General features: G+C 66.7%; 49 protein-coding genes and 1 tRNA gene (2 of these 50 cut by a window edge). 36 read left to right on the top strand and 14 right to left on the bottom strand.

Features of this window, described 5'->3' with window-relative positions; translation table 11 throughout:
• From FAZ98_RS18495 to FAZ98_RS18485, 3 genes are all read left to right on the top strand, one after another.
• Positions 1-433: the end of an HlyD family secretion protein gene (locus FAZ98_RS18495; protein ID WP_158952745.1), read on the top strand. The gene continues 659 nt to the left of window position 1, outside the view; 433 of the gene's 1,092 nt are visible here — the last part of the coding sequence; the start codon falls outside the window, past its left edge; it ends in the stop codon at positions 431-433.
• A 122-nt stretch (positions 434-555) separates the two neighbouring features.
• On the top strand, positions 556-2,061 hold the full coding sequence (locus tag FAZ98_RS18490; protein ID WP_233272830.1) for a DHA2 family efflux MFS transporter permease subunit: 1,506 nt from the start codon (positions 556-558) through the stop codon (positions 2,059-2,061).
• A gap of 71 nt (positions 2,062-2,132) precedes the next feature.
• A complete protein-coding gene (locus tag FAZ98_RS18485) occupies positions 2,133-3,563 on the top strand; it encodes an efflux transporter outer membrane subunit (protein ID WP_158954033.1) in 1,431 nt (476 codons plus the stop codon).
• Positions 3,564-3,606: 43 nt separating this feature from the next.
• On the opposite strand, the gene FAZ98_RS18480 is transcribed toward FAZ98_RS18485, so the two are convergent.
• Positions 3,607-4,551 (bottom strand): AraC family transcriptional regulator, encoded by a 945-nt coding sequence (locus tag FAZ98_RS18480; RefSeq protein WP_158952743.1) that lies wholly within the window; start codon positions 4,549-4,551, stop codon positions 3,607-3,609.
• 132 nt (positions 4,552-4,683) lie between these two features.
• On the opposite strand from FAZ98_RS18480, the gene FAZ98_RS18475 reads away from it, so the two are divergent.
• The 6 genes from FAZ98_RS18475 to FAZ98_RS18450 all read left to right on the top strand — a co-directional run bounded on the left by FAZ98_RS18475 (position 4,684) and on the right by FAZ98_RS18450 (position 10,796).
• On the top strand, positions 4,684-5,220 hold the full coding sequence (locus FAZ98_RS18475; RefSeq protein ID WP_158952742.1) for a carboxymuconolactone decarboxylase family protein: 537 nt from the start codon (positions 4,684-4,686) through the stop codon (positions 5,218-5,220).
• 229 nt (positions 5,221-5,449) lie between these two features.
• Complete coding sequence (locus tag FAZ98_RS18470; RefSeq protein ID WP_158952741.1) at positions 5,450-5,881, top strand: MarR family winged helix-turn-helix transcriptional regulator; 432 nt, start codon at positions 5,450-5,452, stop codon at positions 5,879-5,881.
• A gap of 124 nt (positions 5,882-6,005) precedes the next feature.
• Positions 6,006-7,364: a TAXI family TRAP transporter solute-binding subunit gene (locus FAZ98_RS18465; protein WP_158952740.1), complete on the top strand. Its 1,359-nt coding sequence runs from the start codon at positions 6,006-6,008 to the stop codon at positions 7,362-7,364.
• Between the two features lie 257 nt (positions 7,365-7,621).
• Positions 7,622-9,040, top strand: a complete 1,419-nt coding sequence (locus tag FAZ98_RS18460) for a DUF3300 domain-containing protein (protein ID WP_158952739.1) — start codon at positions 7,622-7,624, stop codon at positions 9,038-9,040.
• Between the two features lie 19 nt (positions 9,041-9,059).
• Positions 9,060-10,013, top strand: coding sequence for a DUF2950 domain-containing protein (locus FAZ98_RS18455; protein ID WP_158952738.1), 954 nt, complete (start codon positions 9,060-9,062; stop codon positions 10,011-10,013).
• 195 nt (positions 10,014-10,208) lie between these two features.
• Positions 10,209-10,796 carry a BPSL1445 family SYLF domain-containing lipoprotein gene (locus FAZ98_RS18450; protein ID WP_158952737.1) on the top strand — a complete coding sequence of 196 codons (588 nt, stop codon included), beginning with the start codon at positions 10,209-10,211 and terminating at the stop codon, positions 10,794-10,796.
• A 159-nt stretch (positions 10,797-10,955) separates the two neighbouring features.
• Here the strand turns inward: FAZ98_RS18450 and FAZ98_RS18445 are convergent, their stop codons facing one another.
• Entirely contained in the window at positions 10,956-12,182 is a 1,227-nt protein-coding gene (locus FAZ98_RS18445; protein ID WP_158952736.1) for a YeeE/YedE family protein, read from the bottom strand.
• Between the two features lie 232 nt (positions 12,183-12,414).
• Between FAZ98_RS18445 and FAZ98_RS18440 the strand changes: the two genes are divergently transcribed.
• Positions 12,415-14,061 carry a methyl-accepting chemotaxis protein gene (locus FAZ98_RS18440; protein WP_158952735.1) on the top strand — a complete coding sequence of 549 codons (1,647 nt, stop codon included), beginning with the start codon at positions 12,415-12,417 and terminating at the stop codon, positions 14,059-14,061.
• Between the two features lie 234 nt (positions 14,062-14,295).
• Complete coding sequence (locus FAZ98_RS18435; RefSeq protein WP_158952734.1) at positions 14,296-15,603, top strand: D-amino acid dehydrogenase; 1,308 nt, start codon at positions 14,296-14,298, stop codon at positions 15,601-15,603.
• Between the two features lie 36 nt (positions 15,604-15,639).
• Here the strand turns inward: FAZ98_RS18435 and FAZ98_RS18430 are convergent, their stop codons facing one another.
• Together FAZ98_RS18430 and FAZ98_RS18425 are read right to left on the bottom strand one after the other, a co-directional pair.
• Complete coding sequence (locus FAZ98_RS18430) at positions 15,640-16,602, bottom strand: TauD/TfdA dioxygenase family protein (protein ID WP_158952733.1); 963 nt, start codon at positions 16,600-16,602, stop codon at positions 15,640-15,642.
• A 242-nt stretch (positions 16,603-16,844) separates the two neighbouring features.
• A tRNA-Val gene (locus FAZ98_RS18425) sits at positions 16,845-16,921 on the bottom strand.
• A gap of 334 nt (positions 16,922-17,255) precedes the next feature.
• Here FAZ98_RS18425 and FAZ98_RS18420 point away from each other — a divergent pair.
• A complete protein-coding gene (locus tag FAZ98_RS18420; protein WP_158952732.1) occupies positions 17,256-18,617 on the top strand; it encodes an MFS transporter in 1,362 nt (453 codons plus the stop codon).
• A 76-nt stretch (positions 18,618-18,693) separates the two neighbouring features.
• Here FAZ98_RS18420 and FAZ98_RS18415 read toward each other — a convergent pair whose 3' ends face one another.
• The 4 genes from FAZ98_RS18415 to FAZ98_RS18400 form a co-directional block, all read right to left on the bottom strand.
• A complete protein-coding gene (locus FAZ98_RS18415) occupies positions 18,694-19,596 on the bottom strand; it encodes an NAD(P)-dependent oxidoreductase (RefSeq protein ID WP_158952731.1) in 903 nt (300 codons plus the stop codon).
• A 52-nt stretch (positions 19,597-19,648) separates the two neighbouring features.
• Positions 19,649-20,971, bottom strand: a complete 1,323-nt coding sequence (locus tag FAZ98_RS18410) for a cation:dicarboxylate symporter family transporter (RefSeq protein ID WP_158952730.1) — start codon at positions 20,969-20,971, stop codon at positions 19,649-19,651.
• Between the two features lie 66 nt (positions 20,972-21,037).
• Positions 21,038-22,297 carry a LysR family transcriptional regulator gene (locus FAZ98_RS18405; RefSeq protein WP_199272345.1) on the bottom strand — a complete coding sequence of 420 codons (1,260 nt, stop codon included), beginning with the start codon at positions 22,295-22,297 and terminating at the stop codon, positions 21,038-21,040.
• 34 nt (positions 22,298-22,331) lie between these two features.
• Positions 22,332-23,732 carry a GntP family permease gene (locus FAZ98_RS18400; RefSeq protein ID WP_158952729.1) on the bottom strand — a complete coding sequence of 467 codons (1,401 nt, stop codon included), beginning with the start codon at positions 23,730-23,732 and terminating at the stop codon, positions 22,332-22,334.
• 243 nt (positions 23,733-23,975) lie between these two features.
• Here FAZ98_RS18400 and FAZ98_RS18395 point away from each other — a divergent pair, with 243 nt between their 5' ends.
• Entirely contained in the window at positions 23,976-24,614 is a 639-nt protein-coding gene (locus tag FAZ98_RS18395; RefSeq protein WP_325072410.1) for a BON domain-containing protein, read from the top strand.
• A gap of 135 nt (positions 24,615-24,749) precedes the next feature.
• Entirely contained in the window at positions 24,750-25,031 is a 282-nt protein-coding gene (locus FAZ98_RS18390; RefSeq protein ID WP_158952728.1) for a hypothetical protein, read from the top strand.
• A 51-nt stretch (positions 25,032-25,082) separates the two neighbouring features.
• Here FAZ98_RS18390 and FAZ98_RS18385 read toward each other — a convergent pair whose 3' ends face one another.
• Positions 25,083-26,228, bottom strand: a complete 1,146-nt coding sequence (locus tag FAZ98_RS18385) for a helix-turn-helix transcriptional regulator (RefSeq protein WP_158952727.1) — start codon at positions 26,226-26,228, stop codon at positions 25,083-25,085.
• Positions 26,229-26,722: 494 nt separating this feature from the next.
• On the opposite strand from FAZ98_RS18385, the gene FAZ98_RS18380 reads away from it, so the two are divergent.
• From FAZ98_RS18380 to FAZ98_RS18365, 4 genes are all read left to right on the top strand, one after another.
• On the top strand, positions 26,723-26,950 hold the full coding sequence (locus FAZ98_RS18380; protein WP_158952726.1) for a hypothetical protein: 228 nt from the start codon (positions 26,723-26,725) through the stop codon (positions 26,948-26,950).
• Positions 26,951-27,086: 136 nt separating this feature from the next.
• Positions 27,087-27,383 carry an H-NS histone family protein gene (locus tag FAZ98_RS18375; RefSeq protein WP_158952725.1) on the top strand — a complete coding sequence of 99 codons (297 nt, stop codon included), beginning with the start codon at positions 27,087-27,089 and terminating at the stop codon, positions 27,381-27,383.
• 566 nt (positions 27,384-27,949) lie between these two features.
• The gene (locus tag FAZ98_RS18370; RefSeq protein ID WP_158952724.1) at positions 27,950-29,551 is read left to right on the top strand and encodes a peptide chain release factor 3; all 1,602 of its coding nucleotides are present in this window, start codon (positions 27,950-27,952) and stop codon (positions 29,549-29,551) included.
• A gap of 208 nt (positions 29,552-29,759) precedes the next feature.
• The gene (locus FAZ98_RS18365) at positions 29,760-32,135 is read left to right on the top strand and encodes a bifunctional acetate--CoA ligase family protein/GNAT family N-acetyltransferase (protein ID WP_158952723.1); all 2,376 of its coding nucleotides are present in this window, start codon (positions 29,760-29,762) and stop codon (positions 32,133-32,135) included.
• 106 nt (positions 32,136-32,241) lie between these two features.
• Here the strand turns inward: FAZ98_RS18365 and FAZ98_RS18360 are convergent, their stop codons facing one another.
• Positions 32,242-32,787: a hypothetical protein gene (locus FAZ98_RS18360; protein WP_158952722.1), complete on the bottom strand. Its 546-nt coding sequence runs from the start codon at positions 32,785-32,787 to the stop codon at positions 32,242-32,244.
• Positions 32,788-32,994: 207 nt separating this feature from the next.
• Here FAZ98_RS18360 and FAZ98_RS18355 point away from each other — a divergent pair, with 207 nt between their 5' ends.
• Positions 32,995-35,034 carry an O-linked N-acetylglucosamine transferase, SPINDLY family protein gene (locus tag FAZ98_RS18355; RefSeq protein ID WP_158952721.1) on the top strand — a complete coding sequence of 680 codons (2,040 nt, stop codon included), beginning with the start codon at positions 32,995-32,997 and terminating at the stop codon, positions 35,032-35,034.
• Between the two features lie 40 nt (positions 35,035-35,074).
• On the opposite strand, the gene FAZ98_RS18350 is transcribed toward FAZ98_RS18355, so the two are convergent.
• Entirely contained in the window at positions 35,075-35,920 is an 846-nt protein-coding gene (locus FAZ98_RS18350) for an IclR family transcriptional regulator (protein ID WP_158952720.1), read from the bottom strand.
• A gap of 195 nt (positions 35,921-36,115) precedes the next feature.
• On the opposite strand from FAZ98_RS18350, the gene FAZ98_RS18345 reads away from it, so the two are divergent.
• The 9 genes from FAZ98_RS18345 to FAZ98_RS18305 all read left to right on the top strand — a co-directional run bounded on the left by FAZ98_RS18345 (position 36,116) and on the right by FAZ98_RS18305 (position 45,188).
• Positions 36,116-37,189 carry a sugar ABC transporter substrate-binding protein gene (locus tag FAZ98_RS18345; protein ID WP_233272733.1) on the top strand — a complete coding sequence of 358 codons (1,074 nt, stop codon included), beginning with the start codon at positions 36,116-36,118 and terminating at the stop codon, positions 37,187-37,189.
• A gap of 8 nt (positions 37,190-37,197) precedes the next feature.
• Positions 37,198-38,742, top strand: coding sequence for a sugar ABC transporter ATP-binding protein (locus FAZ98_RS18340; RefSeq protein ID WP_158952719.1), 1,545 nt, complete (start codon positions 37,198-37,200; stop codon positions 38,740-38,742).
• A complete protein-coding gene (locus FAZ98_RS18335; RefSeq protein ID WP_158952718.1) occupies positions 38,732-39,769 on the top strand; it encodes an ABC transporter permease in 1,038 nt (345 codons plus the stop codon). The genes FAZ98_RS18340 and FAZ98_RS18335 overlap by 11 nt, the downstream gene beginning before the upstream one ends.
• Before the next feature lie 21 nt (positions 39,770-39,790).
• On the top strand, positions 39,791-40,117 hold the full coding sequence (locus FAZ98_RS18330) for a UxaA family hydrolase (RefSeq protein WP_233272732.1): 327 nt from the start codon (positions 39,791-39,793) through the stop codon (positions 40,115-40,117).
• A 13-nt stretch (positions 40,118-40,130) separates the two neighbouring features.
• The gene (locus tag FAZ98_RS18325) at positions 40,131-41,444 is read left to right on the top strand and encodes a UxaA family hydrolase (RefSeq protein ID WP_158952716.1); all 1,314 of its coding nucleotides are present in this window, start codon (positions 40,131-40,133) and stop codon (positions 41,442-41,444) included.
• Between the two features lie 18 nt (positions 41,445-41,462).
• Positions 41,463-42,506, top strand: coding sequence for an aldo/keto reductase (locus FAZ98_RS18320; protein ID WP_158952715.1), 1,044 nt, complete (start codon positions 41,463-41,465; stop codon positions 42,504-42,506).
• A gap of 13 nt (positions 42,507-42,519) precedes the next feature.
• On the top strand, positions 42,520-43,365 hold the full coding sequence (locus FAZ98_RS18315; protein ID WP_158954025.1) for an amidohydrolase family protein: 846 nt from the start codon (positions 42,520-42,522) through the stop codon (positions 43,363-43,365).
• 176 nt (positions 43,366-43,541) lie between these two features.
• A complete protein-coding gene (locus FAZ98_RS18310; RefSeq protein WP_158952714.1) occupies positions 43,542-44,291 on the top strand; it encodes an SDR family oxidoreductase in 750 nt (249 codons plus the stop codon).
• A gap of 48 nt (positions 44,292-44,339) precedes the next feature.
• Entirely contained in the window at positions 44,340-45,188 is an 849-nt protein-coding gene (locus FAZ98_RS18305; protein WP_158952713.1) for an ureidoglycolate lyase, read from the top strand.
• A gap of 138 nt (positions 45,189-45,326) precedes the next feature.
• On the opposite strand, the gene FAZ98_RS18300 is transcribed toward FAZ98_RS18305, so the two are convergent.
• Positions 45,327-45,752: a PaaI family thioesterase gene (locus tag FAZ98_RS18300; protein WP_158952712.1), complete on the bottom strand. Its 426-nt coding sequence runs from the start codon at positions 45,750-45,752 to the stop codon at positions 45,327-45,329.
• Between the two features lie 296 nt (positions 45,753-46,048).
• Between FAZ98_RS18300 and FAZ98_RS18295 the strand changes: the two genes are divergently transcribed.
• Complete coding sequence (locus FAZ98_RS18295) at positions 46,049-47,611, top strand: methyl-accepting chemotaxis protein (protein ID WP_158952711.1); 1,563 nt, start codon at positions 46,049-46,051, stop codon at positions 47,609-47,611.
• Between the two features lie 78 nt (positions 47,612-47,689).
• Here FAZ98_RS18295 and FAZ98_RS18290 read toward each other — a convergent pair whose 3' ends face one another.
• Positions 47,690-48,793, bottom strand: coding sequence for an AGE family epimerase/isomerase (locus FAZ98_RS18290; protein ID WP_456093744.1), 1,104 nt, complete (start codon positions 48,791-48,793; stop codon positions 47,690-47,692).
• Positions 48,794-48,968: 175 nt separating this feature from the next.
• Between FAZ98_RS18290 and FAZ98_RS18285 the strand changes: the two genes are divergently transcribed.
• The 5 genes from FAZ98_RS18285 to FAZ98_RS18270 all read left to right on the top strand — a co-directional run bounded on the left by FAZ98_RS18285 (position 48,969) and on the right by FAZ98_RS18270 (position 52,443).
• The gene (locus tag FAZ98_RS18285) at positions 48,969-49,655 is read left to right on the top strand and encodes an MgtC/SapB family protein (RefSeq protein ID WP_158952710.1); all 687 of its coding nucleotides are present in this window, start codon (positions 48,969-48,971) and stop codon (positions 49,653-49,655) included.
• A gap of 214 nt (positions 49,656-49,869) precedes the next feature.
• Entirely contained in the window at positions 49,870-50,832 is a 963-nt protein-coding gene (locus FAZ98_RS18280) for a hypothetical protein (RefSeq protein WP_158952709.1), read from the top strand.
• Positions 50,833-51,020: 188 nt separating this feature from the next.
• The gene (locus tag FAZ98_RS35415; RefSeq protein ID WP_199272344.1) at positions 51,021-51,176 is read left to right on the top strand and encodes a hypothetical protein; all 156 of its coding nucleotides are present in this window, start codon (positions 51,021-51,023) and stop codon (positions 51,174-51,176) included.
• Between the two features lie 251 nt (positions 51,177-51,427).
• Positions 51,428-52,042 (top strand): flavin reductase family protein, encoded by a 615-nt coding sequence (locus FAZ98_RS18275; protein WP_158952708.1) that lies wholly within the window; start codon positions 51,428-51,430, stop codon positions 52,040-52,042.
• A 104-nt stretch (positions 52,043-52,146) separates the two neighbouring features.
• The gene (locus FAZ98_RS18270) at positions 52,147-52,443 is read left to right on the top strand and encodes a hypothetical protein (protein WP_158952707.1); all 297 of its coding nucleotides are present in this window, start codon (positions 52,147-52,149) and stop codon (positions 52,441-52,443) included.
• A gap of 104 nt (positions 52,444-52,547) precedes the next feature.
• Here FAZ98_RS18270 and FAZ98_RS18265 read toward each other — a convergent pair whose 3' ends face one another.
• Entirely contained in the window at positions 52,548-53,705 is a 1,158-nt protein-coding gene (locus FAZ98_RS18265; RefSeq protein ID WP_158952706.1) for a porin, read from the bottom strand.
• Between the two features lie 279 nt (positions 53,706-53,984).
• On the opposite strand from FAZ98_RS18265, the gene FAZ98_RS18260 reads away from it, so the two are divergent.
• Together FAZ98_RS18260 and FAZ98_RS18255 are read left to right on the top strand one after the other, a co-directional pair.
• The gene (locus tag FAZ98_RS18260; protein ID WP_158952705.1) at positions 53,985-56,531 is read left to right on the top strand and encodes a penicillin-binding protein 1A; all 2,547 of its coding nucleotides are present in this window, start codon (positions 53,985-53,987) and stop codon (positions 56,529-56,531) included.
• 312 nt (positions 56,532-56,843) lie between these two features.
• Positions 56,844-56,979, top strand: the 5' portion of a protein-coding gene (locus FAZ98_RS18255; RefSeq protein WP_158952704.1) for a peptidylprolyl isomerase. Its footprint extends 737 nt past the window's final position; only the first 136 of its 873 coding nucleotides appear in the window; its start codon is at positions 56,844-56,846; its stop codon lies off the right edge, out of view.

The raw sequence follows: 56,979 nt of genomic DNA, 5'->3' as shown, positions 1-56,979 counted from the left end.
ACTCAACGTGGAATACACCACGCTGACGGCGCCCGTCGACGGTTATATCGGCAATCGCACGGCGCGCGTGGGCATGCTCGCGAACGTGGGCGTGCCGCTGCTGACCGTGGTGCCGGACGCGGGCCTGTGGGTGGACGCGAACTTCAAGGAAGACCAGCTCAGGAAGATGCATGCGGGCGATCGCGCCGACGTGGAACTCGACGCGTCGAGCGGCACACTGCACGGCACGGTGGAAAGCCTCGCGCCGGCCACGGGCGCGACGTTCAGCGTGCTGCCGCCCGAGAACGCCACCGGCAACTTCACGAAGATCGTGCAGCGCGTGCCCGTGCGGATCCGCCTCGACGTGCCGCAGGGCAGCGAGCACGCGCTGCGTCCGGGTCTCTCCGCGTACGTGAAGGTGCATCTCGCGAGCGCGCAAGACGCCGCGCATTGAGGAGTACTGCGATGAACGCCACGACCCCTGCCGTCGCGCCGAAAGCGCCCCACGAGGCGCACGATCCCACGCTGGCGCCGCACGAGCAGCCGCTCGCGCAACGTGCCTTCGCATTCGCGCTGATGTGCATCGGCTTTTTCATGGCCACGCTCGATATCCAGATTGTCGCTTCTTCGTTGCGCGATATCGGCGGCGGCCTTTCCGCGAGCCAGGACGAACTCTCGTGGGTGCAGACCGCGTATCTGATCGCCGAAATCATGGTGATTCCGATGTCGGGCTGGCTCTCGAAAGTGTTCTCCACGCGCTGGCTGTTCGTGGCCTCGGCCGTGGGCTTCACGGCCACGAGCATGCTGTGCGGTCTCGCGTGGGACATCAACTCGATGATCGCGTTTCGCGCGCTGCAAGGCGCGTTGGGCGCGGCAATGATTCCCACGGTGTTTACGACCGCATTCGTGCTGTTTCCCGGCAAGCAACGCCTGATCGCCGCCACGACCATCGGCGCGCTCGCCTCGCTCGCGCCCACGCTCGGCCCCGTGATCGGCGGCTGGATCACGGACCAGTGGTCGTGGCACTGGCTGTTCTATCTGAACCTCGTGCCCGGTATTGCCGTGGCCGTGCTCGTGCCGAAGTACGTGCATATCGACAAGCCCGATCTCGCGCTGCTCAAACGCGGCGACTATCTCGGCATCGCGCTCATGTGCCTGTTTCTCGGCTGCCTCGAATACGTGCTGGAAGAAGGGCCGCGTAAAAACTGGTTCGGAGATTCCGTCATCATTGCGTGTACGTGGATCTCGGCGATCAGCGGCTTTCTTTTCATCGTGCACGCGCTCACGGCGAAAGAAGCCATCGTCGATTTGCGTGCGCTGAGCGTGCGTAACTTCGGCATCGGCAGTTTGCTGTCGTTCGTCACCGGCATCGGCATTTTCGTGGCCGTGTATCTCACGCCGCTGTTTCTCGCGGAAGTGCGCGGCTATAGCTCGCTGCAAATCGGTTTGTCGCTGCTTTCGGTGGGCGCGTTCCAGCTGATGTCGATTGGCGCTTACGCCTACTGCACGCGGCACTTCAGCATGCGGTCGCTGATGCTGTTCGGCCTCGTGCTGTTCGGGCTCGGCTGTTATCTGTACGTGCCGCTCACGCACGACTGGGGCTGGCAGCAGTTCCTCCTGCCGCAGGCGCTGCGCGGTATCGGCCAGCAGTTCGCCATTCCGCCGATCGTGACGATGTCGCTGGGTTCGCTGCCGCCCGCGCGGCTCAAGTCCGCGAGCGGCTTGTTCAATCTGATGCGGAACCTCGGCGGTGCGATCGGCATTGCCGTGAGCGCGACCATGCTCAACGACCGCCTCAACTTTCATTACCTGCGCCTGAACGAGCACATTTCCGCGGGCGTGCCGCAAGTGCAGGGCTTGCTCGCGGGCAGCACGGCGCACTGGAACGCGGTGGCCGGCGACGCGCTCGACACCACGCAGGCGGGACTCGCGCAACTGCACGCGCTGGTCCTGCGCGAGGCGCTCGTCATGACGTTCTCCGACACGTTCTTCATGCTCTCGCTGTGTTTCGTGGTCGCCATTGCCTGCGTGGCGTTTTCGCGGCCCATCACGATGGGCGGTCCGTCGCCCGACGCCCATTGAGTTCTTTGCCGAGGTTTTCTATGTCATCCGCTGAACGCTCGCGCTCGCTGTCGAGCCTTTCCATCCAGCCGCTGCGCGCGATGCTCACGGTGCTCGCCGCGGCGGCACTGGCCGCGTGCGCGCTCGGCCCGGCGCAACACGCCGATCTGCCCGCCACGGTGCAACAGACAGCGCCCGCGGCATGGCGGATCGACGCGCCGCAAAATGCCGTCGATGCGCGTACGTGGTGGGCGCAATTCAACGATCCGACGCTCGATGCGCTGCTCGCTTCGGTATTCGACGGCAACCTCGACTTGCAGGCCGCCGCCGAACGCGTGAAGCAGGCGCAGTCGATCACCACGCAAAAGCACGCGGTGCTGCTGCCGCAACTCGACTTCAAGGCGCAAGGCGCGTATGCGCGGCAAAACACGCCGCCGCCGCTCGGCTACGTGAAGCAGGCGGGCGCGGGACTCGCGCTCAGCTGGGCTCCCGACGTGTTTGGCGGCGAGCGGCTCGACCTGCTGGCGGCGCAGGCGAATCTCGTGGGCCAGCAGCATGCGCTCGATGCGGTGCGCCTCGCGCTCGCGGCGGACACGGCTTCGGCGTACGTCGATTTGCGGTGGGCCCAGGCGGAACTGAAAATTCTTCAGGACAACCTGGAGATCCGCAAACACACCTTGACGCTCACCCAGGATAGGCTGAAATACGGGCTTTCCACGCAACTCGACGTCACGCGCGCGCAGACGCAGTTGAGCGAATTGCAGGCACGCCTGCCGCGCGCGCAATCGAGCATCGACCATCAACTGAACCTGATCGCCGTGTACACGGGCCGCACGCCGGAAGCAGTCGCGCAACTCGCGCTCGCGCGGGCCGCGTCCATTCCCGTCGCGCCTTCGAACGTGCCGCAACTGCTGCCCTCGGAAGCGCTGCTGCGCCGCCCCGACGTGCAGGCCGCCTACGCAACGGTGCAGCAGCGCGCGGCCGAAGTGGGCGTGGCGCGCGCCGAGCGTTATCCGAAGTTCTCGCTCAACTTGAGCGACGGCGTGCTCGCCGCCTCGTATCTCGGCATGCCTGCACTTACCGACAATCTGTTCAGCGCGGCGCTCGGCGCAACCAGCCCGATCTTCAACGCGGGCCGTATCACCGCCGACATCGATCAGAGCGAAAGCCGCATGCGCGAATCGCAGCTGAAGTTGCAGCAGACGATGTTGCAGGCGCTGCGCGAAGTGGAGGACAGCCGCAGCGATCTCGTGAGCGCGGGCGACCAGACGCAGCAGCTAACCGACGCGGTGACGTCTTCCGCACAATCGCTCAAGCTCGCGAATCAGCTCTACAAGGGCGGCGCCACCGACTTTCTCGATGTGCTCAGCGCGCAGCAAACCTGGCTCGCCGACGAAGACCTGCTCAACGACGCGCGCCGCGAACACGCGCTCGCGGCGGTTGCGTTGTATCGCTCGCTGGGCGGCGGCTGGAGCCAGAGCGGCGACGTGATCGCCTCGCGCGAACCGGCTGCGGCCATGTGAGCACGCTTCAATTGACGCGGTCATGGACGCGGCAAGCGACGCGTTATTCGGCGAGCGCGGGCGCATTGCCCTCGCGCGCGAGCGAGCGCCATTGCGCGGGCGTCATGCCCACGTGGCGCTTGAAACCGCGCTGGAACGCGGCGTCCGATTGATAGCCCACGAACTCGCCGATCTCCGCCACGGGCTGATTGCCCTGCGCGAGCATGCGGCCCGCGAGCGTCATGCGAATGTCCGTGAGCACGTCGGAGGCGGAACGGCCGATCGCTTCGTCGAAGTGCCGCGCGAAGGTCGCGCGCGACATGTGGCATAGCTCGGCGAGTTCGGGCAGCGTCCACGCCTTGCCCGGCGTTTCGAACATGGCGTCGATGGCGGGCTGCAGGCGCGGGCGCTGCGCGAGCGCGAGCAGGCCGCGCGGCGGCGCGTCGGTGTCGCTCGCATAGCGCAGCGTGAGCGCGAACAGCGCGCCCGAAAGATGGTTCACGAGCGACACGCTGCCGGGCGCGGCTTCGTACGCTTCGTCGCGCAGCAGCGCGATCAGACGCACGAGCCGCTCGGGCACGCTGCTGCCTTCGCGCGCGCTGTGCACGACGAGCCGCGCGGGCAGATTCTCGCGCAGCAGCCGTTGCGGCACGGCGGGCAGCAGGAAGCGCCCGCACAGCACGTCGGCGGCGGCGCCTTCGCCCGTATTGGTTTCCACGGTAATGCCGTGTTCGAGGCGTTTGTCGGCGGGCGCGGGCTCGGCGCCGCTGCCGTCGTGCAGCACGTGCGGGCTGCCGGACGGAAACAGCACGATGTCGCCCGCCTGCAAGGCCGTGGGCGCGCCGTGCGAATCTTCGACGATGGCGCGGCCCGAGAGCAGCACGTGATAACGAATCTCGCGCGCGTCGGCGGCGCTTTGGTCGATACGCCACGGCGCGCCGAAATGGCAGCGCACGTCGAGCTTGCCCGCAACGGGCATCAGCGCAAGGAGGCGACTGAGCAAATCCATGATAGGCGGATGAGACGATCGAGCATGAAGTCGCGCCATTCTGGCATTAAAAGACCCGCAACGGGCGAATAGACTGGCATCAAGCCGTCGACGATGGCCCGCAATTTCATCCCCGTTAATCAGGAGTCGCTCATGTCCCGTCTTTCCGCCATTCAGCCCGATGCCGCCACCGGCGAAGCCGCCGATCTGTTTGCAAAGATCCGCAAGGCCGTCGGCAAGGTCCCCAATGCCTACGCCACCATCGGCACGCATAGCCCGGCCGCGCTCGGCGCGATGCTCGCCACCGAGGCGGCGATCAGCGCGGGCACGCTCTCGAAGGCCGAAATCGAAACGGTCAAGCTCGCCGTGAGCGAAGTGGCGGGCTGCGATTACTGCGTGGCCGCGCATACGCTCGCGGGCAAGTACGCGGGTTTGTCGCCGGAAACGATGAAACTGGTGCGCGCGGGCGAGCCCAGCGGCGACGCGAAGCGCGACGCGCTCGTGCAGTTCGTGCGCGTGCTCGTGACCACGCGCGGCACGGTGCCCGCAGCGGCTGTTGGCGCGATTCGCGAAGCCGGTTACACGGAGCGTCAACTGGTGGAAATCGCGCTCGCGGTTTCGTCGATCACGTTCACCAACCTCGTGAACCGCATCAACGATACGACCATCGATTTTCCGGCCGTGGCGTAAGTCGTTTTCGTGGATGTCGCGCTCGCCAGGGTTCGATCCTCCTGGCGAGCGCAATGGTGTTTTTCGCCAAAAGCGTTTGAATCTGTGCATATGCATATCTAGAATGAATCTGCGAGCGCGGCATCATGACGCTGCGCTTGCGGCGCAGGCGGGGTTTCGCGGCTGCGTTCTGGAACGTAAGATGGCCGGTCGCCATGGTGGCGGCCAGGCTTGCAAGAGGATGACGACGATGACGAAGCGGGTGATTCGCGAGGAATGCAACTGTTTTGCGCTGCGCCAGGCCGCGCGTTTCGTCACGCAGCTTTACGAGCGCCATCTGTCGCAAGCCGACGTCACGGCCGCGCAATTCACGATCCTTTCGCGTCTCGCCGGCCATCCCGACGCCACGGCCGCCGAACTCTCCGACGACCTCGTGATGGAGCGCACCACGTTGCTGCGCGCGCTCAAGCCGTTGCAACGCGACGGCCTCGTGCTGAGCGCCTCGGCGGAGCACGACACGCGCACGCTGGTGTATCGCCTTTCGGCGGCGGGTTTGCGCCGCTACGACAAGGCGCATGCGCTGTGGCTCGCCGCCCAGGCGGAATTCGAGCGCCACGTGAAGCGCGATCGCGCGAAAGCGTTGCGCGCCGAATTGTTCTCGCTCACGCAGGCCGCAAGCTGACGCAAGGCTTTCGCACGCGGGCGAACTGCGGCGCAAGACTTAGGGGGAAACGCCAGCAATCGGCGCTGGCGTGAAAATGGCATGATGAGGTCTCGACGCTGGATCTGCGCTTCGCCGGATTCTCATGAGACGACATCGACCGCCGCCGCCGAACTTTCTGCGCGACCATGCGCATCCCGCGTGGCGCGATCTCGCGCTGTCCGCGCTGCCCGTGGCGGCATTCTGTATCGTCGTGATCGGGCTCGTGGTGTGGCTCGTGAATCCCGCGCCGCCGCGCACCATCACGCTCAGCGCGGGTCCCACCGACAGCTCCTTCATGCAGATGGCGCAAGCCTATCGCGAGATCCTCGCGCGCAACGGCGTGAAGCTCAAGGTGATCGAGTCGGACGGCTCCGTGCAGAACCTCGACCGCCTGCTCGACCCCAAGCAGCATGTCGATCTCGCGTTCGTGCAAGGCGGGATCGCCGACGGCCGCGACGTGAGTTCGCTGATGTCGCTCGGCAGCGTGGCGTATCTGCCCATGGTCGTGTTTTATCGCGGCTCCGGTTTCACGCAGCTTTCGCAACTCGACGGCAAGCGCATCGCCATCGGCCGCGTGGGCAGCGGCACGCGCGAACTCGCGCTGCGTCTGCTCGATGCGAACGGCATGGAGCCCGGCGGCGATTCGACCTTTCTGCCGCTCGACGGTTTGCAGGCCGCCACCGCGCTCGTTTCCGGCAACGTGGAAGCCGCGATCCTGAGCGGCGATTCCACCACGCGCGCGCTCATGCAACGCTTGCTCGGCATACCGGGCATTTCGGTGATGAGCATCGACGAAGCCAGCGCCTACACGCGGCTTTTTCCGTATCTCGAGAACATGGACTTGCCGCCCGGCGTGCTCGATCTGCGGCGGCGCGTGCCGCCCGAGACCGTGCATCTGATCGGCCCCACGGTCGAACTCGTCGCGCGCGATACGCTGCATCCCGCGCTCTCCGATCTGCTGATCGAAGCGGCCACCGAAGTCAACGGCGCGCCGGGCCTCTTGCAACGCGCGGGCGAATTCCCGAGCGCCGCCGTGCACGACTTTCGCGTCAGCGAAGACGCCACGCGCTACTACAAGTCGGGCAAGAGTTTCTGGTATCGCGCATTGCCGTTCTGGCTCGCGAGCGTGACGGATCGGCTGGTGGTGTTGCTGCTGCCGCTCGCGGTGCTCGTGATTCCCGCGCTGCGGCTGATTCCCGCGCTGTATCGCTGGCGCGTGCGCTCGCGCATTTATCGCTATTACGGCACGCTCATCGCTATCGAACGCGATGCGCTCAAGCACACGAGCGAAGACGAGCGCCGCGCGCTGCGCGACGAACTCGACGAGATCGAGCGCTCGCTCAACACCGTGCGCATGCCGCTCGCTTACGCCGACGCGTTCTATGTGCTGCGCGAGCATATTGGCTTCGTGCGGATGCATCTCGAGACGAACGAATCGCGCTTGCATCCGCAACCGCATTGAGCGTGATGCGCGGCGCGACCAACGTGCCGCGGTTCCGTTCCCGTTGCTTTCTGTCATGCGCGCAAACTTTGATGCAGTTCGCGTAATCGTTGTGCCGAAACATATCTTCGATTGACAGTGCCAGTCTCGCCCCATACTTTTGTGTAGCAAGCGATAATTTTTTTAGAAATCCCTTTGTCGTCTTGTTTGCAAAGATTCGGAGTGCCTGGAGATTGAAATGGTTCGCAACATTGTTTCGCAACCGGGAGGACTGTAACGTGAAATCGTCCGGTGTCAGCCAGCGCTTCGCCTGGCTCGTGTGCGCCACACTGGTGGGCGCGCCGCTGTTCGTTGGACCCGCTGGGCCCACCGCCGCCTTGGCGCAAAGCGCGGCGCATCTCTCCAATCAGCAACTCGACGCGTTGACCGCGCCCATCGCGCTTTACCCCGACGCGTTGCTCGCGCAGGTGCTCATGGCGGCCACGTTTCCGCAAGACGTGCAGGCCGCCGCGCAATGGTCGAAAGCGAATCCCAACGTGAAAGGCGACGACGCGGTGAAGGCCGTCGCTTCGCAACCATGGGACCCGAGCGTGCAGTCGCTGGTGGCGTTCCCGCAGGTGCTGGCCACGATGCAGTCCAAGCCCGACTGGGTCGCGCAGGTCGGCAATGCCTTTCTCGCGCAACCGAACGACGTGATGGATTCGGTGCAGCGCTTGCGCGTGCAGGCGCAGAAGGCGGGCAATCTCAAGACGAACGAGCAGCAGAAGGTGGTCGTGCAACCGGCCACGAGCACCACCACGACACAGACCATCGTGATCGAGCCGGCGAATCCGCAAGTGGTCTACGTGCCCACCTACAACCCCACGGTGGTGTACGGCACGTGGCCGTATCCCGCGTATCCGCCGGTGTATATGCCGCCGCCTCCGGGTTATGCGATCGCCACGGGCTTCGTGAGCGGGCTCGCGTTCGGCGCGGGCGTGGCGGTGGCGAACTCGTTGTGGGGCGGCTTTAGCTGGGGCACGCACGACGTCAACATCAACGTGAATCGCTACAACAACATCAACGTCAACAACCGCATCAACACGAACAACGCCACGTCCAACTGGAATCGCAACACGAACGTGGAGCGGCGCCAGAACTTCAACAACGGCAATCTCAACAACGCGAACCTCAACGGCCAGCGCAACCAGTATCGCGGCTACGACCAGTCGCGCTCGCAGGCCATGCAGACCATGCAGAACCGCACGGGACAAAACTTGAGCGGCAACGCAAGCGAGCGCCTGCAAGGCATTCAGCAAGGTAACCGGCCGAACGCGAATGGCCAGAACGGCAATCGCGCGAACGACCTGAACAACCGGGCGCAAAACGCCGGTGCCAATCGGCAAAACGACCTGGGCGGGCGCACGCAGAACGGCGGCGGTAATCGGCAGAACGACCTCAACAATCGCGCGCAGAACACGAACCGCGACAACGCGCTGCGCGGCGCCGGCGACGGCGGCAACGCGCGCGCCGACCAGCAGCGCGGGCAGCAGAGCCGCGCGTCGTTCCAGGATCGCGGGGGCGCGGGCGGCGGCAATTTAGGCGCGGGCGGCGCGGGGCAGCGCGGCAACTTTGGCGGCGGTGGCGGCCTGGGTGGCGGCGGTGGGCGACTCGGCGGCGGCGGTGGCGGCGAACGTCACTTCGGCCGGGCACGTTGACATTGACGAGGAGCTAACCATGATCCGCATTCACGCACGCCGTCTGCCTGACTTCGCGCTCGCGTTCGGCGCGGCTTTCGGAGCCGTGGCGTTGTTCGCCGCGCCCGCGTTGTTGCCCGCGCATTGGCATCTGGCCAGCGCCGCGCACGCGCAAGCCGTGTACGACACGCCCGAAGCGGCCGCAGACGCTTTCACCGACGCGCTCGCGACCAACGACCAGGACGCGATGAAGCACGTGCTCGGCAGCAACTTCACGGAGTTCATCCCCACGCACAACATCGGGCAGGACGACATCTACGACTATCTGGGCGCCTGGTCGAAAGGCCATCGCGTCGTGCCGGACGCCACACCGGTCGCGGGCAAGGCGAGCGCGCATCTCGAAGTGGGCGACAGCGGCTGGACGCTGCCCATCCCGCTCGTGCAGGCGGGCAAGGGCTGGCGCTTCGACCCGCGCGAAGGCGCGGGCGAAATTCTCACGCGCCGCCTCGGGCGCAACGAGCGCGCGGCCATGCTCACCTCGCTCGCGTATGTCGACGCGCAAAACGACTACCGCAAGCTCACGCAGCATTACGCGCTGCGTTTCGTGAGCACGCCGGGCGCGCGCGACGGCCTGTACTGGCCGGTCGAGCCGGGCGAGGCCGAAAGCCCGCTTGGCCCGCTCGCCGCGTCCATGCCGCATGACGCGAAGGTCTCGCCGAAGGAGGGCTATCACGGCTATCACTTCCGCATTCTCACGGCGCAGGGCGCGCATGCGAACGGTGGCGCGCGCAACTATCTCGACAACGGCGAGCTGGCGAACGGCTTTGCGCTGGTGGCGTGGCCCGCCGAGTACGGCAAGACGGGTGTGATGAGTTTTATCGTCGATCAGGACGGACAGCTGTATCAGAAGAATCTCGGGCCGAACGGCGCGCGGGTGGCCGCGGCGCTGAAGGCGTTCGATCCCGATTCGTCCTGGCAAGCCACCCAGCCGTGAGGGCGCCGCGCCCATACCATGCGCCGCGGTTGCGCTAAGAACGCTGTAAGGTTAATTCGGGCACAATCAATGCAAGGCGAGGTTGGGTATCGCCCGAAACCGGCCGATGCACCTGAGGACAACGAAAGCGGAAAGGGCGGGCACGCTGATTGCTGTCACCCTCCCGCACTCTCATATTCGTGTGGAGATAATCAAATGCAACGACGCAACTTCATGCTTACGGCGGCTGTGACTCTGGCTTCGGGCGGTCTGACGCTCGCGGGCTGTACCACGACGCCTCCGGGTCAAAACAACGCGGCGACGGACATGTCGAAGCGCCAGTCGATCGATTCCAGCATCGACGCCACGATGCAAAAGCTGTACACCACGGTTCAGGGTTCGCGTGAACTCGTCGCGAAGTCGCGCGGCGTGCTCGTGTTCCCGTCGGTGCTGCAAGCGGGCTTCATCGTCGGCGCGCAGTACGGCGAAGGCGCGCTGCGCGTGGGCGGCTCGTCGGTGGGCTACTACAGCACGGTGTCGGGCTCGTTCGGCCTGCAAGCCGGTGCGCAGTCGAAGGCGCTGATCTTCTGCTTCATGAACCAGCAGGCGCTGGATCAGTTCCGCAACACGGACGGCTGGTCGGCAGGCGCCGACGCTTCGGTGGCGCTCGTCACGATCGGCGCGAACGGCGCGATCGACACGAACACGGCCACGAAGCCGGTCGAAGTGTTCGTGCTCACGAACGCCGGCCTGATGGGCGACGTCTCGCTCGCGGGCACGAAGGTTTCGCGCCTGAAGATCTAAACCGGTCCACCGGGCAACGCGACCGGCAAAAAGTGCCGGAACGTGTAAAAAAGGGCAAGGCTCCCCGCCTTGCCCTTCTTTTTTGCGGCTCGCATTCGTAGCGCGCCGCGCGGTTCTTACCGCCGCTGGATTCTGCCGATCCAACGCGATCGGCAAAAATCAGCAACCCGTGTTGCGCACGCGCTCCACTTCGAGACCGAACAGCGGCCGCAGCTTCGTGCCGAGCACGTTGCCCGCGAACGCGCACACGAGCCACAGCCAGCCATGCAGGCTGCCCGAAACGATGCCGCTGAAATACGCGCCGATATTGCAGCCGTACGCGAGCCGCGCGCCGTAACCGAGCAGCAGACCGCCCACGACCGCCGCGATCAGCGAGCGCAGCGGCACGCGCCACACCGGCGCGTAGCGGCCCGCGAGCGAAGCCGCGGCCATGGCGCCGAGCACGATGCCGATGTCCATGACCGTGGTCACGTCGTGGCTGGCGGGCGCCGAGAGCGCGGCCGCGTTCGGGCCGGCCATCCAGTACTTCCAGCTGGCGACGTCCACGCCGAGCGCGGCGAAACCCTTCGCGCCCCACAGCGCGAACGCCGACGTCACGCCCCACGGACGGCCCGACAGCGCGAGCGTCGCGAAATTGAGCACGGCGAGCGCGACGGCGCCCGCGACCATCGGCCACGGGCCATGCAGCCACGGCGAAGCGTGCGGCGCGCGTTCCGTCGCGTTGATCAACTGGCCGTGACGGCGTTTTTCGATGACGACGGTCAGCGCGGCGATCAGCGCGAACACGGCGAGATTGAGCACGATGGCCGGCACCACGCCGAGCGCGTTGACGAGCGAGAGCGGCTTGAGTTGCGGCATCGACGTCCAGAACGGCATGTGCGCCGTGGCGACGACCGAGCCCACCACGAAGGCGATCAGCGTGACGATCATGCGCGTGCTGCCGCCGCCCACGGTGTAGAGCGTGCCCGAGGCGCAACCGCCGCCCAGCTGCATGCCCACGCCGAACATGAACGCGCCGACGACCACCGAGGTGCCCGCGGGCGACACGAGGCCCGTGACCGGATGGCCGAACAGCGAACCGGCCGCGAGCGCCGGGAAGAACAGCAGCACGCCGAGCGCGAGCATGACCATTTGCGCGCGCAAGCCCGCGCCGCGACCGTCGGCGATAAAGACGCGCCATGCCGAGGTGAAGCCGAACGCCGCGTGATAGAGCGTGAGGCCGAGCAGCGCGCCGACGAGGTAGAGCGCCGCCTGGCGCGCGCTCACGGTTTGCGCGAGATATGCGGCGCCGAGCAGGACGAGCGCGAGCGCAACGCCCAGCGATTTCGGATTGATGGAGTCGAAGCGGCGCGGCGCGCGCGCGAGCGGCGTGGAGAGATCGGACATGGCGGAACGAGGAACGGATCAGCGGAAAACCGGGCGTTTGGCGACGGATTATGCAAAACGCAAATCGGCGAAAGGAAAACGATAGCACAAGCCGGATTGCCCTCCGCGCGTCATGGATTTCCCCTATTCAGCACGGTCGTTCGGCCGCCGTAAGCCGAAACGAGATGCGAGAGTGCGTTGGGCCGCGCTGGACCGCATCGGCTGGAAGAGAACAATACGCATCGGAGACCTCATGCTCAAAAACTTCACCATTCGTGGCGGGCTGACGCTCGTTATCGGTATCTTCGTCGCGTTCCTGCTGACGGTGATCGGCGTGTCGTATGGCGCGCTCAAGCTCACCAACGACAGCCTGCGCGACGCGCAGCGCAGCGCGCAATCGGCCGGCGCGCTCAAGACGAGTTCCGAGCGCCTGTTGCAGGTGCGCCTTGCGCTCGGCGGCTACGAGACGCTGTTCAGCGTGGGCAAGTCGACCGAAGGGATGCTCGATCAGGCGCATCAGGTCTTGCTCAACTCGAACAAGGAATTCGCGCAGTACAGCGCCGGGCCGTTCGCGGACGCGGACGAAGCGCGCCTCGCGCAGGCCGTGAGCAACGCGCGCCAGGCGCTCGTGGAGCAGGCGCTGGAGCCGGAGTACAAGGCGCTCGTCGACAACGACTTCAACACCTTCCGCACGATCCAGGGCGAAACGGCCGACAAGTTCTACGCGACTTACGCGAAAACGATCGAGGCGCTCGAAACGTGGCAGAACGCGCGCCAGCAGCACGACGCCGAAACCGCCGCGCTGCGCTTCCGGCTCTCGCTGCTCGTGTTCGGCATCGTGGCCGTGGTGGGCGTCGCGATCGGGCTCGTGGCGCGCGCCGGGCTGACGGCGGCGGTCGTCAAGCCGGTCAATCAGGCGATCCAGCATTTCGAGCGCATCGCGGCCGGCGATCTGACCGTGGACGTGAAAGTGAAGTCGAAGAACGAAATGGGCCAGTTGCTCGGCGCGTTGCAGACCATGCGCGACGGACTCGTGGGCACGGTGGCGCGCGTGCGCGGCAGCACGCAGGAGATCACGCACGGCGCGAAGCAGATCGCCTCGGGTAACGCGGATCTTTCCGATCGCACCTCGCAGCAAGCGGCCGCGCTCGAAGAAACGGCGGCGAGCCTGGAGGAACTGTCGGCGGCGGTGCGTCAGAACACCGATGGCGCGAAGGAGGCCAGCGGTCTCGCGCAGGGCGCGCTCGACACCGTCACGCGCGGCGCGAACGTGGTGGCGCAGGTGAACGCCACGATGAACGACATCTCCGCTTCGTCGCACAAGGTCGAGGAGATCACCGGCATCATCGAGGGCATCGCGTTCCAGACCAATATTCTCGCGCTCAATGCAGCGGTGGAAGCGGCGCGCGCGGGCGAGCAGGGCCGCGGCTTCGCCGTGGTCGCGAGCGAGGTGCGTTCGCTCGCGCAGCGCTCGGGCACGGCGGCCAAGGAGATCAAGGAGCTGATCGCGACTTCGGTGGCGACGGTGGGCGCGGGGGCGCGGCTCGTGGAAGACGCGCGCCGCACGATGGACGACGCGCGCAACGCGGTCGCGCGCGTGAGCGGCATCATGGCCGACATCGAAGCGGCCACGCACGAACAGAGCGACGGCATCGAGCAGGTGAACCGCGCGGTCGCGCAGATCGACGAAGTCACCCAGCGCAACGCGGCGCTCGTGGAAGAGGCGGCGGCCGCCGCGCAATCGCTCGAAGCGCAGGCGGATTCGCTGCGCGAAGCGGTCTCGGTGTTTCATCTGGGCGGCGCGGGACAGAGCGGCGCGCAGAGCGTGGGGCAAGCGGCCGCGCGTGCGGGGCGTGGCGCCGCGGCGGTGGGGGCGGCGCGCGCGCCGGCGCTCGCCTGAAGCACGCGCGATCGAACGCTTCCACGCCTTGTCGACGCTGCATCGACGCGTTATCGACGCATTTTTTACGCAGGGTTGGCTCAGGCCAGGACGCATGACCGTTGCCCGCGCATCGGTCGTGCGCGCAAATCGCCATTAAATCGTCATTGAGTTGCGCAACCTTCGCGGTCAGACTGTTGTCGTAGAGCAAGGCGGCCGAACGGTTCGGCCGCACGCCAGCGAGAACTGCGAACGATGCGAGTGTGCGTATTGGGCGGCGGGGTGATCGGCGTAACGACGGCTTACGCGCTTGCCCGCGAAGGACACGAAGTCACGCTCGTCGAGCGTCATGCCGATGTGGCGCGCGAAACGAGCCACGCGAACGGCGGCCAGCTGAGTTACGCCTACGTCGCGCCGCTCGCCGACCCCGGCGTGCTCGCCAAACTTCCCCGCATGCTGATGTCGCGCGACGCCGCGTTGCGCTTCGTGCCGCAACTGGACCTGCATCAATGGCGCTGGTGTCTCGCGTTTTTACGCGCCTGCACGCGCGCGCGTAGCCGTCAAAGTACCGCGGCCCTGCTTGCGCTCGGCTTTCTGAGCCAGCGTTTGATGCACGAGGTCGTGGCGCGCGAGGCCCTCGACTTCGACTACGTGCGCAACGGCAAGCTCGTCGTGTATCGCGACGGGGAAGCTTTGGAAGGCGCGCGCCGTCAGGCCGGGTTTCAGGCCACGCTCGGTTGCGAACAGCACGTGCTCGACGGCGCGGCCTGTGTTGCGCTCGAACCCGCGCTCGCTTCCATCGGCGAGCAGATCGTGGGCGGCATTCACACGCCGGGCGAGGAAGCCGGCGACTGCGACCGCTTCACGCGCGGTCTCGCGCTCGCCGCGAAACGCGAGGGCGCGCATCTCGAACTCGCCACCGAATTCACGGGCCTGCGCACGAAGGGCTTGCGCGTGCTCGCGGCGCAAACGTCGGCGGGCAATATCGAGGCGGACGCGTTCGTCGTGTGCCTCGGCTTTCAGAGTCAGCCGATGCTGGCCGCGCTCGGCGTGCACGTGCCGGTGTATCCGCTCAAGGGCTACAGCCTCACGCTGCCGCACGCGAATGCGCAGGGTGCGCCGCGCGTGTCGGTCACGGACGCGCATCACAAGGTGGTCTACGCGCCGCTCGGCGAGCGCCTGCGCATTGCGGGCATGGTGGATCTCGCGGGCATGAGCGCCCACGCCGACGAAGCACGCATCGCGTTGCTCACGCGCCAGGCACGCGAAACCTTTCCCGAGGCGGGCTTTCCCGAGGCGGGCTCTCCCGAGGCGGGCTCTCCCGAGGCGGGCTCTCCCGAGGCGGCCGATTCCGGCGCGCTGCAGACGTGGACCGGCATGCGCCCGGCCACGCCCGACAGCAAGCCGCTGATCGGCGCCACGCACTTTCGCAATCTGTGGCTCAACACAGGGCACGGCGCGCTCGGCTTCACGCTCGCGCTGGGCAGCGCGCAACTGCTGGCGGACCTGCTCGCCGGACGCGAATTGTCGATCGACGGCGACGCGTTCGCGGCTTCCCGCTAACGCGCCGTATCGGCATCGCTCATCGGCGTCGCGTCGTCATTGCAACGTCGAGGCGGCGCCGCGCACGATCACGCTCTCGCGGCCGTCGATGCTCACGGGCACTTCGCCGCGCACCGTCGCGCGCCGCACGACGCGGCGTGCATTGCCGTAATCGTTGATCGCGTAGTGCTGCGTCGCGCGGTTGTCCCAGATTGCGACGTCGCCTTCCTGCCAGTTCCAGCGCACGGTGTTTTCGAGCCGCGTGACGTGCTCGTGGAAGACCTGCAGCAGATGCGCCGAATCGTGCGCGGAAAGTCCCTTGAGCCGCTGCACGAAGTGGCCGAGCACGAGCGAGCGCTCGCCCGTTTCGGGATGCACGCGCACGACGGGATGCTCGGTTTCATAGACCGTGGACGTGAACACGTCGCGATAGCGCTTGAGTTGCGCGGGGTCGGCGTTCGCGTGCGAGGCCGCGTAATCGTAGGCGTTGGTGTGGAGCGCCCAGAGCGTGTCGGCGAGGGCGCGCAAGGCGTCGGGCAAGTTGTCGTACGCGGCGGCCGTGTTGGCCCATACGGTGTCGCCGCCGAACTCGGGAATCGTCACCGCGCGCAGGATCGAGACTTTCGGATACGCGTCGACGAACGTGACGTCGGTGTGCCACGAGTTGGCGCGCGCGCCGTGCAGCGAATCGAGTTCGAGCAACTGGCCGCCTTCGACCGAGGGCACCGTGGGATGCGCGACCGTTTCGCCGAAACGCTGCGCGAAGGCTTGCTGCGCGGCATCGTCGAGATGCTGCTGGCCGCGGAAGAACAGCACCTTGTGGCGCAGCAGCGCGGCGTGGATGGCGTCGAAGGTCGCGCGGTCGAGGTCGGCGCCGAGACGCACGTTGTCGATGCGCGCGCCGATGCGGCCCGCGACCCGACGCAAGTCGAGCGCGTCCCGTGACGGCCGCGTGGGCGGGACCAACGACTGCGAAGACGGTGAAGGCGATGAAGCGCGCTGCGTGTGAACGTCGGACATCGAAAGTCTCCTCGGCTGAACGTGGAGCGTTCATTCAAGCAGGCTTGCGCGGCGGGTAGAACTGACGATTTCTGCAAAGCTATGCGCGCACGCTCGCGCTATGCAAAGCGAGGCGAGCGATTAAGCGCGCGGCATTGGCGGGCGCGATGGCCGCCTGACAACCTCGAGGCGCACCAAAAGAAAATGCCGCAGACCCGTGAGGGTATGCGGCATTTGCAAGGTGCTTCTTACTGCTTGTTCGTTGGTAGGCTCGATTGGATTCGAACCAACGACCCCCACCATGTCAAGGTGGTGCTCTAACCAACTGAGCTACGAGCCTGTCGAGGCGCGAATTATAGAGACTCGTGCCAACGGTTGCAAGCGCTTTTGTTTGCTAACCTGGATTCGAGCGATTTGCGTCGATGGCGCGTTCGATTCGCGCGGTCGCAACGGCCGTATCGAGGGCCGAACAACGCGCGCTCAAGGAAAACCCTTGATTAGCGTAAGACGAAACATTTCGTCATTGACAAATAAAAGCCGCGCCTTCTATCATCGGCTCACGGCTGGGAAACGCGCCTTCGCGGCGCGCCGGCCACCCCGCGCAAGGCGCGCAAGACGCCACGCATGCATGGTTCGCCACGCCGCGAACCCGAGCCAAGTTTGGAGACAGGCAGATGCCTCAATCGATCGCCCCGGACCGCGCGTCCGAAGCGGCGCGCGCGTTCGGCGCGCCCGCCCACACGTTGTCCCCCACCGACGCCCACGACGACGCGCTGTATCGCAAAGTCTCGGCGCGTGTCATTCCGTTTCTGTTCCTGTGCTACGTGGTGTCGTTTCTCGACCGCATCAACATCGGCTTCGCGCAGTTGCAGATGAAGCACGACCTCGGCTTCAGCGACGCGATGTACGGCCTGGGCGCCGCCGTGTTCTACGTGGGCTACGTGCTCTGCGAAGTGCCGAGCAACATGCTGCTCGCCCGCTTCGGCGCGCGCCGCACGTTCACGCGCATCATGCTGCTGTGGGGCATTGCGTCCACCTGCATGATGTTCGTTCGGAATCCTGTGCATTTCTACGCGCTGCGCTTTTTGCTCGGCGTGTTCGAAGCGGGCTTCTTTCCCGGCATCGTGCTGTATCTCACGTACTGGTATCCGGCGCGCCGGCGCGCGGCGGTGTTCTCGGTCTTTTTCGCGGGCGTGGCGGTGGCGGGCGTGCTGGGCGGCCTGATCTCCGGCTGGATCATGCGCGACATGGGCGGCGTGGCGGGCCTCGAAGGCTGGCGCTGGATGTTCGTGATCGAAGGCTTGCCGGCCGTCGTGCTGGGTTTGCTGGCGGCGTTCTGGCTCGTGGACGGCCCCGAGCACGCGAAGTGGCTGAGCCCGGCGGAGAAGGCGCATCTCGTCGCGCAACGCGACAGCGACAATGCCGAATCCCACACGCACTCGACACGCTCGTTCGGCGCCGCGCTGCGCAATCCGCGGGTTTATCTGTTCGCGTTCATCTATTTTTCGCTGACGTGCGCATCGCTCACGCTGAACTTCTGGATGCCGCTGATGATTCGCGACTTCGGCGTGCACGACGTGCTCTCGATCAGCTTGTACACGGTGATTCCGAATGCGATTGGCGCGGTCGGCCTCATGCTGATCGCCCGCCGCTCGGACCGGCGCGGCGAGCGCCGCTGGCACTTCGCGGTCTGCACGGCGGGCGGCGGCGTCGCGTTGGCGTTGCTCACGCTGCATCTCGCGAGCTTCGCGGCAATGATGGCGATTCTCTCTGTCGCGGCCGTGCTGATCTTCGCCGCGCTGCCGATCTTCTGGGCCGTGCCTTCCGCGCATTTGTCGGGCAAGGCGGCCGCGGCGGGCATCGCGCTGATCAGCAGTATCGGCATCACGAGCGGGATCGTGAGCCCGTGGGCGATCGGCCTCATCAAGACGCACACGGGCAGCATGGACAACGCGCTGTATCTGCTGGCGGCGTTGCTCGTGGCGAGCGGCGCGGCGCTGGTCATGGGCGTGCCGGGCGCGAAGCGCGCGGCTTGAGCGTGAATCGAATGTCGATGGGCGCGCGCGTGACGCGAGTCGCGAACTCACTCGCACGCGCTGCATCGAACCTGAATCACCCCGCCTTGAGCAGCGTGCGCCATGCCGGCAAACGGCCCTTTTCGTCGAGCGATTCGAGCAGCGGCGCGCCGCGCGCCGCGAGCGTCTCCTGCACATCGGCGATGGCGTTGGCGAGTGCGCTCGACATGCCGAGCCCGTCGAGCATCGCCGCGGCTTCGCGCATTTCCTCCGAGCGTCGCTGCCCGTGCTCGACCACGCGGCCAATTAAATACGACTCGTAGCCGTTGTCCCAGCCCACGCCCGGAAAGCTCGCGGCCAGCGAGGCGAGCACGCGATCGTCCACGCCAAACTCGCGCGCGGCCAGCATCGACTGCACGCACATCGCTTCCATGCCCTTGATCATGATGCTGCGGCACAGCTTGATCGCCGAGGCAAGCCCGACTTCCGCGGCCACCGCTTGCGCGCGCATGTCGAGTGCATTGAGCGTTTCGGCGGTTGCCGCGGCGTGGCGGCCGCCCAGCAGCATCGGCACGCGAATGCCTTGCGGCGGCACGGGCGCCATCACCGCGGCTTCCACGTAGTGCGCGCCGCTCGCTTCCACAGCCGTGCTGTTGCGCTGCTTCACGGCCGGCGAAACGGAGTTGAGATCCACGAAGGTTTGACCCGCCACGAGATGCCGCGCGCACGCGCTCGCCACGGCTTCGGCCTGGCTCGCGGTGACGGCCGAGAACACGAGTTGCGCGTTGTCGAGCGCGGAGGCAAGGTTGTCCGCCGCCTGCGCGCCGTTTTCGCTCGCGCGCGTAAGCAGCGCGGCGCGCGTGCTGGCGTTGTCGAGTTTGATGTCGTAGGTCGAGACGTGCACGCCCGCCTGCGACAACGCATGCGCGAAGATCGGCCCGACTTCGCCGAACCCGACGATCGCCACGCGCGTGATGGAAGTGGAATGACTCTGGCTCATGGTGTGACTCGCTATTTCGATGTCGATAAAGCAATGAGGCGGCGCGTGATAGTCAGCGCCGCGTTTCGTGGGTGGATAGGGCGGCAGGTTCGCGCGCCGGTTCGACGGTTGTCGCTTCGACAGTCGCGCGTCCCGCGAGATGCGCCTCGAACTTCTGCCGGTCGAACAGGTTTTCCCATTTCGCCAGCACGAGCACGGCCACCGAATTGCCGATCACGTTCGTGGTGGACGTGGCGATCGCCAGAATGCGGTCGATGCCGAACAGCAAGCCCACGCCCGAGAGCGGCAGGGCGCGCGACGACTGGATCGTCGCGGCGAGTTTGACGAGCGCGCCGCCCGCCGCGCCCGCGCCGCCCTTCGAGGTCAGCAGCATGACCGCGAGCAGCGCGAGTTGCTGCGTGAGGCTCAGCGGCGTGTCGGTGGCCTGGGAGATGAAGCCCACGCCGCACGCCATGTAGAGGCACGCGCCGTCGATATTGAAGCTGTAGCCGGCGGGCAGCACGAAGCCCACCACCACTTCGTCGCAGCCCGCCTGTTCGAGCTTGGTCACGAGGCGGGGAAACGCCACTTCGCTCGCGGCGGTGCCCATCGCCAGAATCGCTTCTTCCTTGATGAGCGAGAGAATGCGAAAGATCGAAAAGCCCGCGAGCCCCGCGACGGCGCCGAGCACCACGAACACGAAGCACAGCGCGCTGGCGTAATACGTGAGCACGTAGCGCAGCAGATACAGCAAGGTCACGCCGCCATAACTGCCCACGGCCGTGGCCATGGCGCCGAATGCGCCGAGCGGCGAAAGACGCATGATGAAGCCGAGCATCTTGAACACCACGGTTTGCGCTTCTTCGATGAAGCGAAACGTGACCCAGTCGGGCTTTGCGCAGGTCGCGAGCGCGAAGCCCACGAGCAGCGAGACGAACAGCACGGGCAGGATGTCGCCGCTCACGAACGCGGCCACGAGCGTGCGCGGAATGATCGAGACGAGAAAGTGCGTGAACGAGAAGTCGCCGGTCGTGCCTGCCTTGATCGCGGCGGCCGCGCCTTCGCTCGTGCTGAACGCGCTGGCGTGCAGACCGTCGCCGGGCCGCACGAGATTGACGATGGCGAAGCCCGTGAACATCGCGAGCGTGCTGACCACTTCGAAATAGAGCAGCGTCTTCACGCCGAGGCGGCCGAGCCGCTTGAAGTCCTTGATATGGCCCACGCCGTGCACCACGGTGCAAAAGATGATGGGCCCGAGCATCATCTTCAGCAGCGCGATGAAGCTCTCGCCGAGCGGCTTCATCTTCACGGCCTGGTGTGGTGCGATCAGGCCGAACGCAATGGCCAGCGCGATCGCGATCAGCACCTGGACATACAGTTTTCGCAGCAGCCTCATTGTCTCCGCCTCGATTCTTTTGAATGGATTTTGCGGGAGACGCGAGCGGTTGGCCGTTGCCGAGCGTTAAATCTGCCGCCTATTTTGTTTATCGGCGATGGTTTCCCGCGCGACTTCGCGGATCGCGTCGGCGAGCTTGCGCGCGGCGGGCGAGGGCTCGAACGCGGCGCGCATCGTCAGGCCGATGTCGCGTTCCGTCTGCGCGAGCGGCACGTTCAGGATCGCCATGTGCCCGGTCTGCAATTCGTAATGCACTTGATGCGCGGAGAGGACCGCGATCATGTCGGTGCGCAGCAGCAGGCCGCGGATAGTCGCGAGATCGGCGGTTTCCACGGCGGGGACGGGCGGTTCGAGCCCGGCGCGCACGAACAGCGCGTCGAGCATCGAGCGCGCGGGCGTGTGCTTGCGCGGCAGGATCCATTCGGCTTCGGCCAGCTGTTCGAGACGCAAACGGCGCTTGCCCGCGAGCGGATGGTCGGGACGAACCAGCGCGACCATGTTCTCGGAGATCAACGGCTCCGCGTGCACGCCGCTCGCCGGATCGGTCGGGCGCAGTGCGCCCAGGATGAAGTCGATATCGCCCGCGCGCAGGCCCGCGACGAGCGTTTCGTAGGCGCTTTCGTCGGTGATGACGTGCACGCCGGGCCAGGCGCGCCGCACGCGCGCGATGGCCTCGGGCAGAATCAGCGTGCGCGAGAACGGCAGCGCGCCCACGGTGACGAAGCCGCGAATGCTGCCTTGCACGGCGGCGATATCGTCGGGAATGTGGCGCAGTTCGTTGAGCGCGCGACGCACGCGCAAGGCGAAGGTCTCGCCTTCGCTCGTGAGTTGCACGCCGCGCGCCGTACGGTGAAACAGCGCCGCGCCCGCGCCGGTTTCGAGAATGCGCATGGCGCTGCTCACGGCGGGCTGGCTCACGCCCAGTGCCTGCGCCGCGCTCGGCATGTGCTGATGACGCACGAGCGCCACGAGCAATTGCAGCCGCCGCGTGTTGAGCAGATACGGCGGAATCGCGCCCGCGGCAATCGCGCGTGCCCGCGTTTGCCGCGCGGCCGACCACTGCGCGAGTTGTTCGAGTTCGGCGAACACGCGGCATGCGCGCTCGTACACGGCGCGGCCGACCGGCGTGGGCAGCATGCCCGACGCGTGGCGCTCCATGAGCGGCTCGCCGAGCGCGTCTTCCAGCTCGCGCAGCGCGCGCGTGACCGCCGACTGCGCGCGAAAGAGCCGCAGCGCGGCGCGGGCCGCGCTGCCTTCCTCCACGACGATCGTGAAGACGCGCAGTTGCGCGAGGTGGATGAGGTCTTGCGGCACGGGAGCGATCACGGTCGCGTCAGACCGGTCACGTCGACGGCGCGGCTCACACCAGCCCCGTTGCGTAGTACACGGCGATCACGAAGAACACGGCGAGCGTCTTGATCACCGTGACCGCGAAGATGTCGCGATACGACTCGCGGTGCGTCAAGCCCGTCACCGCGAGCAGCGTGATCACGGCGCCATTGTGCGGGAGCGTGTCCATGCCGCCGCTCGCCATGGCCACCACGCGGTGCAGCACGTCGAGCGGAATGTTGGCGGCCTGCGCGCCCTTGATGAACGTGTCGGACATGGCTGCGAGCGCGATGCTCATGCCGCCCGAGGCCGAGCCCGTGATGCCCGCGAGCGAGCTGACCGAAACGGCCGCGTTGACGAGCGGGTTCGGAATGCTCTTGAGCGCGTCGCTGACCACGAGGAAGCCGGGCAGCGCCGCGATCACGCCGCCGAAACCATATTCCGACGCCGTGTTCATCGAGGCGAGCAGCGCGCCCGCCACGGCCGCCTTCGTGCCGGTTGCGAAACGCGCCTTCACGCGGCCGAACGCCGTGAGGATCACGAGCACGATGCCGAGCAGCAGCGCGCCTTCCACCGACCAGATCGCCACGACCTGCTTGACCGTGGCCGAAACCGGCGCGTGCAGGCCGGGCAGCACTTCGGGCGGCACGCTCACGGTGTCGCCGTACCAGACGGGAATCCAGCGCGTGAGCACGAAATTCGCCACGCCCACCAGCACGAGCGGCGCGATGGCGAGCAGCGGATTCGGCAGATGTTCGGTCTGCACGTGCTCCGGCTCGTTCACGAGCGAGCTGCCGTAGCCTTCGCCCTTCGCCATGGCACTGCGGCGGCGCCATTCGAGGTACGTGAGTCCCACCACGATGATGAAGACCGAGCCGATCACGCCCAGCGCGGGCGCGGCCCATGCCGTCGTCTTGAAGAACGTGGTCGGGATGATGTTCTGGATCTGCGGCGTGCCGGGCAGCGAGTCCATGGTGAACGAGAACGCGCCGAGCGCGATGGCGCCGGGCATCAGCCGCTTGGGAATATTGCTTTGCCGATACAGTTCCGCCGCGAACGGATACACCGCGAACACCACCACGAACAGCGAAACGCCGCCGTAGGTGAGCAACGCGCATACGGCGACGATCACAGCGTTGGCGCGCGAGCGGCCGATATAGCGGATCGCGGCGGCCACGATCGACTCCGAAAAGCCGGAAAGCTCGATGACCTTGCCGAACACCGCGCCCAGCAGGAACACGGGGAAATAGAGCTTCACGAAGCCCACCATCTTCTCCATGAAGATGCCGGAAAACACCGGCGCGACGGCGGCGGGATCGGTGAGCAGGACGGCGGCGAGCGCCGCGACGGGCGCGAACAGAATCACGCTGTAGCCGCGGTAGGCGGCCAGCATGAGAAAGGCGAGTGCGGCAAGAACGATGATGAACGACATGAAGTCTCCTGCTGATCGAGCGTGAAGCGAAACGCAGCGCGGGCTGCGAGGCGTGATGCGGGATCGCGTGTTTATGATTCGGCGACTCAGGCGCGGCTTTTTTTCGATGCGCGGCGGGCGCGCGGCCATGGTGCGTTGCAGCGATTGTAGCGAAACACTCCGTCCCGATATTGCGAGCGTGGCCGGGCGGTTTTAAGGTTGGAAAATCGGCGTTCGAGCGACGAACGAAGCAAGGAGACGGCGATGCGCGACATCGACGCAAACACGGATTCGCGGGCTGCGAATTCGCGCTATCGACATGACGGGTTTGCGCGTGGGCGGCGTCGCGCGTGGGTCGTCGTCTGCGCGACGCTGCTGGCCGCGACCGGTGCCACTGGCGCCACCGGCGCCGGCGCGCAGGGCGAGCAAGCCACGCCCGGCGCGCCGGCCGCGAGCGCCGAAACCGGCGCCGACGCGAACGCCCGCAAGAACTGGTACGGCGATCCGTTCTTCGCGCTCGCGCGCGACGTGCCCGCGTGTCCCGTGCCGCTCGGCCCGCTCATGACGAAAGCCGAAGCCGACGACGACGCGCACTACCGCGTCGAGCGCGGCACGACCTGCTGGCTCGCGCACCAATGCACGAAGCCGAACTCGTATCTCTACGACGCCGACATCGCCGCGGCCATTCGCCAGCAGTTGCAGGGCGACGCGCGCTTCAAGGGCGCGAGCGTCTGGATCACGGTGCAGCGCCGTTTCGTCTATGCGGAAGGGTGCGTGCCCGCCGGGTTCGACGGCGCGGCGCTCGAACGCCGGCTGCTGGCGATTCCCGACGTCGAACAGGTGTTCGTGCGCGTGACCTCGACGCCGCGGGGCGCGCTCCCGTACAAGACGCTTTCGCCGTGAGTACCGCCGCGGTATTCGCCCGGAATGTGGCCCAGAAGCGACGACGCAAAACGCATCGTGTCACGCCGCGCAGGCGGCTCGCGGCATGGCACAATCGCAACGTCGAAAAACTAGAAAGCCCATCGGGGTGCTCCAATGACTCGTTTCGGTTCGTTGTTTACGTCGCGCCGCTCGTGGCGTCTGCCGGTTGCCGGCGCCTTGCTCGCGGCGCTCGCCGCCTGTAGCAGCGGTCCGCCGCTGTTCCTTTCCGACGGCCGGCCCACGGTGCAGGTGCAATGCCCGGCCTCCGGCGACCGCGATTCGTGCGTGCAGCAGGCGCGTTCGCGCTGCGGCGGCGCGGGCTACGACAACGTCGCGCAGACCACCGAAGGCAACAACTTCACGCTCGTGTTCGCTTGCCGCGCGGCGGCGAAGTAACCAACGCGCCTAGGCGGCCCCACCTAGGCGGCCCCACCTGGGCGGCCCCACCTAGGCGGTCCCTCCGTCCGGCGTGCCGCGCGCGTTGGGCGAGGGCAGATTGAGCAGCAGACGCAGCAGGTCGGCCTGGCGGCGCGTGGCCGTCTTCTGAAAGATCGATTGCAGTTGCTTGCGCACGGTGTCGTGCTGAACGCCCACCTGCGCGGCAATTTCCTTGAGCGCGAGACCCTCTGCGAGCAGCAGCGCGATGCGGCATTCGGCGGGCGATAGATCGAAGGCCGCGGCGAGCACCTGTTCGTCCACGGGCGGCGCCGACCTCGGGTGATAGAACGTCAGCGCCGCGTAAGCGCGCAGCTCGGCCGCCGAGGCGTCGTCGGGCGTCACCACCACGTTGTAGAACGCATAGAGCACTTCCTGCCCGTTCGCGCCGGAATACGCCGTGCCGCTCGTGGCATTCGTGCCGTTCGCGGCCGCCGCGTCGCTTCCATCGCCAACAATCCGCAGCGCCCGGAACCGCGCCGCCGCCGCCCGCGCGCCGCTCGCGCGGTTGCGCAGACGCGCCTCGTTCACGGCGATGTCTTCGAGCAGGCGCGCGTGGTGAGGCGCGGCCAGCGCGAGCCGGCGATTGCGCACGCGCACCAGCGAAGTGACGCGCAGCAACTGCTGCGCGGGCTCGTTGCTGTGCAGGACTTCGCCCTGCGCGCTCACGAGCATGGCGGGCGCGCGTTTGCGGGCGGCGAGCGCGTCGGCGTTCAGCGAGAAGCGGCGCGCGTAGAGCCGCACCGCGCGCGCCAGATGCGGCGTCAGGCGTTCGAGCAGCGCGCGGGCTTCGGCGTCGAGCGGGTCGCCTTCCGCGTCGGCGCTGCACGCGAGAATGACTGTGAGCCGCTGATGATCGACGAGCTTGCACAACGCGACGCAGCGATGCCCGTCCGCGGCCGGATAGAGCGCGAACCCGGTTGTGCCGCTGGCGGTGTCGCCGTTATCGGCGCCGTCGAGTTCGACGCCGCAATGGAGCCACTTGCTCGCCGGAAACGCGCGCAGCCAGGACAGCCGCGCGTCGTCGCGATACAGCGGGCGAATGCGTTCGAGCGGTTCGGCGCTCGCCAGCGCAAAACCGTCGCTCCATGAAAAAAGATCGCGCTGGCGGTCGAAACCGAACAGATGCACCGACGCCGCTTCGATTGCCTCACGCAAATGCGTGCAGACATCTTTCCAGGCGCAAGGATTATCAATGGTTTCGTAAATATCGTGCAGCAGGCGATCGTATTCTGATTCGTTTGTTTTCACGCCAATCTCATAGTTCGAGTCTTGGTCGGGCTCTTCGCTGGATTAATGCTCCCCGCATATCCTTCCACAATTGTGGAATATACAGACGCAATAGCCCCCGTTAATCTGCATTGTTGTGTGGATTCAATTTCAGGCTTCAGGTTGGACCTGTGGCCATCGACATTCCGTGCGGTAACCAACGGATGGTCGGCCGCACCGGTTTTATTCTGGGTCTCGTGTGTGGAAGAAAACGTCTAAATACGCCGGGGCTCGCGTACCGTGTCCAGATAGTGCAACGGACAGGCGCGGCATCAATATCGCACGATTATCCGCTTTAAACGGCGGGCTGGCGAGGCGGCGAAAGGCAGTGCGCGCTTTTCTGGAGTGTGCGCTCGATAAAATTTGTCATTACCGGGGCAGCGATGAATCATCACCAACTCGAAAAGGACATCGAGCATCTCGAACACGTGATCACGCGGCTTTCGGGCAGTGATCGCATTCCGCTTTCGTATTGGCGCGGAAGGCTGGATTCGGTGTCGACCGCGCATCTCGTGCCGTCGCAAATCCAGCGCGTCAAGCGCTTGAACGATGCGTTGCGCGCGCTCGAAGGCCGCGTTCAGCTCGAAGCGTTGCAGCAGCGCGGCCGCTAATCTGGCGCAAATATCGCGCTAATGCGACCTGAAACAAACCGTCGCGTCAGTTTTGTAAAAAAGCGCGCCAGGCGCGACGTTGACACTCCAAACCGGTCACAATGACGCGATCGCGACAAACTGGAGATGACGTTTCATGCCGAGCTACAAGCAATTAACCGCGCAACTGGAAAAGCTGCATAAGGAAGTGGCCGCGGCGCGCGAAAAAGAAGTTGCCCAGGCGATCGCCGAGATCAAGGAAAAGATCGCGGAATACGAAATCACGGCGGAAGAACTCGGTTTTTCGGAGCGTGCGGCGCCCGCCGCTGCGCGCAAGAAGGCATTGCCCGCGCGCTATCGCAATCCTAAAACGGGCGAAACCTGGAGCGGCCGGGGTCGCGCGCCGGGCTGGCTCGCGGGCAAGAATCGCGAACGCTTTCTTATCGCCGAATAAATCACGGGCGCCGTATTCAACCGGCGCCATTCCCGTAAAAGCTCACCATTAAGCCGCGCCCGCCCGCTTCTGCGCCGTTTTCTCGCTGTCTATTCGCGATCGGCGCTGGCGAGCCTGCTCGCTTTGAAACACGGCAAGTGCTTGTTCCGCAACGCGGTTTCGCTCGAAGCCAGCGTGAGCAAGCCGCGCGGGCCTGAGCGTGGTTGCGCGCATCGCCCCCGCATAAACCCCGTATAGCCCCATTTCCCGACCGCTCCCGTAAATCCTCACCGTTCAGCGGCGCGCGCAAACGCCGCTTCGCCAGACCCGGCCCGCAGCGAACATTGAGCCGACGGCCGTAATGACGTGTATCATTCGGTCCCGGCGCCGTTTTGCGCGAGCATCCCCGCATTGTTCCGATCGCTCGTGCTATTTGCCGTTGGGGGCTTGCTGTCATCGCGCCCCGTAACCCGGCAAAACTCTCGCAAGACCGCCGCAAGACGCCGCCCGCAAGCGCCGCCGCGCTCGCCGCAACCATCGCCGCGCGGCCCGGTTGCCCGAATTCATCCGTGATACCCGCCTTATCCATGTCAGTAGCCGAACTCAGACGCCGCCGCACGTTCGCGGTCATCTCTCACCCGGACGCGGGCAAAACCACGCTCACCGAAAAGCTGCTGCTGTTTTCGGGCGCGATCCAGATCGCCGGTACGGTGAAGGGCAAGAAGAGCGGCCGCTTCGCGACCTCCGACTGGATGGAGATCGAAAAGCAGCGCGGCATTTCGGTCGCCAGCTCGGTCATGCAGTTCGAGTACGGCGACGCCGTCATCAACCTGCTCGACACGCCGGGCCACGAAGACTTCTCGGAAGACACGTACCGCGTGCTGACGGCCGTGGACGCGGCCGTGATGGTGATCGACGGCGCGAACGGCGTGGAAGCGCAAACGCTCAAGCTGCTCGAAGTCTGTCGCAGCCGCAAGACGCCCATTCTCACGTTCATCAACAAGCTCGACCGCGAAGTGCGCGAGCCGCTCGAACTGCTCGACGAAATCGAGCAGCATCTGGGCGTGGCGGCGGTGCCGTTCACCTGGCCTATCGGCATGGGCAAGGAATTCCAGGGCGTGTACGACATCCAGCGCGACCAGGTGCGCGTGTTCCGCGCGGGTCAGGAATCGCTCGGCGGGGCGGTCGAAACGCTGCAGAACATCGGCGATGCCGACGGCGAAGCGCGCTTCGGCTATCACTGGAAGCGCACGAAGGAAGAAGTCGAGCTGATCACGGGCGCGACGCCCACCTTCGATCGCGACGCGTTCCTCGCGGGCCAGCAGTCGCCGGTGCTGTTCGGTTCGGCGATCAACAACTTCGGCGTGAAGGAAATTCTCGACGCGCTCGTCGACCTCGCGCCGCCGCCGTCGCCGCGCGCGGCCGTGCAGCGCGCGGTCTCGCCCGACGAAGCCAAATTCACAGGCGTCGTGTTCAAGGTGCAGGCCAACATGGACCTCGCGCACCGCGACCGCGTGGCGTTCATTCGCGTGTGCTCGGGGCATTTCGAGCGCGGCATGCAGCTGAAGGTCACGCGCAACAACAAGACCTTCCGCGCCAACAACGTGGTGAGCTTCCTCTCGCAGCGTCGCGAGACCGTGGCGGAGGCGTATCCTGGCGACATCATCGGTATTCCTAACCATGGCACGCTGAGCCTCGGCGACACGCTCACCGAAGGCGAAGACCTGCAATTCACGGGGCTGCCGTTCTTCGCGCCGGAAATTTTCCAGACCATCGAAGTGGTCGACCCGATGCGCGCGAAGCAACTGGGCGAAGCGCTCAAGCAGCTCGGCGAAGAAGGCGCGATCCAGGTGTTCCGCCCCATTCACGGCGGCGCGACCATTCTGGGCGCGGTCGGCCAGCTGCAGTTCGAGGTGGTGTCGCATCGTCTTTCGGCGGAATACAAGGTGGCCGTGCGCCTGATGCCCGCGCGTTATCGCCTCTCGCGCTGGGTGACCTGCGACGATCCCGCCGAACTGCGCCGCTTCACCGACTCGTACGAGGCGCGCATGGCCTACGACGCGTCGAACGCGCCCACCTATCTCGCTTCGCATGTGTCCGAGATCGAGGTCGCGCAAAAGGCCTGGCCGAAGATCGTGTTCAACGAATTGCGCGAGCATTCCGGCGCGCCGTTCAAGAAGGCGATGTAAGCGCGTTTCGCGCATGTTGCTTGCGCTTGCCGCAAGCCAGAAAACGGCTGCGTTCCGGCACGAACGCGGCCGTTTTTGTTTTGACGCCGATAACGCGTGCGACGCCATGCCGCCGTGCTGTCGCGCCGGCGCCGCGGGCGAAATGCGCGCACCGCCAGGCCGATTCACCTATCCTCCTTCGTGATGGCCAACACCACGAGGAGCGCCTGTGACCGTACGCAATCTCGACGCGATATTCCAGCCGAAATCCGTCGCCGTGATCGGCGCGTCGCGGCGTCCGGGCAGTATCGGCGGCATGGTGTGGGAACGGCTGGTCGAAGGCGGTTTCGCGGGGCCGCTGTGGGCGGTGAATCCGCATCACGCGGGCGAATCGGACAACTTCGACGGGCACACGGTGCTCGCCGACGCGGGCGATCTGCCCGAAGCGCCCACCGTCGCCATCCTCTGCACGCGCCCGGCCACGTGGCCCGCGCTCGTGCACCGGCTGGGCGGCATGGGCACGCGCGCGGCCATCGTCGTGGGCGAAGTGCGCGACGAAGACGACCGCACACACCTGCGTCACGCGCTCGCGGCGGCGCGCCCGCATCTGCTGCGTATCGTGGGACCGGGCAGCCTGGGCGCGCTCACGCCCGCGCTCAACGCGCAACTGGGCGCCGCCGCATCGATCGCGCGCAAGGGCGGCGTGGCGTGGGTCTCGCAGTCGAACGCGCTCACCAACGCCGTGCTGCGCTGGGCCGGCGCGCGCGGGCTGGGTTTTTCGCACGTGATCGCGCTGGGCGGCGAGTGCGACGTGGATGCCGGCGACGTGCTCGACTATCTCGCGAGCGACCCGTCCACGCGCGCGATCCTGCTCGAAGTCGACACGATCCGCGCGGCGCGCAAGTTCATGTCGGCGGCGCGCGCGGCGGCGCGTAACAAGCCCGTGCTGGCGTTGCGCAGCGGCCGCGACGACGCCGGCGACGCGCTCTACACGGCCGCGTTCCGGCGCGCGGGCCTCGTGCGCGTGGACACGCTCGACGACCTGCTCGACGAAATCGAAACGCTCGGCGTGGGTCGCGTGGCCGCGAGCGACACGGCCACGCTCATCACCAGCGACCGCGGCGTGGCCACGCTCGCGCGCGACGCCTTCCTGAAAGCCGGCGACACGCTCGCGCCCTGGAGCGCCGAAGCGCGCGCGGCCATCGAAACCGCGCTGCCGCACGCGCAGGCCGGCAATCCGCTCGTGCTCGGCGACACCGCGAAGCCCGAGCATTTCGGCCTCGCGCTGCAAACGCTCGCGCCGCAGCGCTCGACGGGCACCGCGTTCGTCGTGCACGCGCCCACGCACAGCGCGCCCGTGGAAGCGGTGGCGCGCACGCTCATCGAGCAGCAGCGCTTTGCGTATCGCGGCATGCTCGCGTGCTTCTTCGGCGGCGTGGACGAGGCCACGCGCGACGCGCTGCACGCGCACGGCATTCCCGTGCACACCACGCCACGGCGCCTCGCGCGCGCGTTCGCGCGTCTCGTCGACTACCGGCTCGGCCGCGAATTGCTGATGCAGACGCCCGAGACCCTGCCCGCGCAAGGCGCCGCCCTGATCGAGGCGGCGCAGGGCGAGGCGCGCGCGGCGCTGGCACGCGGCCAGGCGGCGCTGGAAGGCGAGGCGGCGGCGCGGCTGCTCGGCCGCTTCGGGCTGCATTGCGAGCCCGAGATTCATGGCGATGCGGGCCCCGGCGTGAAGCCCGTGGTGGACGTGGCCGTGGAGTTTCGCGACGACGACAACTTCGGCCCGGTGTTCCACTTTGTCGCGCCTTCGCCCGACGGCATGTCGCCGCCGTTGCGCGTGTATAGCCTGCCGCCGCTCAATCCGGTGCTCTCGCGCGATATCGTGGCGCGCTCGCCGTATGCGCGTTACGTGGCGCCCGAGCCCACGCTCACGGCGCTCACGCAGCTCTCGCAGGCCGTGTGCGAGGTGCGCGAGATCGTTGGCGTGAGGTTGACGCTGCGCGTGCTGCCCACGGCCACGCTGATCGTGGCGCCGCGTCTGCAACTCGCGGAGAAGCGCAGCCGTTTCGCGATCATGCCGTATCCGCGCCGCCTCGAAGAAACGCTCGACTGGCACGGCCAGCGCCTGACGATCCGGCCGATCCGCCCTGAAGACGAGGAACAGCATCGCCGTTTCGTCGAGTCGATGACGCCCGACGATCTGCGCCTGCGCTTCTTTTCGGCGGTGCGCAGCTTCGACCACACGCAACTCGCGCGCATGACGCAGATCGATTACGACCGCGAGATGGCGCTGGTCGCGACCGTGGACGACGACGACGGCAAGCCGCGCACGCTCGGCGTCGTGCGGGCGGTCGCGGACCCCGACAACGAAACCGCCGAATTCGCCGTGGCGATCCTCTCGAATCTCAAGGGGCGCGGGTTGGGGCAGTTGCTGATGTCGCGCATCGTCGCTTACGTGCGCTCGCGCGGCACGCCCTGGCTGGTGGGCGAGGCGCTGCGCGAGAACGCGCCGATGATCGCGCTCGCGCGCCGCTGCGGCTTCACGGTCACGCCAACGGACGATCCGGGCGTGGTGGGCTTTCGCATGGCGCTGGAGTGACGCGCGGCGAACGGTTTTTATCGTCGATATAAAAGCGCGCGGTTCTTGTCGAACCGCGCGCTTTTTTTCGCACGAAGACTTCAGTGCATGGCGTGCCTTCGATACATCAGGCAGCCAGCTTGCCGAGCGCCTCGTCGATCTGGCCGCGCGTGAGCGACAGTTCCTCGAGCCATGCTTGCGCGTACTGCGCGCCCGTTTCCTTTTCGAGTCGCGCGATGGTCGCGGCGCAACGCGCGGTGTCCTTGGGCGTGGCGATGAACGCCTTCACCGACTGGCCGCCCTGGAACGCCTCGAACAGCGGCGCGCGAACTTCGTCGGGCAGCGCGCGCGTGGTCCACTGGTGCGTCTTGCCGTTGAACGTGAGCGAGGGCGGCAGCACGCGCTCCTTGCGCGTGGCGGGAATCAGGCCGAAATTGCGCGCGGCTTCGGCGATCTGCTCCTGCGTGTACAGCTCTTCGGGCGCGATGTCGAACTCGGCGATCGCGGTTTCGACGGTCTTCATCGCGTCGGCACGGTCGTCGCGTTTTTTCTGCGCGCGCGCGACGATATCGCGCAGCTCGTCGGCTTCGTCGGGCGAGATCGTGAAGCTCGCCTGCTTCTGCTGAAGCTCGGAAAAACGCTGGAATTCTTGATCGGTCAGAAGTTTCGCCATGAGATTCGAATGCGCGCGCGCCGCGCTCGAGGCCGAGACGGTGCGCGGGATTTTTTGGAGGGTCGCCATTCTAACCGGTTTTGCGCCCGGCGCTTCCGTCCCCGTCATCGGTGCCGGGTCGACCGAGCTTCGTTGCCGTCGTTTTCATCGCATCGATGTAAGACCCGTCCGATTTTCGCGCGCCGGCTCGCTGACTAACATCGCGGGATGAACTCATCCCGCCCTTCCTCTGCTTCCGCCGCCGCGCGCTCGCACGCCACCACGCTGCTACAGCGCGGTATCGGCCATCTCAACGACGAAAAATACCCGCACGCGCAGGCGCTCTTTCGCGAGATCCTCGCGGAAGATCCGCAGCACGCCGACGCGCTGCATCTGCTGGGCGTGACCCTCGCGCGCCAGTCGCAATTCGCCGAAGCCGAAAAGTCCATTCGCGCGGCGCTCGCCCAGCGCGAGAGCGGGACGTACCGGCGCGATCTGGCCTGGACGCTGCTCTGGCAGGGCCGCGACGGCGAAGCGATCGAGGCGTATCGCGCGGCCATCGGCCATGGCGTGCGCGAGGCGCGCGTGTTCAACAACCTCGGCAATCTGCTCAAGAAGCGCCATTCGATACCGCAAGCCGAGGCGTGCTATCGCGAGGCTATTGCCACCGACCCGCGCTATGCGGTTGCCTACAGCAATCTCGCGATGCTGCAACAGGACGCGGGCCAGCTCGAAGCGGCCGGGGAAAATCTGCGTGAAGCGCTGAAGCTCGACGGTAATTCGCCGCATCTCTGGCAGTGCTATGGCGGCTTGCTGGAGCGCATGGACCGCATCGAGGAAGCCGACGAAGCGTACTGCCGCGGCGGCCGCTGGGAAGCCGCGCAGTACGTGCGGCGGCGCGAGGCGCATTGGCGGCAGCTCGACGAAATCGACACGGCGGCGCTCTCGATGGTCGCGCAAGGCACGGCGGACAACCTCACGCCGTGGTGTCTGCTGGGCATTCCCTCGCTCACGCCGGAACTGCATCGCGACGCGGGCGCGCGCTTCGCGCAAAGCCGTTGGCGCGGCGAACTGGCGGCGCCGTTCATGGTGGCGCGCGGTGCGGGGCTGGCGGCCGCGCTCGCGCGTTGCGCGGCGGGCGAGCGCTTGCGCGTCGGTTATCTATCGGCGGACTTTTACGATCACGCCACGCTGCGGCTGCTGGCGGGCGTGCTCGAATTGCATGACGCCGCGCGCTTCGACGTGCATCTCTATTCCTATGGCCCCGATCCCGATGCCACCGCGCGCGAACGCTTCGCGCACGTGCGCGGCACGTGGCACGACCTGAGCGCGCTTTCCGACGCGCAGGCGGCCGCGCAAATCGCCCACGACGGCGTGCATCTGCTCGTCGATCTCAAGGGCTACACCACGGGCGCGCGCCTCGGCATCACGGCGCTGCGGCCCGCGCCCGTGGTCGTGAGCTGGCTCGGCTATCCGGGCTCGCTCGGCCATGCGCGTCTCGCCGATTACGTCATCTCCGACGCCATCGTTTCACCGCCCGCCATGGCCGCGCACTACAGCGAAACGCTCGCGCTCATGCCGCAGTGCTATCAGCCGGTCGATCATCGGCGTCATGGCGCGGCCGTGCCCACGCGCGCGCAGGCGGGCCTGCCCGAAACGGGTTTCGTGTTTTGCAGCTTCAATCAAACCTTCAAGTTCAACGCGCCGATGTCGGCGTTGTGGGCGCGGCTGCTCAAGGCCACGCCGGGCAGCGTGCTGTGGCTGCTCGATCCCGGTTCCGGGCGTGCGCGCGGCAATCTGCGGCAGTTCTACGCCGATCAGGGCGTGGATGCCGCACGCGTGATCTTCGCGCCCAAACTGCCGCAAGAATCGCATCTCGCGCGTTTGCCGCTCGCCGATCTCGCGCTCGATACCTTGCCGACCGGTTCGCACACCACGGGCAGCGACGCGCTCTGGGCCGGCGTGCCGATGGTGAGCGTGCCCGGCACGCTGTTCGCGGGCCGGGTGGGCGCGAGTCTGCTGCATGCCGTGGGGCTCGACGAACTCGTCGCCCGTGATCTCGACGCGTATTTCCAGATCGCGCTCGGGTTCGCGTTCGACGCGCCGTGGCGCGCGCGCGTGCGCGACAAGCTCGCGGCGGCGCGCGGCACCGCGCCGCTCTTCGACACGCCCGCATTCACACGCGATCTCGAACGGCTTTACATGGCGATCGTCGAGCGCGAAGCGCACGGCACGCGTGGCGATCGCACGCCGGTGATCGCGCGTTAAGCACGTAGCCCTCGTCGCCAAGGCAGGCGCGCGCCGAGCCTCACGCCGCGCCTTCGTCCCGCAACATCGAAAGCGCCTGCACGATCTCGCCGAGCATGCGCGTGGCTTCATCGAGCGAGGGCGCCACGTATTCGTCGATCCGCTTCAGAAACGGGCACGTGAGCGCCGCCATTGCCTGCCCGGACGGCCCGAGCACGGGAAACGTCACGTCCGTCACGCCAAAAATCTGCTGGCTGTCCGTGCGCGAGAAACCCGTCTCGCGCACGCGCTCGCACGCGGCTTCGAGCGCCGCGTGATCGATCGTCACTTCGCCTTTCACCTTGGTGTGTTCCGCGAGCATGTGCGCCCGCTGCTCCGGCGTTTGCCACGCGAGCAGCGTGCGGCCCGAACTCGTGTCGACGAGACCCACGCGCGAGCCGAGCCGCACCGCGATGCCCCACGTGCCCGGCCCGTCGACCTGGGCGATCACGAGCAGATTGCCGCGGTCGTAGACGGTGAGGTGGCAGGACTGCTCGGCGTCGTTGGCGAAGCGCTGCATGAGCGGCAGCGCCTCGGCGATCAGGCGCTCCATGGGCGGATGTCGATGCGCGAGCGCGAATAGCTTGAGGCTGAGCGCGTAGCGGTCGCCGGCTTCGGAGCGCATCACGTACTGGCGCGCCACGAGCCGCTCCAGCATGCGGTAGATCTCGCTCGCATTGCGGCCGAGCGCCTTGGTGATTTCCGCGCGCGTGAGGCCGCCGCGCTGCTCGGCGAGCAATTCGAGGATGTCGAGTCCTTTGTCCAGCGCGGGCGCGCGGTAGCGGTCGCCGTCGTCGCGCTCGTCTCTATCGTCCTTCTCGTCTTCGATCGCGCTTTCGGGAAGCGGCGGTTTCGCGTGGTTTTTCATTCGAGCGTTCCCAGGGAAATTACGGACCGATGCTGCGCTGCACATTCCTTGACCTTGATCGATGCGTATATGAATAATACGTTCACTGGTGAACATGCGCCAGCGAGACACGGTAGAAAAGCGGCACGACAACGACAGCATCCGACGCATGCGCCCGGTACGAATCGGGCGCGTGCGACCCACAAGGAGACAGACATGGCGTTCGCAAACGGGCTCGTTCGGGCCCGCTCATCCACTGGCGCCCGCACGGCGCGCAAACTCGCGCGCGCGGCCACCCGCGCAACCGGGGCGCTTTGCCTCACCGCCATCTGCGCCGCGAGCGTGGCCCACGCCGCGGACACCGGCAAGGTCGGCCTCGGTCTGCCGCTGCTCACCTCGCCGTTCTGGCAGTCGTACAACAACTACCTCGGCGTCTACGCGAAGCAGATGGGCATCGACATACTCGCGCCCGTCAATTCGAACAACGACCCCGCCCAGCAGATCACGGACATGAACAACATGATCAATCTGGGCGCGAAGGGCATCGTGGTCGGGCCGATCGATTCGGCCGCGATCAGCCGCGCGCTCGACAACGCCGCGCAGAAGAACGTCAAGATCGTGGCCGTGGACGTCGCGCCCACGCAAGGCACCGTGGCGATGGTCGTGCGCGCCGACAACCGCGCTTACGGCGAAAAAGCCTGCAAGTACATTGGCGAGCACGTGAAGTCGGGCAAGGTCGTGCAGATCATGGGCGATCTGGCCTCGGTGAACGGCCGCGACCGCTCGGAAGCGTTTCGCGCTTGCCTGAAGGGCTATCCGGCGCTTTCGCTGCTCGAAATTCCGGCGGGCTGGAAGGGCGACGTGGCGGCGAGCGCGCTCGACAGCCTGCTCACGGCGAACCCCGACGTGAAAGCGATCTACATGCAGGCGGGCGGCGTGTATCTCTCGCCGACCTTGCAAACGCTGCGCCGCAAGCAATTGCTGTTTCCCGCCGGCGATCCGAAGCACATCGTGATCGTCTCGAACGACGGCATTCCTCAGGAGTTCGACGCGATCCGCAAGGGCGAGATCGACGCGACCATTTCGCAACCCGCCGACGCGTACGCGAAATACGGCTTGTACTACATGAAGGCCGCGCTCGAAGGCAAGACGTTCAAGCCGGGCAAGACCGATCACGACAGCACGATCGTGCAGTTGCAGCCGGGCGTGCTCGAAGACCAGTTGCCCGCGCCGCTCGTGACGAAGCAGAACGTCGACGACAAGAACCTGTGGGGTAACACGGTCAAATGAGCGGTCAAATGAGCGTTCCGACGATCGATCCCGTGAGCGCGCTCGCGAGCGCGCCGCCCGTGGTCGAGGCGAGCGGCGTGACGAAGCGCTTCGGCTCCACGGCGGCGCTCGCGAATGTGAGCCTGCGCGTGATGGCGGGCGAGTCGCACGCGCTCGTGGGCCGCAACGGCGCGGGCAAGTCCACGCTCGTGTCGATCCTCACCGGCCTGCGCAAACCCGACGAGGGCAGCGTGCAGTTCAACGGCGCGGCCGCGCCGCCTATTGCCGACCGCGACGCGTGGCGCGAACGCGTTGCGTGCGTGTATCAGCATTCGACGATCATTCGCGATCTCACGGTTGCGGAGAATCTGTTCATCAATCGTCAGCCGAAGAAGCGCGGCGTGATCGACTGGCCGACCATGCGCCGCGAGGCGCGCGCGTTGCTCGACCATTGGCGTATCGACGTGCGCGAGGCGGCGCGCGCGGGCGATCTCACGGTGGAAGCGCGTCAGCTCGTGGAGATCGCGCGGGCGCTCTCGTATGGCGCGCGTTTCATCATCCTCGACGAACCCACCGCGCAACTCGACGGCGAGGAGATCAAGCGGCTCTTCAAACGTATCGACGAATTGCAGCGCGAAGGCGTGACGTTCCTGTTCATCTCGCACCACCTGCAGGAGGTGTACGAGATTTGCCAGGCCGTGACGGTGCTGCGCGATGCGCGTCATATCGTCAGCGCGCCGGTGGCCGAGTTGCCGCGTGAACGGTTGATCGAAGCGATGACGGGCGAGCGCGGCGGCCTCAATGTCGCCGACGCCGCCGCGCGCGCCGCCTTGCCCGCCGGTGCGCCGCTCGCGCTCGAAGTGAACGCGCTGGCGGGCCACGACTATCGCGGCGTGTCGTTCGCCGTGCGGCGCGGCGAAGTGGTCGGCCTCACGGGCGCGACCAGCAGCGGCCGCACGAGCGTGGGCGAAGCCATCGCCGGACTCACGGCGCAGCAGGCCGGCGAGATACGCGTGAAAGGGGCGTTGCTGCCGCCCGGCGACGTGCCTGCCGCGCTCGCGCAAGGCGTGGGCTGCGTGCCGAAGGACCGCCATCACGAAGGTCTCGTGCTCACGCAGTCGATTGCCGAAAACGCTTCGATGACGATCGCGGGCCGGCTCGGCCGCTTCGGTTTCGCGCCGCCCGCGAAAAAGCAGCGCGTGGGCCGCAGCATGATCGAAGCGCTCGGCATTGTCGCGCAAGGTCCGGACCACGCGGTTGCCGGTTTGTCGGGCGGCAATCAGCAGAAAGTGGTGATGGCGCGCGCCCTGGCCAGCCATCCCGACGTGCTCGTGCTCATCGACCCCACGGCGGGCGTGGACGTGAAATCGAAGGAAGCGCTGCTTTCCGTGGTGGATCGCGTGCGCGACGAAGGCAAGGCCGTGCTCGTGGTGTCGAGCGAACTCGACGACCTGCGCACCTGCGACCGCGTGCTCGTGATGTTTCGCGGCGAAGTGGTCGCGGAGATGCCCGCGGGCTGGAAGGACCACGAGTTGATTGCATCGATCGAAGGAGTCGATCTTCATGAAGAATAGTGTTTCCACGCCCGCGTTCGCCGCGGCGCAGGGCGATTCGCCGGCCGCTCGCAACGCCCGCCCGCGCATCGAACTGGCGCGCTTGCGGGACTTCGCGCTGCTGCCCGCGCTCGTGCTGCTGATCGTGATTGGCGGCTTCGTGAGCCCGAGTTTCCTCACGCGCGCGAATCTCATCAGCGTGCTCGGCGCTTCGGCGGCGCTCGCGCTGGTCGTGCTCGCCGAATCGCTGATCGTGCTCACGGGCAAGTTCGATCTCTCGCTCGAATCCACGGTGGGCATCGCGCCCGCCGTGGGCGCGATGCTCGTGATGCCCGCGGCGTCGGCGGGATTCGGCGTGCAATGGCCCGCGTTGGCCGGGCTGATTGCGATTGTCGTGGTGGGCGCGGTGATCGGCTTCGTCAACGGCTTTCTCGTGGTGCGGCTGCGGCTCAACGCGTTCATCGTCACGCTCGCCATGCTGATCGTGCTGCGCGGCATGCTCGTGGGCGCGACCAAAGGCGGCACGCTGTTCGACATGCCGCCGTCGTTCTTCACGCTCGCCACCACCATCGTGCTCGGTTTGCCGCTTTCGGTGTGGCTCGCGGCGGCGGCATTCGCGATTGCCGCGTTCATGCTGCGCTACCACCGCGTGGGGCGCGCGCTCTACGCGATTGGCGGCAATCCCGACGCGGCGCGCGCGGCCGGCATTCGCGTGGAGCGCATCACGTGGGGCGTGTTCGTGCTCGGCAGCGTGCTCGCGGCGCTCGGCGGCCTGATCGTCACGGGTTACGTGGGCGCGATCAACGCGAACCAGGGCAACGGCATGATCTTCACCGTGTTCGCGGCGGCCGTGATCGGCGGCATTTCGCTCGACGGCGGCAACGGCACGATGTTCGGCGCGCTTTCGGGCGTGCTGCTGCTCGGCGTGGTGCAGAACCTGCTGACGCTCGCACAGGTGCCGTCGTTCTGGATTCAGGCGATCTACGGCGCGATCATCCTCGGCTCGCTGATGGTGGCGCGGCTCGCGGGTGGCGACGCGCAGAATTAACGCATGCAGCGGAGAACGAACGTGAACGCAAGCACCGCGCAAACCGACCCGCGCCTCATCCTGCTTTCCCCCGACGACAATTGCCTGATCGCGGCCGCGCGGCTCGCGCAGGGCGAGACGCTGGAGATCGAAGGCGAGCGCGTGACGCTCGCGAAGACGATCGAACTCGGGCACAAGGTCGCGCGCCGCGCGCTCGCGCAGGACGAGAAGGTCGTGCGCTACGGCGCGCGCATCGGCCATGTGACCACGGCGGTGGCGCGCGGCGAGCATCTGCACACGCACAACCTCGAAAGCGATTACCTGCCGACCTATACGCACGACGCGGGCCACGAATTCGTCTCGCACTAGCAGGACTCATGTCATGACTTCAAGCAACGTCACTTCCTCGCCTGCCGGCGCGCCCATGCTCGAAGGCTGGTTGCGCAGCGACGGCCGCAAGGGCATTCGCAACGTGGTCGCGGTTGCGTATCTCGTGGAATGCGCGCATCACGTGGCGCGCGAGATCGTCGCGCATTTTCGCGTGCCGCTCGATGCCTTCGACGATGGCGGCGCGCCCGCTGAAGCGCCCGTGCATCTGATCGGCTTTCCCGGCTGCTTTCCGAATAGCTATGCCGAGAAGATGATGACGCAACTCACCACGCACCCGAACGTGGGCGCGGTGCTGTTCGTCTCGCTCGGCTGCGAGAGCATGAACAAGCATTATCTCGTCGATCAGGTGCGCGCGAGCGGCAGGCCGGTAGAAGTCCTGACGATTCAGGAAAAGGGCGGAACGCGCAGCACGATTCAGTACGGCGTGGATTGGGTGCGAGACGCGCGCGCGCAACTGGCGCTGCAACGGAAAGTGCCGATGCGGCTCGACGAACTCGTGGTCGGCACCATTTGCGGCGGCTCGGACGGCACGAGCGGCATCACGGCGAATCCGGCCGTGGGCCGCGCGTTCGACAAGCTGATCGAAGCGGGCGCGGCGTGCATCTTCGAGGAAACCGGCGAACTCGTGGGTTGCGAATTCCACATGGAAAGCCGCGCCGCGCGACCGGAACTGGGCGCGGAGATCGTCAAATGCGTGGCGAAGGCGGCGCGCTATTACTCGATCCTCGGGCACGGTTCGTTCGCGGTGGGCAATGCCGACGGCGGCCTCACCACGCAGGAAGAGAAGTCGCTGGGCGCCTACGCGAAAAGCGGCGCCTCGCCGATCGTCGGCATCGTCAAGCCGGGCGACGTGCCGCCCACGGGCGGCCTGTATTTGCTCGACGTGGTGCCCGACGGCGAGCCACGCTTCGGATTCCCGAATATCAGCGACAACGCCGAAATTGCCGAACTCATCGCGTGCGGCTCGCACATCATTCTGTTCACGACGGGGCGCGGTTCCGTGGTGGGTTCCGCGCTTGCGCCCGTCATCAAGGTGTGCGCGAATCCGGTCACGTATCGCAACCTGTCCGGCGACATGGACGTGGACGCGGGCCGCATTCTCGAAGGCCGCGCGACGCTCGACGAGGTGGGCCGCGAAGTGTTCGAGCGCACGCTGGCCGTGGCGAACGGAGAACCTTCGAAGTCCGAAGGATTAGGGCATCAGGAATTCATTCTCACGTACAAGACCTTCGAGCCGGTCGGTCCCGCCTGCCTGCCCGCGAGCGCGCGCGTGAGCGTGCCGATCGTCGACGTGGCGTCGCACTGAAAACGGAGAGCGTACGCGATGGCGCAAAACGAGCAGCATTCCGGCGTGACGCAAAAGCGCCGTATCGGCCGCACGGCGCTGGCCGTCACGGCGCTGGGCCTCGGCACCGCGCCGCTAGGCGGCCTCTACCGCGATCTCACGGAGGACGAGGCGCAAGCCACGGTGGAGGCCGCGTGGCAAGCCGGTATCCGCTACTTCGATACCGCGCCGCATTACGGCCACACGAAGGCGGAGCACCGGTTGGGCGCGGCGTTGCGGCGTTATCCGCGTGATGAATTCGTACTCTCGACCAAGGTCGGGCGGCGTTTCGTGCCGCGCACGCACGCGTACGACGGCAGCGAAGGCTGGCAAGATCCGCTGCCGTTCGAAGCGATCTACGACTACACGCGCGACGGCATTCTGCGCTCGTTCGAGGACAGCCAGATGCGGCTCGGCATGGTCGAGATCGACATGGTGCTGGTGCACGATATCGGCCGCTTCACGCATGGCGATCGCAACGCGCACTACTGGCGGCAACTCGCCGACGAAGGTGGCTTTCGCGCGCTCGACGAATTGCGGGCCGCGGGCGCGATCAAGGCGATCGGCTTTGGCGTGAACGAGCGCGAAGTGATCCTCGACGCCATGCGCGAGTTCGATATCGATTGCGCGCTGCTCGCGGGCCGTTACACGCTGCTGGAGCAGGCGCCGCTCGACGACCTGCTGCCCGAATGCGAGCGCAAGGGCGTGAGCATTCTGCTGGGCGGCGCGTTCAATTCGGGCATTCTCGCGCGCGGCTTGCTCGGCGATCTCAAGTTCAATTACGGCGCGGCGCCGCGCGAGGTGGTCGAGCGCGTCGCGCAACTCGACACCGTGTGCCGCGCTTACGATGCGCCGCTCGCAGCGGCCGCATTGCAGTTTCCGTATGCGCATCCGGCGGTCGCGACGGTGCTCAACGGCGCGCGCAGCGCGGACGAAGTGCGCGAGAACGTGGCGTCGTTCGAAACACGCCTGCCGCGCGAATTGTGGCTGGCGCTGCGCGAGAAAGGGTTCGTCGATTCGCGTGCGCCGCTGCCGCAGGTGTGACATGAGCGCGCCCATTTTTATCGACGCGCATCAGCATTACTGGGACCCTGCGCGCGGCGACTACGGTTGGCTCACGCCGCAACTAGCGGCGCTCTATCGCTCGTTCGGTCCCGCCGATCTCGCGCCGTTGTGCGCCGCGTGGAATGTCTCGCGCACGGTGGTCGTGCAGGCCGCGCCCACGGTCGAGGAAACGCGCTGGCTGCTCGAACTCGCGCGCGGCGAAGCGTCGATCGCGGGCGTGGTCGGCTGGGTGCCGCTCGACGACCCGCACGCGGCCACCTTGATCGCCGAACTCGCGCGCGAACCGAAATTGCGCGGCGTGCGGCCGATGCTGCAAGACCTGCCCGACGACGCGTGGATCGCGACCGCGAACACGGCGCATGCCGTCGACGCGCTGATCGCACACGATCTCGCCTTCGATGCGCTCGTTTTCACGCGCCATGTGGACGCGCTCGCCGCATGGCTCGCGCGGCATCCCGCGTTGCGCGTGGTGATCGATCATGGCGCGAAGCCGCCAATTGCAGCCAGCGCGCATGACGTCGTCGATCCGGCCTGGGCGCAAGCCATCGCGCAACTCGCGCGGTTCCCGCAAGTGCATTGCAAGCTTTCGGGGCTCGCGACCGAGGCCGCGCCGGGCTGGACCGAGGCGACGCTCGCGCCGTGGGTCGCGCATCTGCTCGCGAGCTTCGGCCCGCAGCGCTTGATGTGGGGCAGCGACTGGCCCGTGCTGAATCTCAACGGCGACTACGCGCGCTGGCACGCCTGTGCGAACCGGCTGCTCGCAACGTTGACAGCGCGCGAGCGCAACGACGTGTTCGGCGGCAACGCCATGCGGTTTTATCGGCTGAACATGGGCTGAAACGCGTTCCAGCCGGTTAGACAACGTCCGGCGAACGCCACGCGGCACGCGCGCGTCGCCATAATGACGGGCGGCATCGTCACGACTTCTTCTGCGGGTTCATCCCTTCAACGCGGCATGAGGCGCTTACTGCAATACCGGGTATCGCCGCGCCGCGCTTCCAACCGGAGTGGCAGATGGTACAAAGACTGGCCGGCAAGACGGCCTTGATCACCGCGGCGGGCCAGGGCATCGGCTATGCGACCGCCGAGCTGTTCGCGCGCGAAGGCGCCCGCGTGATCGCGACGGATATCCGTATCGACTCGCTCGCGGCGCTCGGCAGCCAGGTGGAGGCGCGCAAGCTCGACGTGCTCGATAACGCGGCCGTGCAAGCGCTCGCGCAGGAACTGGGCGCCATCCAGGTGCTGTTCAATTGCGCGGGCTTCGTGCACGCGGGCTCGATTCTGGAAGCGAGCGAAGAAGATTGGGACTTCGCGTTCGATCTGAACGCGAAGGCGATGTACCGCACGATTCGCGCGTTCTTGCCCGCAATGCTGGAAGCGGGCGGCGGGTCGATCATCAACATGTCGTCGGCGGCGTCGAGCGTGAAGGGCGTACCCAACCGCTTCGTCTACGGCGCTTCGAAGGCCGCTGTGATAGGGTTGACCAAGGCCGTTGCCGCGGACTTCGTGACGCACGGCGTGCGCTGCAACGCGATCTGTCCGGGCACGGTGAATTCGCCGTCGCTCGAAGAACGCATCGCGACGCAGGCGGCGGCGCAAGGCACAACGGTCGATGCCGCGCGCGCGGCGTTCGTCGCGCGTCAACCGATGGGCCGCGTGGGCAAGCCCGAGGAAATCGCGGCGCTCGCGCTCTATCTCGCCTCGGACGAGTCGGCGTTCACCACCGGCCAGGCGCATGTGATCGACGGCGGTTGGTCCAACTAGTCCGTTCGCAGACATTCCGACCACGACGTACATAAGGAACTTGAGACGATGAAACTGCTTCGCTATGGCCCGAAGGGTCACGAAAAACCGGGTCTGCTCGACACGCAAGGCCGCATTCGCGCGCTCTCGGGCGCCGTGACCGATATCGCGGGCGACGTACTGTCCGACGCCGGCCTCGCGCAACTGCGCGCGATCGATCCTGAAACGCTGCCGCTCGTGGAGGACAATCCGCGCCTCGGGCCGTGCGTGGGTCACATCGGCAAGATGGTGTGCATCGGCCTGAATTACGCCGATCACGCGGCCGAGTCGGGCATGCCCGTGCCCACGGAACCGGTGGTGTTCAACAAGTGGACGAGCGCGATCGTCGGCCCGAACGACGACATCGAAATTCCGCGCGGCTCGAAGAAGACCGACTGGGAAGTGGAACTGGGCGTGGTGATCGGCAAGGCCGCGAAGAACGTGAGCGAAGCCGAGGCGCTCGATTACGTGGCGGGCTACTGCGTCATCAACGACGTGTCCGAGCGCGAATGGCAGATCGAGCGCGGCGGCCAGTGGGACAAGGGCAAGGGCTTCGACACGTTCGGCCCGACCGGCCCGTGGCTCGTCACGCGCGATGAAGTTGCCGACCCGCAGAATCTGTCGATGTGGCTCGAGGTGGACGGCCATCGCTACCAGAACGGCAGCACGCGCACGATGATCTTCACGGTCGCGAAACTCGTGTCGTATCTCTCGGAATGCATGAGCCTGCAACCGGGCGACGTGATTTCCACGGGCACGCCGCCGGGCGTGGGCATGGGCGTGAAGCCCGCGCCCGTGTATCTGAAGGCGGGGCAAACCGTGCGCCTCGGTATCGAAGGTCTTGGCGAGCAGTCGCAGAAGACGCGCGCGGCGGAGTAAGCGCCCGCTTGCGTCTTTCGTCGGTGTTTCGTGTCGACGATAAATCCACGCGCGAGGCGAGGTCAGTGAACGCTGACTTCGCCTCGCGCGTTGTGTTTCAGGGCACGCAGGGCACGAGCGACGCGCGATGCCTCTCGCTCAATCGTCGATGCCCTTTTCGCTCATGCGGCTCACGGTGCCTTGCGCGAGCGCGACCAGCCGCTCGTCGCCGTTCTCCATCACGAACACGCTGCATTGGCAGGTCGCCTGCTGACGTCCCGCATGCACCACGCGCGCCCGCGCCATCAACGTGCCGGTGAGCGCCGGCCTCAGATAGTTGATCTTGTATTCGCCCGTGACCACGCGCGGCCCGAGCGCGAGCGCGCCCGCGAACGTGAGCGCATTGTCGGCGAGATAGCTGATCACGCCGCCGTGCACGAAGCCGTGCTGTTGCTTCAGCTCGTCGCGCACCGGCAGCCGCAAGGTGAGTTCGTCGGCGCCCACATGCATGAGTTCAGTGCCGAGCAGCATGCTGAACGGCTGCGCCAGCAGCGCGCCGCGCGCGCGATCCACAAGATCGGTCATCGTCGCATTCCCTGGGCCTATGCCCGCGTGGTTTCCTAACCACTCTAGGAAGCCGCTTACCAGCGCGTCAAGGTGAATTGCGTGACACGTGTAAGGCGATTGTTGCCGAAAGTGCGCCCAATGCTTTCACCTTCATTTCAAAAGCGATCGGTCGCTCTTTTTTGAGCCGTTTTTCGCAGCTTTTCGGCCGTTTGGGCCTCAAAAACAACGTTTGCGCGGCCGATAACCGCTGTGCGGGCCCGAGCGATCACATGCACGGGCCGCGCGCCCAATTCACTGCTATCCCAGGGTTCCCGATGTTCAGCAAGATCAAGGTCGCATCCGGCCTGTTGTGCGTTCTCGTCGCGTTTTGCGTATTGCAGCTCGTGACCGAAGGACTTGGTTTCTGGTCGCTCACGCGCACTCACGACGACGTGGCCGCGCTTTCCAAGGTGGCGTTGCGTCAGGCGAGCGCCGCCGACGAAATCACCCAGCAGTTGATGGACGCGCGCATCAATCTCTCGCGCGCCGGCACGCGCATGGTGCGCGGCGGGACCGTGCCCACGGAGATGGTCAATCACGCGCGCGATCAGCTCAGCCTTGCCGACAACTCGTACGCGGCGCTCATGGACGTGCCGCCGATCAACGACGACAACCGCGCGCGCGTGGCCGCCCTGGCGCAACGCTACCAGGTGCTGCGCAAGGCGCTGGGCGAACTCGTCGACGACCTGAACAGCAACAATCTGCAAGCGTTCCTCGACCAGCCGACGCAGTCGTACCAGGACGCCTACCTCACCGAACTGCATAACTTCGCGCAGTTCAACGCGGCGACCAGCCACGCCTCGCTGCAATCGATCGATTCGCGGCTCACGGTGTTCGAGACCGTGGGCGGCGTGATTCTGATCGTGCTGATCGCGCTCGTGGCGGGCGTGCACCTCGGGCTGCGCCGCGGTGTGGTCGCGCCGCTCGAAGAAGCGGGCCGCCACTTCGAACGCATCGCGCGCGGCCGCCTCGACGAGCGCGTGAGCGCACGCGGCGACAACGAAATCGGCCGTCTCTTTCAAGGTCTCGCGCTGATGCAGGCCAGCCTCGCGCGCACGGTGCATACGGTGCGCGAAACGGCGGGCTCGATTCACGTGGGCGCCGACGAAATCGCCACCGGCAACGCCGATCTTTCGGCGCGCACGGAATCGCAGGCCGCTTCGCTCGAAGAAACGGCCGCGAGCATGGAAGAACTCACGGGCACGGTGCGCAACACGGCCGAAAACGCGCGCGAGGCCAACTCGCTCGCCGAAGCCGCGCTCGACGCGACCGCCCGCGGCGGCGCCGTGGTCGGCGAAGTCGTGGAGCGCATGCGCGGCATCGCGCAAAGCTCGGACAAGATCGCGGAGATCATCGGTGTGATCGACGGCATCGCGTTCCAGACCAACATTCTCGCGTTGAACGCGGCCGTGGAAGCGGCGCGCGCGGGCGAGCAGGGGCGCGGCTTCGCGGTCGTGGCGGGCGAGGTGCGCGGTCTGGCGCAGCGCAGCGCGCAATCGGCGAAGGAAATCAAGACGCTGATCAGCGAGTCGGTTTCGCAGATTCGCGGCGGCTCGGAACTCGTCGAGCGCGCGGGCGAAGCGATGCGCGAAGTGTCGACGTCCATCTCGCGCGCGACGCAGATGATGGCCGGCATCAGTGCCTCGTCGCTCGAACAAAGCTCGGGCATCGACCAGGTCAATCAGGCCGTGTCGCAGATGGATCAGATGACGCAGCAGAACGCCGCGCTCGTGGAGGAAGCCGCCGCGGCCGCGGCTTCGCTGCATCAGCAGACGCAGATGCTCGCGCAAGCCGTGGCGGCATTCGAGATTTCGCCGGCGGTGCTCGCGGCGAATTGAGCTGCCGGGTCGCGGCTCGAGTGACGCGGCTGCCGGCACATTAGCCGGCGTTTTTACCCAAAATGGCGCCGGCGTCGCTCAGACGCCGATACCCATGTACGCCGTGAGCAGGTGATATGGCGTTGTTGACGGCATGTCGGCGCGCGCCACGTTGCCCGCCGCGTCGCGGCATTCCACCCAGCCTTGCGCCGTGAGAAAACGCGGCGCGAAACGCTCGATCTGCGGCGCGAGGCGCGCGCGCACGGTGGCTTCGCCATGCGTGGCGAGCGCGCGCAAATACTCCGTTTGCGCCCAGATCCGCTGGGTCGCATCGATCACGTCGCCGCGCTCGTCGAGCGCGGCCGTCACGCCGCCCGTGGCCGGGTCCACGCCGTGCTCCTCCGCAAAGACGAACGCGCGCGCGAGTGCCGCTTCGAGACCCGAATCGCCCAGCCGCGCCCCCGCGCGCGACGCCAGCCAGAACCATTCGAACTGATGTCCCGGCTCCAGCCGGTTGTCCTGCACGCCGATCGGCAATTCGGCGATGCAACCCGTGGGCGCGTGCAGGAAGCCGCGCGCGACGGCCTCGACGAGACGCGTGATCGCCGTGTCGAACGCGCTGTCGCCGGTGGCCTCGCTCGCCACCAGCCAGGCTTCGACCAGGTGCATGAGCGGATTTTGCAGCGTGCCGCTCGTGACGTTCGCGAACGTGGCGTCGAGCGCCGCGTAGAGCAAACCGTCCGGCGCCTTGAAGCGATCGACGATCAGCGCCGAAGTTTCGCGCGCCGTGTCGAGCGCTTCTTTCACGCCGAAACGCTGGCCGTACGCGGCGCACGCGAACACCACGAAGGCGTGCGTGTAGAGGTCTTTGGTCGTGTCGAGCGGCGCGCCGTTGGCATCGACGCTAAAGAACCAACCGCCGTTCCGGCTGTCCTGAAAGGTGTGGCGCAACGTGTCGAACAGCGTCTGGCAGTGTTCGGCGTCGCCCGCCTGCGAGAACACGAAGAGCTGGCGCGCGCACGCCATGGCGCGGTAGCGCGTGACGGGCAGCGTGGCCGCGCCGTTCGCGTCGAGCGCCTCGAAGGGCAGGCGCAGCGCGGCGTTGAAGCCGGGGCCGCGCCACAGCGGCAGCACGACGCGGTCGAAATGCTCGCGCAGGCCGGCTGCGCTGGGGGAGGGCTGGGTTGCGGTCATCGCGTTCATGGGAAAAGACGCGTCAAGTGTGGAAGTGAGGTCAGCGATTGTACGCTTTGCGTAACCCGCCTTTCCACCGTCCGAACCGCACGCCACCCGGCCACCGCGCCGCGCGCTCCCATCGACTTCCACCAACAGGCGGCCCGCGCCCGCGGCGACCGCCGACGACTTATAAGGAGCAAGCATGATCGGAAACTGGGAACTCATCGCGCGGCTCGTGCTGGCGGCCGCGCTCGGCAGCGTGATCGGCTTCGAGCGCGAGCGGCTCTCGTGGGCCGCCGGGTTGCGCACGCACATGCTGGTGTGCGTGGGGTCGGCGCTCATCATGCTGGTTTCGGCGTTCGGTTTCGCCGATGTGCTCGCCGCCGACCACGTCGTGCTCGACCCCTCGCGGATGGCCGCGCAGGTGGTCTCGGGCATCGGCTTCCTGGGTGCGGGCTCGATCCTGCTGCGCGGCGAGATCGTGCGCGGTCTCACCACGGCGGCGAGCCTCTGGTCGGTCGCGGCCGTCGGGCTGGCGGTGGGCGGCGGCCTGTACACGGCCGCGATCGCCGCGACGGTCATCATCCTCATCATCCTCGCGGGCATCAAGCCGCTGGAGCGCCGTTTCATCACGTTCAAGCAGCGGCGCCAGCTCACGATGCTGGTGGAGCGCGGCGCGCTCACGTTCCACACGCTGCACGACGCGCTCGGCACTTCCAGCCCGCGCGTGAAACAATTTGTGATGCAACAGAGCGACGATTCGCCCGAGCTCGACGAGGTGATGATTACGCTGGGCCGGGTTTCGGCAATGGAATACGAGGCGATCTGCGCAACGCTGCGCCAGTTGCCCTGTGTAAAGGAGTTTCGCGAGGACGGCGCGCGCGGCTGAGCGCGTGGCGGACTCGTGCGCCTTGCTGCGCGCCTGGTGAAAAGAAGGCGAAGGCGCGGCCCGCGCGACGATGCGGCGCGGGCCGATCGCGGGGCGGAAATCTGTCCGGTCATGACGGCATGCGACAATGCGGGCTCGAAAAGAAGGACGTTGCGCGATGGCGGACCGGCCCAGCGCGACGCGAACCGCATTCTTGTTTCATGGCTTCAGATTCATGGCAGATTACGCAGATACCGCATTGAGCCCCTCGCGCCCCGAGCGCAGCGCGCCGTCGAAGCGTCGCGCAACGTCTGATTCTTCCGACTTCCCTCCCGAAACGCACGACGCGACCACGCCGGACGTCGATGCCGGTATCGCCGCGCGCGACGCGCTGGCGGCGGCTTCCGCGGCGATTGCCGCTGCGCAACCGGGGGCCGGTTCGGCCGCGGCTGTGGATTCGATGCATGCCGAACCCGGCGCGCCCGATGCGCCCATACGCCAGGGCACGCTCAGCGGTTTCGAGGTGCCCGAGGGCGAAGCCGCTAGCGCCGATGAGGCCAGCGCCGCGTCCGCGCGCCGCGGCGGCCGCCGAAATGCCGCGCCGGCGGACGAGCACGCCGCCTCGCCGTCGCCCGCCGATGCCGAACCGGCGCGCGTGGAACCCGTGCTGTTTCCCGCCGCTTTTTCGGACACCCCGAAAGCCCCGAGCGCTGCGAATGTCGCGGAGCCGCCCGCGCTCGCGGGCCGTATCGACGCATTGCACACCGCGCTGGCCGACCAGCAGCGTCTCGCGGCCGCTTCCGCGCGCCAGCTCAAGTGGACGCTCGCCGCCGCCACGGCCGCCGTGGTCGCCACGCTCGGCTTCGGCATCGCGCAGTCGGTGCGCTTCGACAGCTTCGCCAACGAATCGCGTGCCGAAACCGCGCGACTCGAGCAACTCGTGCTGAGCCAGCAGTCGGCGCTGGACGGGCTGTCGCAACGGCTGGCGGCGCAAGCGGCGGCGGCTCAGGCCGCGCAAGCCGCCGCGGCCGTGGCCGCCGAGGCGCCCGTGGCCCGGCCGGCGCCTTCGCGCGCGGCACCGGCCGCCGCGCCCGCGCCGGCGAAACGCGCGCGGGCGGCCCGCGAGGCGCGTGAGACCCGTGAGACCCGCGCAGCGCGCGCCGAGCGCGCTCATCGCGCGCAAAAATCGACGCACTGACGCCGATTCGTCCCCGTATCAAGGATATCGATGCGTTGTTTTACTGCAACGCATCGATCCCGCTCGACCCCGTGCGACGGCGCGTCGCAGATTTCTTGTTGCATTGCACTGGCGTTCGCCTAGGGAAAACCCTATACTTCGTCTTGTCCTAGGGAAAACCCTTAACTTGCAGTCAACCGGGAGTCGCCATGAGCTTGATCCTTGCCCTGTTCCAAAAGGTGAGCGACCTCTTCGCATCGCCTTATCTGCCGATGGATTCGGACTACTCGTACGCAGCGCGTCATCGCGAAGCGGAACGCGTACGCCGTTCGCACTACGCACCGTTCGGCTTGCCGCGTGACTGATCGAAGCTGAGGCGCTTCAGGCCGCATGTGCGGTCCAACGCGCTTCTCCGGTCGCACCGCGAAGAACATTCAACGAGGCCGGCTCTCGCAAGGGAGCCGGCCTCGTTGCGTTCGGGGCCGCGCGCCGCGCCGTGGCGGGCTCTCGCCACCGTGCTCGAAACCCGCGCCGTGTGGGCTCGACGACAAGCGCGCGTGGCCCGTGTCATAGTGATGCCGCATCGCCAACCCGGCGCCATCGCTATCTTTCCCTCATGTCCGACACCTACTTCTACGATCCCGCTCAAGGCCACGGCCTGCCCCACGACCCGTTCAAGGCGATCGTCGCGCCGCGCCTGATCGGCTGGATTTCGAGCCGCGCGCCCGGCGGCGTGTTCAATCTCGCGCCGTACAGCTTTTTTGGCGCGTTCGCGACGTTTCCGGCCGTGATCGGCTTTTCGAGCGAAGGGCGCAAGGACAGCATCGCCAATATCGAGGCGACGGGCGAATTCGTCTGGAATCTCGCGTCGAAGTCGCTGGCCACGCACATGAACCAGACCTCGGCGCCGGTGGCCGCCGACGTCGACGAATTCGCGCTCGCGGGCCTGACGCCCGCGCCGGGCCGCAATGTCTCGGTGCCGCACGTGGCCGAAGCGCCGGCGGCGCTCGAATGCAAGCTGCTGCAGGTGATTCGCCTCAATGCGCTCGACGGCACGCCGATGAACAACTGGCTCGCGCTCGGGCAGGTCGTGGGCGTGCACATCCGCGAGGAATTCCTGAAGGATGGCCTGTTCGACACGCATGCCGCGCAACCGGTGATGCGCGCAGGCTATCGCGCCGACTACGCGCAGATCGGCGAGATGTTCCAGATGATGCGTCCGGGCGCCTGAGCGCGTTCCTCGCGCGCCGCGGTGCTCATTCGCGGCGCCGTTGCCGCTCCTCGCGCACGCGCCGATAATGGCCGCACAGCGCGTGGCGCGCGGGGAGACCTTCCATGCAATCTCCGGCGGGATCGGTGGCGGCGCTCAGCTCGGCTGCCGCGACGATGTTTTCGGTCGGCATGATCTTTCTCGGCTACTGGGGACTGCACGAGTCCTCGGCGTGGCGGCCGAGCGACGTGGTGATCGTGGCACTCGCGTTATTCGGCTTCGCGTGCCTCGGCAGCGTGCCGTACATCGCGACTTCGCCCGCCAAACCCGAGGACGAGTCGCGCTTGATGCTGGCGAGAAAGGCGTTTCTGGTGGGCGTGGTGGCGGTTTGGGTTTCGATTGGGGTTTCGGTTATCTGGTGACGCGCCAACCTGCCTGCGTACAAAAATATCCACGTGCCCGGCGCATATACACCGGGCACGTCCCGGCTTTCGTCGCGTCAACGCGTCGCTAGATCAATCTTCCCTCAAAACCGCGCCCGCATCCCCACCGTTCCCACGACCTGGTTTGCCGTCGACGAAGCGCCGCCCGCCGTGTTGATGAACGCGACATAGTGATGCCCGGAGGCGTGCTGGTACATCGCCTCGGCATACACGTCGGTGCGTTTCGACAGCTTGTACACGACCTGCGCATCCGCCTGCTGCCACTTCGGGTCGGCGCCGTACGTGGTGGTGCGATCCACGTGCGCGTCGGTGAAGGTGTACGCGAGGCCCGCGCTCCATGCCGGGCTGATCTGATACTTGCCGTTCACTTCGTAGTTATTGAAGCTCATGTCGCCGTTCTGCGAGCCGAACGCACTCGTGCCCGAGTACTCGCTGCGCGTGAACACGAAGCCCGCCGTCGCCGGGCCGAACGCGTAGTTGATGCCGCCGCCGAACGACCGCAGACGCTGCGCGCCGAGCGCGAAGCCGCCCTTGCCGTTGGCCGTCGATTCGGCGAGATCCACCGCGCCCGCGCTGCTCGCGCTCGCGCCCTGCGTGCCGTTCAGTTGCAGATAACCCGCGGCGATCGCGAGCGGTCCGCGCGTGTAACTCGCGCCAAAGCTATACGCGCGATTCGCGGAGAAGTCGGTCTGGTTCGAGAACGCGTAGAGCGCGCCGAACTTCAGGCCGCCATACGTGTTGCTCGTGAACTTCACCGCGTTGCTGATGCGCAGCGAGTGGTTGAGGTTGTCGTTGTCGAACGGATGCGCGAAGCCGGTGTCGCCGAACGTGCCGGCCGTCGCCGAAAGCGGCGCGACGAAATCGACGAGCGAGTCGTACTGGCGGCCCATCGTGAGCGTGCCGAACGTGTCGCTCGCCAGACCCACATACGCCTGGCGGCCGAACATGCGGCCGTCCTGGCCGGTCTTGCCGTTCTGCACGTTGAAGCCGTTCTCGAGCACGAAGACCGCATGCAGGCGGCCGCCCAGGTCTTCGCTGCCGCGCACGCCGAAGCGGCTGCCGTTGACGTTGCCGCTCGTCGCTTGCCAGAGCGCATGGCCCGCGGCGTTGTTCGTGTACATGATGCCCGCGTCGATCAGGCCGTACAGCGTGACGGAACTCTGCGCGTGCGCGGCGGGCGCGCCGATCAGGCCGAGTGCGCCGATCACGGCGGTGGTGGCGAGCGTGTTGGTGTGTTTCATGTGAGGCTCCTGAAGCGTTGTGATGCATAGCGTGTGCAACAGCGACAGGAGTGTAGGGATCGCGTGCCGTCAGAAAATCGGCTGTGACTGGAGAGGATTCTTCCGCAATCAGGCACGATCAATTCATCGTTTCGTCATATTTTGTTGATGTCGATGTAAGCGCAACAGAAGGCCGGAAGAAAGCCGCGCCTCGCGAGTTTGGTACGATGCACGCTTTGCCAGCCGACCCGACCTGCCCGCGTGAAGCGTTACGTGCCGTTGATCCGCGATCGAATCGCGATGTTGTTCGCCCGCCTGAAGCCCGCCGCCGCGCGGTTCGGCGCGTTGTTGCGCCCTTATCTGGCGCGCGCGTGGCATCACGTGCGGCACCCCACGAAGCGCGGCGTGCTCATTGCCGTGGCGGCGCTGCCCGCGCTGCTGCTGCTCTACACGATCGTGCTGATCCCGTTCACGCCGAGCATCGGTGACATCCGCAAGGCGCGCGTGGACGAGCCCGCGCAAATCCTGTCCGCCGACGGCAAGCTGCTCGCCGAGTTCAAGCCCTCGAACCGCGAATGGGTGCCGCTCGCGCAGATTTCGCCGCATATGGTCGACGCGCTGATCTCCACCGAGGATCACCGCTTCTACGAGCATCACGGCATCGACTTCAAGCGCACGGCGGGCGCGGCGTTGCACACGTTCTCGGGCGACCGCCAGGGCGGTTCGACCATCACGCAGCAGCTCGCGCGCAACCTTTATCCCGACGAGATCGGCCGCGCGCCCACGCTCACGCGCAAGCTCAAGGAAGCGATCACGGCGTTCAAGATCGAGGCTGTCTACAGCAAGCCGCAGATTCTCGAAACGTATCTGAACACGGTGCCGTTCCTCTACAACGCGTACGGCATCGAGATGGCGGCGCGCACGTATTTCGGCGTCTCGGCGGATCAGCTCGACATTCTGCAAAGCGCCACGCTCACCGGCATGCTGAAGGGCAACGCCTACTACAACCCGGTGATCAATCCCGAGCGCGCGCTCGCGCGCCGCAACACCGTGCTCGGCCAGATGGTGAAGTACGGCAAGCTCACGCCCGCGCAGTTCGCGACGCTCTCGAAAAAGCCGCTGCGTCTCGACTTCGAGCGGCAAACCGAAACGCCCGGACCCGCGCCGCATTTCGCGCTGCAACTGCGCAAATGGCTGATCTCGTGGGCCGACCGCAACGACTACAACATTTATTCCGATGGCCTCGTCGTGCGCACGACGATCGACTCCCGGCTTCAGTCGATGGCCACGGCCGCGCTGCGTCAGCACGCGGCGCAACTGCAAGGCGTGGCGAACGGTGCGTGGAGCGGCCGCAACGGCTGTGTGGCGAGCAACGACCTGTTCGCGGCGTTCATGCGCGAGACGCCCGACTACAAGCGCGCGCAGGACGCGGGCGCGAACGACGCCGACGCGCTCAAGCAGCTCGCCGCCGACCGCGGTTTCATGCGCAACCTGTGCAAGACCAAGACGGAAGTGCAGGCGGGCTTTCTCGCCATCGACCCGCGCAGCGGCCAGATCAAGGCGTGGGTGGGCAGCCGCGATTTCACCGACGAACCCTTCGACCACGTGCAGCAGGCGCGCCGTCAGCCGGGCTCGACGTTCAAGCCGTTTGTCTATGGCGCGGCCTACGCGGCAGGCGCGAAGCCGACCGACACGTTCATCGATCAACCGGTCGAAATTCCGTTGCGCGGCGGCGAAATCTGGAAGCCCACCGACGACGTGCCGCCCAGCAACCGGCCGATGACGCTGCGCGACGCGCTCGCGTATTCGCGCAACCGCATCACGGCGCAACTCGTGCAGACCGTCGGCCCCGACAAGGTCGCGAACCTCGCGCGCGCGATGGGCGTGCGCGACAGCCAGCTCGATCCCGTGCCTTCGCTGGCGCTGGGCACGAGCCCGGTCACGCTGAAGGAAATGGTCTCCGCGTACAGCACGATCGCCAACGACGGCACGTATCTCGAGCCGCGCATGGTCACGCGTATCGAGGACCGCAAGGGCGACGTGCTCGCCGAATTCGCCGATGCCTCGCCGCAGCGCGCGCTGTCGGCCGAGGCGGACCGCACGCTGCTCGACACGATGCGCGACGTGGTGAATCGCGGCACGGGCGCGAGCATCCGCTCGCGCTTCGGCATTCGCGTGGACGTGGCGGGCAAGACCGGCACGACCCAGGGCAACACCGACGGCTGGTTCATCCTCATGGACCCGCAACTCGTGGCGGGTGCGTGGGTCGGTTTCGACGACGGCCGCGTGACGCTCGACGACTACTGGGGCCAGGGCGCGCGCAGCGCGTTGCCGATCGTCGGCGACTTCTTCCAGCGTGCGTTGCGCTCGCGCCTCGTGGACCCGCGCGCGCGCTTCGACACCGAGGTGACGCCGGGCGCGTTCGAGACGTTCCGCGACAAGCTGCGCGCATGGATCGATTCGCTGACGGGTTCGCACGAAGCCGCGCCGGCCCCCGCCGCGCCGCCGCATCGTGCGCCGTCGCGCGCGCCCGCGCCGGCTTCGGCGCCGGGCGCGGTGGTTTCGCCGGCATCCGCCGCTTCCTCGGTGACGGAGGTATGGGAAAGCGGTGGCGGCGTACCGTCGGCGGCTTCGGGCGCTTCGGCAACGCGCGATATGGGCTTGCCGCCGATCCTCGGCCCAGCGAGCGCGCCGTCGCCGGCGCAACCCGCGCAGCCTGCGCCACCGTCGTATCCGGCGCAGGAACCTTCGCTCGCACCGACCCCGACACCGGACGTCACCGACCCGGACACGCCGGGCGCGAGCGCCAGTTACACGCCGCCCGTCGCGCAGCCGCAAGGGCAGTAGCGTGCGTTCTCGCAGGCGCCGCCTCGCAAGTGGCGGCGCGCTGCGACGTTCTCATCGGCGAATCGCTTCGACTCGCATCGCGCCGAGTCGAGCCGGCACGCGCGATTCGCTCACGCGCGCCTTTCATCGCGAAAACCGCGACCTCTCGAGTTTGATCTGCCGCAAAGCCTTGGAGCGCCAACGCTCGGTTTTGACAATTCCTGACAGCGCCGCATTTTGAGTTCCGCTAGTCTCGCGGCGGTCCGCATCTGGCTGGCGGCGCGCTACGTGTCGCGTCGCTCGCGCTTATCTATCGAGTTGGAGTCAATCGCCATGTCGTTTATGTCCCGTTGGATTCGTACGCTGTGCATGACCGCGTTTGCGGCCGTGACGGCGAGCACCCTGTTGCCCGCGCTCTCGCTTGCTGCCGAAACCACGACACTGCCCGCCGGTGCCATGGCGCTCGTGA

It is taken from the genome of Paraburkholderia acidisoli (genome assembly GCF_009789675.1).
In the GTDB taxonomy this organism is placed as follows: domain Bacteria; phylum Pseudomonadota; class Gammaproteobacteria; order Burkholderiales; family Burkholderiaceae; genus Paraburkholderia; species Paraburkholderia acidisoli.
This window is presented reverse-complemented; position numbering and strand designations above follow the sequence as displayed.

What these genes read in the sequence shown, in the direction of transcription:
- FAZ98_RS18490 (WP_233272830.1), top strand. Translation starts at nt 556, where the DNA reads ATGTGCATCGGCTTTTTCATGGCCACGCTCGATATCCAGATTGTCGCT.
- FAZ98_RS18480 (WP_158952743.1), bottom strand. Translation starts at nt 4,551, where the DNA reads ATGGATTTGCTCAGTCGCCTCCTTGCGCTGATGCCCGTTGCGGGCAAG.
- FAZ98_RS18475 (WP_158952742.1), top strand. Translation starts at nt 4,684, where the DNA reads ATGTCCCGTCTTTCCGCCATTCAGCCCGATGCCGCCACCGGCGAAGCC.
- FAZ98_RS18470 (WP_158952741.1), top strand. Translation starts at nt 5,450, where the DNA reads ATGACGAAGCGGGTGATTCGCGAGGAATGCAACTGTTTTGCGCTGCGC.
- FAZ98_RS18465 (WP_158952740.1), top strand. Translation starts at nt 6,006, where the DNA reads ATGAGACGACATCGACCGCCGCCGCCGAACTTTCTGCGCGACCATGCG.
- FAZ98_RS18455 (WP_158952738.1), top strand. Translation starts at nt 9,060, where the DNA reads ATGATCCGCATTCACGCACGCCGTCTGCCTGACTTCGCGCTCGCGTTC.
- FAZ98_RS18450 (WP_158952737.1), top strand. Translation starts at nt 10,209, where the DNA reads ATGCAACGACGCAACTTCATGCTTACGGCGGCTGTGACTCTGGCTTCG.
- FAZ98_RS18445 (WP_158952736.1), bottom strand. Translation starts at nt 12,182, where the DNA reads ATGTCCGATCTCTCCACGCCGCTCGCGCGCGCGCCGCGCCGCTTCGAC.
- FAZ98_RS18440 (WP_158952735.1), top strand. Translation starts at nt 12,415, where the DNA reads ATGCTCAAAAACTTCACCATTCGTGGCGGGCTGACGCTCGTTATCGGT.
- FAZ98_RS18435 (WP_158952734.1), top strand. Translation starts at nt 14,296, where the DNA reads ATGCGAGTGTGCGTATTGGGCGGCGGGGTGATCGGCGTAACGACGGCT.
- FAZ98_RS18430 (WP_158952733.1), bottom strand. Translation starts at nt 16,602, where the DNA reads ATGTCCGACGTTCACACGCAGCGCGCTTCATCGCCTTCACCGTCTTCG.
- FAZ98_RS18420 (WP_158952732.1), top strand. Translation starts at nt 17,256, where the DNA reads ATGCCTCAATCGATCGCCCCGGACCGCGCGTCCGAAGCGGCGCGCGCG.
- FAZ98_RS18415 (WP_158952731.1), bottom strand. Translation starts at nt 19,596, where the DNA reads ATGAGCCAGAGTCATTCCACTTCCATCACGCGCGTGGCGATCGTCGGG.
- FAZ98_RS18410 (WP_158952730.1), bottom strand. Translation starts at nt 20,971, where the DNA reads ATGAGGCTGCTGCGAAAACTGTATGTCCAGGTGCTGATCGCGATCGCG.
- FAZ98_RS18400 (WP_158952729.1), bottom strand. Translation starts at nt 23,732, where the DNA reads ATGTCGTTCATCATCGTTCTTGCCGCACTCGCCTTTCTCATGCTGGCC.
- FAZ98_RS18395 (WP_325072410.1), top strand. Translation starts at nt 23,976, where the DNA reads ATGCGCGACATCGACGCAAACACGGATTCGCGGGCTGCGAATTCGCGC.
- FAZ98_RS18390 (WP_158952728.1), top strand. Translation starts at nt 24,750, where the DNA reads ATGACTCGTTTCGGTTCGTTGTTTACGTCGCGCCGCTCGTGGCGTCTG.
- FAZ98_RS18380 (WP_158952726.1), top strand. Translation starts at nt 26,723, where the DNA reads ATGAATCATCACCAACTCGAAAAGGACATCGAGCATCTCGAACACGTG.
- FAZ98_RS18375 (WP_158952725.1), top strand. Translation starts at nt 27,087, where the DNA reads ATGCCGAGCTACAAGCAATTAACCGCGCAACTGGAAAAGCTGCATAAG.
- FAZ98_RS18370 (WP_158952724.1), top strand. Translation starts at nt 27,950, where the DNA reads ATGTCAGTAGCCGAACTCAGACGCCGCCGCACGTTCGCGGTCATCTCT.
- FAZ98_RS18360 (WP_158952722.1), bottom strand. Translation starts at nt 32,787, where the DNA reads ATGGCGAAACTTCTGACCGATCAAGAATTCCAGCGTTTTTCCGAGCTT.
- FAZ98_RS18355 (WP_158952721.1), top strand. Translation starts at nt 32,995, where the DNA reads ATGAACTCATCCCGCCCTTCCTCTGCTTCCGCCGCCGCGCGCTCGCAC.
- FAZ98_RS18350 (WP_158952720.1), bottom strand. Translation starts at nt 35,920, where the DNA reads ATGAAAAACCACGCGAAACCGCCGCTTCCCGAAAGCGCGATCGAAGAC.
- FAZ98_RS18345 (WP_233272733.1), top strand. Translation starts at nt 36,116, where the DNA reads ATGGCGTTCGCAAACGGGCTCGTTCGGGCCCGCTCATCCACTGGCGCC.
- FAZ98_RS18340 (WP_158952719.1), top strand. Translation starts at nt 37,198, where the DNA reads ATGAGCGTTCCGACGATCGATCCCGTGAGCGCGCTCGCGAGCGCGCCG.
- FAZ98_RS18335 (WP_158952718.1), top strand. Translation starts at nt 38,732, where the DNA reads ATGAAGAATAGTGTTTCCACGCCCGCGTTCGCCGCGGCGCAGGGCGAT.
- FAZ98_RS18325 (WP_158952716.1), top strand. Translation starts at nt 40,131, where the DNA reads ATGACTTCAAGCAACGTCACTTCCTCGCCTGCCGGCGCGCCCATGCTC.
- FAZ98_RS18320 (WP_158952715.1), top strand. Translation starts at nt 41,463, where the DNA reads ATGGCGCAAAACGAGCAGCATTCCGGCGTGACGCAAAAGCGCCGTATC.
- FAZ98_RS18310 (WP_158952714.1), top strand. Translation starts at nt 43,542, where the DNA reads ATGGTACAAAGACTGGCCGGCAAGACGGCCTTGATCACCGCGGCGGGC.
- FAZ98_RS18305 (WP_158952713.1), top strand. Translation starts at nt 44,340, where the DNA reads ATGAAACTGCTTCGCTATGGCCCGAAGGGTCACGAAAAACCGGGTCTG.
- FAZ98_RS18300 (WP_158952712.1), bottom strand. Translation starts at nt 45,752, where the DNA reads ATGACCGATCTTGTGGATCGCGCGCGCGGCGCGCTGCTGGCGCAGCCG.
- FAZ98_RS18295 (WP_158952711.1), top strand. Translation starts at nt 46,049, where the DNA reads ATGTTCAGCAAGATCAAGGTCGCATCCGGCCTGTTGTGCGTTCTCGTC.
- FAZ98_RS18290 (WP_456093744.1), bottom strand. Translation starts at nt 48,793, where the DNA reads ATGAACGCGATGACCGCAACCCAGCCCTCCCCCAGCGCAGCCGGCCTG.
- FAZ98_RS18285 (WP_158952710.1), top strand. Translation starts at nt 48,969, where the DNA reads ATGATCGGAAACTGGGAACTCATCGCGCGGCTCGTGCTGGCGGCCGCG.
- FAZ98_RS18280 (WP_158952709.1), top strand. Translation starts at nt 49,870, where the DNA reads ATGGCAGATTACGCAGATACCGCATTGAGCCCCTCGCGCCCCGAGCGC.
- FAZ98_RS35415 (WP_199272344.1), top strand. Translation starts at nt 51,021, where the DNA reads ATGAGCTTGATCCTTGCCCTGTTCCAAAAGGTGAGCGACCTCTTCGCA.
- FAZ98_RS18275 (WP_158952708.1), top strand. Translation starts at nt 51,428, where the DNA reads ATGTCCGACACCTACTTCTACGATCCCGCTCAAGGCCACGGCCTGCCC.
- FAZ98_RS18270 (WP_158952707.1), top strand. Translation starts at nt 52,147, where the DNA reads ATGCAATCTCCGGCGGGATCGGTGGCGGCGCTCAGCTCGGCTGCCGCG.
- FAZ98_RS18265 (WP_158952706.1), bottom strand. Translation starts at nt 53,705, where the DNA reads ATGAAACACACCAACACGCTCGCCACCACCGCCGTGATCGGCGCACTC.
- FAZ98_RS18260 (WP_158952705.1), top strand. Translation starts at nt 53,985, where the DNA reads ATGTTGTTCGCCCGCCTGAAGCCCGCCGCCGCGCGGTTCGGCGCGTTG.